This is a genomic window from Planctomycetia bacterium (assembly GCA_016795155.1).
Lineage (GTDB): Bacteria > Planctomycetota > Planctomycetia > Gemmatales > HRBIN36 > JAEUIE01.
This window is the reverse complement of the sequence record JAEUIE010000002.1, coordinates 1-57671: the sequence shown is the minus strand read 5'-3', so window position 1 is coordinate 57671 and position 57671 is coordinate 1. Positions and strand designations below refer to the sequence as shown.

Sequence of the window (57671 nt, the reverse complement as noted above, 5' to 3'; positions counted from 1 at the left end):
TTTTGAACTCGGCTGTTCTGTTCCATCTTCTCACTCACGCTACTCACCTGCAAAAGTATAAACTTTGATGTCGGGCGAACCAGCAAGATATGGAGCAACCGTGCTCAAAAGCGTCTGGGTATGCGCTTCCCTCAAATGGGCATCGAGTGCGGAAACACTTTTCCATCGCTCATAATTCACGTAATTGCCCTCATCTGTAGAACTGCTGTTGAGGTCATAAGCGATGCAATCTCGTTCTTGCCTGGTAGCCCTGATGCACTCTTTGAACGCTGCTTCGAACTGAATTTTGCATTCAGGTTTGATCTTGATCATGACAGCCATCGTAAATGGCTTGCCATGATCTTTCAGCTGCGATTTCACTGCTGCCAGTATGGGATGATCTTCTTGTACAGGCATAGATAGGGTTACTCCAAATCAATGTTGCAAGTCAGTCCGGATAGAAGTTATTTAAGGACTCTTACCACAATCTTCGATCCGTTTTCAGCGAAGTGGTAAACGCGGTGTGTTGCCTTCTGAAAATCCGCTTCGGTGGCTTTGTAGATATCGCAGAATGTTTGCGGGTTGCGATCCACCAGTGGAAACCAACTGCTCTGCACTTGAACCATCAACTTATGCCCAGGACGGAAGGTGTGAAACACGTCTGGCATGGTAAAACTTACTTTAGTGGGTTTCCCCGGCTCGAAGGCTTCAGGCTTTTCGAAACTCTTGCGGAATTTACCCCGCATGACATCGCCACGGAGAAGCTGCTGATAGCCCCCCATCCGCACGTTGGCAGGGTTAGGATCAGGGTCTGCAGCATCATCGGGATAGACATCAATCATCTTCACCACCCAGTCGGCATCGGTACCAGTAGTGGAGACTACGAGTTCCACTTCGATGGGGCCTGCCAAGGTCAAATCGTTTTTCAAAACATCCGTCTGATAGGTGAGCACATCCGTTCGGCGGCTGGCAAAACGCTGATCAGCTATCATATACTCCTTTTCCATTCCAATGCCGATCTTGTCGATGTAAGGGACAGGTTTGCTGGGATCGCTGATGAACTCGTCAAAACTGTTATCTGATTGTGGTCGTCTTGTAGGCTGTTTTGTAAAGTCACTCGCAATTGCTAACTGACCATTTCCAGTCAATTGAAAATCATTAAGACTGACATTTTTAGGCGGCCACGTATCAAACTTTCGCCACTGATTCGTTCCCGTTTCAAATACCCATGCGCCGGGCGCCTTCCACTCTCCTTTGTCATGTAAATGATGCTGGAAGAATGGGAATTGAATCTTGTCACGGAAGTACTCGCCTGTCTTTGCATTGAATTTGACATTGCCCAAGCTGTCGCCATCGCCACGGTTCCAGCCGCCATGCACCCAGGGTCCCATGACGAGGGTGTTGCCTGGCTTAGCAGAGACATTCTTTCCAACGTGGAGTGCACCAAAGAGGTTTTCCGCATCAAACCAACCACCGACGGTTAGCACTGCGGGCTTAACATCCTTGTTGATGTACTGCCGGATGTTTCTACTCTTCCAGAACTCATCATAATTGCCATGCTCCATCATCTGATTCCAGAAAGCCACCTGTCCTTTGAGATGGAGTTTGTCTGCATAGTTAAGCGCCTTCATTTTCAGGAAGAAATCGTACCCATCAGGGGTGCCATGATCGAACGGCATGTATGGATACTTACTCGTTGGTTCCGGACGAGGCTTGCCAAAATTGGCCATGAAGTTGAAACAATGAGGCAGGAATAAGGCTCCATTATGATGAAAGTCATCACCAATGAACCAATCGGTCACAGGCGCCTGGGGTGAAACAGCCTTGAGAGCCGGATGTGCATCAATCATCCCTGCCGCAGTGTAAAACCCTGGGTAACTGATTCCCCACTGCCCTACTTTACCATTGTGATTCGGAACATTCTTGATCAACCACTCGATGGTATCGTAGGTGTCGCTGCTTTCATCTACCTGAGTGTTGTCTTTTTTGTTGGGGATGTGCGGTGTCATGTTGACAAAGTCACCTTCCGACATCCAGCGGCCGCGAACATCCTGATTGACGAAGATATATCCTTCTTTATCAAATGCTGCAGATGGCCCCAGTCGATTGCGGTATTTGTCTATTCCATAGGGCGCAACACTGTAAGGCGTACGCATCAACATGATGGGATAAGGCCGACTGTCTTCCTTCGGTCGATAGATCGATGTGAACAGCTTTTTGCCATCCCGCATCGGAACTAACACCTCGTACTTGGTGTAGTTGGCAAGAATATACTCGGCATGCTGTTTTTCTTCATCCGTTGCAGCTTGCTGCTGGCGGTTTCTCTGTTGCGCTTGTCCCATCAGAGAGGTTGTGAATCCTAACAGAAGCAGTAGAAGTGTTGCTCGTTTCATGGTGCTGATCCATTCGTTAAATGATGGTCACATGATAGATGAAAACTCCGTTGTTGCAAATTAATAGTGGGAAAGAACATGAAGCATTTCATTTTGTACTTTTGACTGAGAAACTCGTGCTAAATTCTTCATTTGTCCTCAAGAATCAGCATGGCTACATGCTCACAAAACCCTAAAATATAGCTTCGAATTAGTCCGCATTGATGTCTGCTGAAATTGAGGAAATATGCCTGATTCACTACCCCCTGATGTTCCCCCCACAGATGGCAATGTGACTGCAACGCCTGCACCGGAAAATAACCCTCGGGAACAACTTCTCAACATCGAATCAGAGCTGAAGGACAGCTATCTCAGCTATGCCATGTCGGTCATTGTCAGCCGTGCCTTGCCCGATGTTCGTGATGGATTGAAACCCTCGCAGCGTCGCATCCTCGTTGCCATGAATGATCTGAACCTGGGGCCTGCGTCCAGCCGTATGAAGTGTGCCAAAATCACCGGCCAAACTACCGGCGACTATCACCCGCATGGCACCATGGCTGTTTACGATACTCTAGTTCGCATGGCCCAGGACTGGGTCATGCGTCATGTGCTAATCGATAAGCAGGGGAATTTCGGTTCTCTAGCCGGACTGCCTCCCGCGGCTGAGCGATACACCGAAGCCCGACTGAGCCATTTTGCTGCTGAGATGCTGGCTGACCTTGACAAAGACACCGTCGACATGGTGCCTAATTATGATGGTCGCGTCAAAGAACCCATGGTTCTTCCAAGTCGGTTTCCCAATCTGCTGGTGAACGGGTCCGGCGGTATCGCAGTTGGTATGGCAACCAGCATTCCTCCCCACAATTTGTCGGAAGTATGCAGCGCCACAATTCACCTGATCGATCATCCCTCAGCAACCATTGATGACTTGATTCAGCACATACCCGGCCCCGATTTTCCAACCGGTGGAGTTATTTGTGGTCGCCAAGGTATTTATGATGGATATCGTACAGGCCGAGGCAAGGTTATTATCCGTGCCAGAGCCAAGGTCGACGAAGAAGGCAGCCGTAGCCAGATTATCATCAGCGATATTCCGTATCAGCAAACTCGCAACCGCATCATGGAGTTGATTGGCGAAGCGATCAAGAATGAAAGAATTACTGGTATCAGTGGCGCACCTCGGGACGAATCATCCGAAAGAAAAGGAGAACCTGTCCGCATAGTCTGTGACATCAAACGCGATGCTGATCCTCACCTGGTATTAAACCAGCTTTACCAGTTCACACCTCTGCAGGAAACATTCAGTATCATCTTGCTGGCTTTGGTAGATGGCAGGCCAAAGACTTTAAATTTGAAGCAGATGTTGGAGGAATACCTACGACATCGAGTGCGCGTCATTCGACGCCGTACAGAATATCTGTTGCGTCAGGCCAAGCATCGTGCACATATTCTAGAAGGACAACTGATTGCCATCGCCAGCATCGACGAGGTGATTGCCATCTGCCGTGCCGCACCAAGCCGAGCCGAAGCCAAGAACCGCCTGGTTGCCCTGGAAGTTTCTGCAGCAGTGATGCAACGAGCTCTTGGCAAAGAACACTTTGATGCACTGATCAAGGAAGTGGGTCCAAAAACCAGCTTCTCCATGACCGAAGAGCAGGCTGAAGCAGTTGTCCGGCTGCAACTTGGTCAGCTGGCTGCACTGGAACGAGACGAAATCTTCAAGGAATATGCAAGTCTGCGTGCAAAAATCAACGAATACGAAACTCTTCTTTCCGATCAGAAAAACATCCTCGCTGTGGTTCGTAAAGACCTGCATGAAATCAGTGAAAAATATGGCAATGAACGTCGCACCCAGATCATTGATGAAGGCCCCAGCCAGATGAGGCATGAAGACCTCATTGAAGAAGAAATGAATGTAGTCACGATCAGTCACAATGGTTACATCAAGCGGCTGCCCAGCAATACTTACCGCAGTCAGAAACGAGGTGGACGCGGTGTCAGTGGCGGACAAACCCGCGATGACGATTTTGTTGAACATTTTTTTACTGCTTCAACACATGCCTACCTTCTATTCTTCACTAACTTTGGACAGGTCTACTGGCTCAAGGTGTATGACATTCCGCAGATGAGCCGTACTTCTGCTGGACGGGCACTTCCCAATGTTATTTCACTCAAGCCAGAGGAAAAAGTCAGTGCTGTGATTCCAGTAAGACGATTTGAGCCAAATCAGTACCTGCTTATTGCCACCCGGCGCGGCCTGGTCAAGAAAACAGCGCTGGAACAGTATTCAAGGCCTCGAGCTGGAGGCATCATCGGCATTAATCTAGAAGAGGGAGATTCTCTGATCAATGCAGTGCTGGTCGGCGAAGGTGACGAAGTCGTCCTGGCAACTAAAAATGGAATGGCCATTCGTTTTTCTGAATCAGATGCCCGCCCGATGGGTCGTGATACCAAAGGCGTAAAAGGCATCAACCTCGGGAAAGATGATGAAGTGGTAGGCCTGGCTGTTGCTGATCCTGAAGGGCAATTATTGACCGTTTGTCAAAACGGATATGGCAAGCGAACGAGCTTTGGCCCCAGCGAAGCATCTGGGTCTACTGCAACAGGTGATGAAGAACCTGTTGAGAATTCAGAGCCTAATGAATCTGAAGGAGATGAAAATTCTCCCAGCAATATGCGCTATCGAACACAGCGGCGTGGTGGAAAAGGGCTCAAGGATATTCGCACCAGTGAGCGCAATGGGCCAGTGGTGTCCACTGTTGCTGTTCGTGAAGGTGATGAGCTTATGGTTATCACTCAACAAGGTATGGTCACTCGAATGAAAGTCAGCGATTTCCGTTCCATTGGCCGCAATACCCAAGGGGTACGCCTGGCCAACCTGCAGGAGGGTGACCGAGTAGTAACCGCTGTAAAACTGGCTGAACTCGATAATATTGAAGAAATAACAGCTGAGTCTACCGAACCAACCAAAGATGCATAATGCCAATTTATCACCAGTTCATCACTGCACGAGCCAATCGTGCAGTTTTTTGTTTTTAATTATCTGCTTCAAGTTATATTGCAGGGGTGTATGAAAACTCACAAGTTATTTTGAGTGTCACATGAAGCACGTATTTCACCAAGTTATCTGTTTCAGTTACTTTATATTTCATTCATTTGCCATGGCACAGTTACCACCGAATAAGGCTCTCAGCTCATTTCAGGTTGCAGCAGGCCTGAAACTGGAACTGTTCGCCAGCGAGCCCATGTTCAGCAACCCCACGTGTATGGATATCGACGAAAAAGGACGGGTGTGGGTCTGTGAATCGGTCAACTATCGTACGACATTACACCGCAAACCGGTCAACCGCAAAGAAGGGGACCGCATCGTTATCCTTCACGATACCGATGGCGATGGCAAGGCAGACAACGCTACTACCTTCTACCAGGCCCCCGATTTCCTTGCACCTCTTGGCATTGCAGTTTCTAAAGACCCAGCCGGCCCCGGCTACAAAGTTTATGTCTGCCATTCTCCTCACTTGTATCTGTTTGAAGATACGAATGGCGATGGCAAAGCTGATGGGCCACCCAAGATACTGCTTACCGGCTTTGGCGGCCATGATCATGATCACGGCATCCACGGCATCCACTTCGGCCCAGACGGCAAGCTCTACTTCTCCGTCGGCGACCAGGGTGTAAAAAACCTCAAGGATAGAAACGGCAAAGTCTGGAATACCAACCAGACCGATTGCAAAGCAGGTACCATCTGGCGTTGTAACACTGATGGCACCGGACTGGAACTGCTTGCTCACAACTTCCGTAACCAGTACGAACCTGCTGTCAACAGCTTTGGCACTATGTTCGTTTCCGACAACGACGATGATGGACTGCAGCAAACACGCATCTGTCATGTGATGTACGGCGGCGATTACGGCTACTGGCCCAGAAACCGAGGCGATCATCACTGGCATGAAGACCAGCCTGGAGTTGTTCACAAAACCCTCCGCACCGGCTTTGGCTCGCCTACTGGGATGTGCTGGTATGAAGGGAAACTGCTTCATAAAGCTTTCAGCTCTCAGCTGTCAGCTATCAGCAAAAACAATCAGTATGAAGGTTTCCTGCTACACACCGATGCTGGCCCGCGGGAAGTACGACTTTTCGGCGTGCGTCCCAAGGGTGCAGGCTATGAACTCGACAAGGTGAACCTGGTTACCAGTACCGACAACTGGTTCCGTCCAAGCGATGTCTGCGTTGCTCCCGATGGATCTATCTTCATTGCCGACTGGTACGACCCAGGCGTGGGTGGTCATGGCATGGGGGATACGACCAGGGGGAGGATTTATCGGTTAACACATAGCGTGAAGAATAGTGTGGCGAGTTCTGAGCCACAAAAGAATGACATGTTAATGCAGATCAGTTCTCCCTGTATTGCCACCAGAGCTTATGCGGCCAGCAAGTTACTCACTAGCCCTGGTGAGCAGACGAAGATACTTCTGCAGGGCTTGGCAACATCAGACCCAGTCATCGCATGTCGATGTTACTGGTTGCTTGCGAAGACCAACGGTGGAGGTAGAGCATTTACACTATCAGAGAAAGAAGCGTTTGAACGCTTTCTGGAACGATCCGAACCACATGTAAAGAACTGCATTTGTCGGCAATACTGTGATACTTCACCAAACCTTCTCCTGATCGACGATAAACTGCCTGCGAGTGTTACAGCTCAGAATTGGCGTGAGTTCTTGATTGGTTGGCGAAACTCTGATGCTGATGTCGTCAAAGATGGATTCTACAAACTCACCAACCTCTTCGACGGCCATGACCGCGCCTATCTCTCCGCCCTTAACATTGCTTGTGGCACCGATCAGCAGAGGCGGAATACCATTCTCAAAGACTTCGAGAAACACTTCCCCGAATGGAACGACAAGACAGCCTGGCTCGTGTGGGAACTCCGGCCACCATCAGTTATCAGCAAGTTGGGGCGCAAGGTTGCTTCCGAAAATATGTCCCCCTTACAAACAGAATTAGCACTTGGTGCTCTAGCCGCTTCTAGTGGAATAGAGGGTGGTGAATCGTTGCTTAAGCTGCTGCAAGACACCAAGCCAAACCGTCATGTGCGGGCAGCAGCTCTTAAGACACTGCTACAACACCTTGGCGGGAAATGGAGCAGCCTGAAAAGCTCCTTCCTGGTTCTCAAAGCCATCGAAACCCAAATGACTGATGGCGAAATGCTGCCTGCTGTTGTTGAACTCGTCTCAGTCTGTGAACGAAAGGACTTTCAGGGCTTTCTGGACAGGCTTGCCTTCAATTCGGAAGGGCATCCTAACCAGGTTCGCGTTGCTGCTATTGCTGGCTTGGGAAATCTGAAATCCAAAGAATCGATAGCAACTCTCACCAAACTTCTCATTCGCCCGGAAACTCCGGATATTCGTAAAGCCGTCATGACGGCCTTGGGGAAAATAGGCACGACTGAAGCGATGAAGCCGCTCCAAACTTACTTCCTCAATGAAAAAATCGACATGGAAGATCGCCGACTGGCTCTGGAAAGCCTTACTGGAAGCAGACAAGGGAATAGTTGGCTACTGGAACTGCACTCGAAAAAAGAGCTGCCTGAATCACTGATTCCAGAAACAGGAAGGTTACTGCGAAATAGCCCTTACATTGATCTACGAAACAAAGCGCTTATCGCATTTCCAGTTTCCAAAAAATTAAACATGACAAGCCTACCTGCTCCTGTCATGTTGGCAAAGAAAACGGGTAATCCTGAACAAGGCAAAAAACTGGTACTAACTCATCAAGACCTGGCATGTATCAAATGTCATGGCTTTCAGGGAGTGGGTGGCAGTATCGGGCCTGATCTTTCCATGATTGGTGTTAAAGGAAGCGTGGAGAATCTCTTCGAATCCATTTTAACTCCTGATAAGGCAATTGCCGATCAGTACGTACAACATGTCATCGAAACCAAAGATGGCGTTGTCATGAGCGGATTGATGGTCGAGGAAACTGGAGAACACATCATCCTGCGTGATGCCAGCGGCAAAGACACCAAGCTGGCTATTCGTGATATCGAAAAACGAAGCAAAAGCGCCAAATCGTTGATGCCTGATAACCTTGCAGGATTTCTGACAGAAGATGAACTGGTCGATGTTGTTGCGTATCTGTCCACAATGAAGTCCCCTGCTCTGCTTGTTGATCGGTGGCAACTGATGGGTCCCTTCCCGAACGATGAAAAGGACAGCGGGTTGGATAAGGTTATGGGACCGGATACAGGTTACTACAGCAAAGCGAGCTATCAAGGTAAATCGAATAGAGTGGAATGGAAACAAGTACTCGCAAACTCGTCGGGCTATCTCGACCTTGCACAAATACATGGCGATGATGCACCGATGAGTGTTTCCTATCTTTATGCTGAAGTGGATGCACCACAAGCTGGATGGGGAGATATCAAACTCGGCTCTGATGATGGTGTCAATGTGATATTCAACGATAAGCTGGTGTTCCGTCATCGACGACATGAAGCAGCACAGCCCGGCAGGGATAGTGTTGCCGTTGAATTCAAGAAAGGGAAAAATACGTTACTGCTCAAAGTCAGCAACGGAAACAACCCTCATGGAGTCTTTTGTACACTGCTGCCACCTGGAACTGAGCCGGCAAAACTGCTAAAACCGTAGATTCTGAACGATGCTGTCTGTTGATATCTCTGAAAAATCTTACACCAGCATCCTTGATAACAATACAGGATGATTTAATGACGCAGCTAGTAGATCTGGCTTATGACTTTCCAACTCATCATGTGGATGCATTCCAGTTGAGACCGCCAGGACTTTAGCGCCAATATGTCGAGCACAGCTGATATCGAGCGGTGTGTCGCCAATTACCCAGGTACGATTTGGAGAGAGTTCCACTCCAGCGAACTGCCGTGCCTCATTCCAGGCGGCTTGTGCAACCTCATTGCGGGTATGCACTCCGTCTCCAAATCCCCCGAAAGAGAAGAAGTGATTCATGTCATAATGGCCTAACTTAACCTGCGCTCCGCGACGGATGTTTCCTGTCAAAAGCCCTATCATTATCGAATGAGAACTGGAACGAAGTGCTTCCAATAGTGGGATGACGCCAGGAAGAACGCTTCCTTTTTTGCAATTCAGAGCTTGTGGCAACTGATTAAGATACGATTCCTGCAACTTTGAAATGTTCTCTAAACTGGGATCGATGTCGTGAGCCTGAAGCAATTCATGGGCAATCGCTACATCGGTACGACCACTATAAGGCACCTGTTTTCTAATCTCCATAAGTCCAAACAGATTCAGGAATGCTGTTTCCAGTGCCATCTTTCCTGCACCGCCACTGGAAAGCAATGTGCCATCGATGTCGAACAGGAATACATAAGGAGTAGACAAAACCTGGAATCTCTGCAAAAAGAAGACGGAAAAATCAGCCTCTCACCTTACAATACTGTTACATCACGAGATGACTATCTTGCAACCCACCGATACTGGCATGCCTTACCGATTGGTACTCTGGGATTTTGATGGCACCATCGCTGATTCGATGGCGATTTCGCTGACTATTGTCAATCGGTTAGCTGCGCAGTTCCGTTTCAAGCCGATTACCGATCCGTACAGCGTACGAAAGATGACCGTGCGGAAATTCATGAAAGAACATAACATCGGCTTCCTCAAGTTGCCTCGGATTACCCGTGCATTTCAACAGGCCATGCGGCATGAGATCGAGAATGTTAAGCTCTATCCGGGAATCCTGCGTGTCCTGAAGCAAACGCATTCAGCTGGAATGCGACATGCCATACTTTCCTCTAACTCGCCGGAAAATATCCAAGCATGTTTGAAAGCCAATGGCATATCCGAATACTTTGAATTTACTGCAGGCTGTTTCAAGCTGTTAGGAAAAGCCCGAGGCATTAAACGTGTAATCAAACAGCACAAACTTCAGAAAAAAGATGTGTTGTACATCGGTGATGAGGTACGCGATGTTGCTGCCGCACACAAAGCAGGTATTGATGTTGCAGCAGTGAGTTGGGGTATCAACGATTGGAACACACTGGCTGACGCAGAACCGACGCACCAGGTTTCTACTGCAGAAGAACTGCTCGCAGTAGCTATCTGTTCCAAGCTCTGATTCATCGTTGTTTGAGATAGGGCTTCTCAAAACAGAGATAAAATACCCAGGAGGTGAATATCACGATTGGAATGCAATCATAAATCAGCACATGTTGCCAACCTGGTCTCCCCAGCCATTCAGCGAGAAGAGTATTACCTGCATACATTATGCGCATGAGTGGTATATGCAACAGATATAAGCTGTAGGAAAACAGGCCTAACCATACCAATAGTTTGAAAAGGTGATTATTCGTTTTCTCTTTTTGATATGGAAGCATCCCCAGAAGGAAAAAGAAGGTTGCCAGTGCAACCCACACGTCACGATAAGGCCACAGAACACTGTAAAAGACTGAAACCATACTGATGGCAAGGCACACCACAGCGACAAACAGCAATGTCATTCTGTTTGGCAGCCGTCGTTGTCGCACCAGACATTCTGCTGCAATGACACCTAAATACCACTCAAAGTACTTCGCCAGAAAAAAGTAATCCCATGGACTATGATCCAAATAATTGCTGCTGTTTTTGGGCATGGGGACCATAATAATTTCGCAGATCAGGAGAATCAAACCGACTGGCAGTAAGCCAACTCTCCGCATCATGATGAGCAACACAGGGTACAACAGATAAAACTGCACTTCGAATACTAGTGTCCACAGAACACTGTTCAGGTCTTTGGCTGATTCGAAGAATGGCAGCAAGAAGAACGCGTTGTAAAGAATTTCCTTTACGCCAAAAGCTTGCTCATAGAACCCATCAGGCAAAGGCAGTGGCCAGCCTCGCGACTGATATTCCATCAGCCTCATTACGCCTAAACTGAGTGAAGCTACAAACAGACTTGCAAAGTAAGCAGGATAGAGTCGCCAAAACCGGCGCTCAAAGAATGCTGCCAGTTTCAAACCATCCTGACCACCGACAACGCGACGACGGGCCTGCGGCAAATGGATGCAGAATCCACTGACAACAAAAAAAATGGTGACTCCGTAGTAACCGAACTGAATGGCAAAGAACGAGAGAGAGTCAAACCAGGATTGGTTTACATCCCATGATACTGGTGCGACCTGACTGGTTTTCCAGGGATTGAGTACATTCCAGATATGGTAAAGGAACACCCATAGCGCTGCAAAGCCGCGCAATGCATCGATGAGATCAAGTCGTTGAGGGTTAGTGGGCGAGGGCATGTTTCAACTTTAGCACACAACTCGCCCCCTGTCGCATCTACAATTGGCAACACAGACCCAACATTAGCTTCCTTTTGTAAAGAGTTTTGTTATCTCGGCTTCAGTGATCTCTTCTTCTCCAGTATTTGGATCGACAACAATAGCAGTGCCATTGGGAGCAATCCAGATCAAGGAAGAGCCCAGTTGGAGAACTTCCTTCATCTCCGGCTTTACTTCCAACAACTTGAAGTAGGCTTTACTCATCGTTTTAATTGCAAAAGTAGGTGTGGCTTTCTTATACTGATCGTCGACCCAGACTCCGTTGACTTCAAGGCAATTCCGTTGATTGACCTGGCGTTGAATTTGCCTGCTTTGCTGAGACTGATTCTTCATCTCGTTCATCTGAACAGATAGATCGACACCCAACCGTCCCTGCTGTGTCTGTTGCAGGTCTCCTGCTCTCAATGCCCTGTTGGCCTGATCCAGAGTCCCTTTGCCTCCCATGACAGCACTGGTCGCTCCTCTGGAGTCAGCAACACTCTTACTGCTTTCAAGCATTTTGAGGACTTCACGAGTTGATCGACTTCTTTCTAAGCTTGCACCACCGCCTGCCATTCCCCCAAGACCTGATGACTGACCAGGTGGAACAGGACTCCAGCGCCTTTCTCCAGGTCGTGGTACATCATCTGGAATCACCAGATAGCTGGTGTATGGAGTTGCAATGCCATATTTTTTGGCAAGCAGGACAACTTCATCTACCAGTTCTTTTGATTCACCCCGCAGCCGGATTTGATCCAGCAAGTAGCCTACTTTTCTCCTGGCCCACAACTCTTCGACATAAGGTTTGGCATCAGGCTTTTCTTGCAAATCTAATTCATAATGAAATTCTTTGTTGAGAGAGCCCACTGAACCAGACAGTTTTATGGATGACTTGCCCGTGCCTTGGGTGCGTGCCAGTACTACTATTTGTCCGCCGTGAAATAAGTCGGGAATCTGTGGTGGATACATATCGAGCAAACGAACACCTTCTGACGTCGTGAGTTTTAAATCGGTCAGAACCGGCTGATTGATCTGGCTGAAGAAATGTGAAACCTTGATTTCCATATCTTCCTGAGGCTTGACAAAACTACTGGATCCGCGATTCTTCTCCGCCAGCTGATCAAGTAGGCTTGCATCCAGATCATACCCAACACCAAAGGTGAATAACCTCGTGCCGGAACGTATCTGGGATTGAACCGTTTGAAGGATGCGAGCTGACTCGGTTTCTCCAATGGTTGGCTTACCATCTGTCAGAAAAATGATGCAATACTGTCTCTCCTTGTCACCGACTTGCAACTTTAAGGCTTCAGTCAATGCATCGCTGATAGCTGTTCCCCCAGTTGGTTCAAGGGTATCGATCCATTTTTTGGCACTTGCAATCTGGTCTGCACCGCTTACCAGGCTGGTACTGAATGCATTAACCGTAGTAGCAAACTGGATAACAGTAAACCGATCGCCAGTTTTAAGAGAATCAAGACCATATTTCAGTGCCTTTTTAGCCTGTTCTATTTTGCCATCTTCACGCATGCTACCTGAGGTATCGAGGACAAATACCATGTCTCGTGGAATTCGTTGCTCCGGAGTAATATCTGCCCGGGGCGCCAGAAGAAGCAAGGCGTAGCCATCGCGATGGTCTGGTTTGTGGTGAATAACAGTCAGGCCTATATCATCTTTGCCTGTCGAGTAAAACAGTTGCAAATCTCTATCGAGAGCAACCATACTCTTGTCAAAATACACTGTCGCATGGCGATCACTTTTGCGATTGAATGAAATAGGATGTGTCGGGCTATAGATATTGTGAATTGGTCGCGAGGATTTCAGTTCCATCTCCAGGGAAAACTCACCGCTGACACGAAGTAACTGCGTTTGTCCTTTTAAAGGATAGTGGTATTCAACGATTGAATCCCGTTTGCTCGCCAACGAGGTAAAACTGACTTCTACTTCCTGGTCTCCCCTGGCTGGTACCGGGAAGACTGACATCTGTAACAGATCTGATCCTACATATTCGAGTAGACCTGGATCCATTGTTCGACGAACTATCTCTGTATAGATCGACTTGGCTTTGGCTGCCTCGACCAATTCTCCTTTTACTTTTTTCCCGTTGACCATCATCGAGAAATCTTTGACCGACGCACCTCTTGGTACATGAAACGAATAAATAGCTTCCAACGGGCGGTTCGACTGATTTCGAAAAGTCTGTTTCACTCTCGTAACTGCAACCTGATCTTCCAGTAGCACTTTGATGTGGTGATTCACTAATTGCATAGGAGGCAATGAGCGATCACGTGGCAACAAATGGCCTTGAGCCTGCGTTGGCGACAGCATCATTGATTTTAGAAGTACCATAGCGAGCAGAAACCGAATGACGTGGCACATAGCCGTCTCCCGATATTTCTTACTTATTGCACACTAGACTCTAATTTATTAGACGATTGCAGCTTGCATTAGTTTGAACAATCATGATTACCGAACACTATTCAAACAGAAAGCCTCCGGATTCCGGAGGCTTTCTTGGTTTCAATTGGATTGTCTTGTTATTATTTGTTGGGATTGACAAACCCAGTTTGTTGCAATGGATTTACAGGGGCCGGTGGCTGTACAGGATTTGGCAACTGTTGCTGCATAGCTGGCGGGTAAGAATATTGGTTTGGCATCATGTTGGTCTGTGTACGCGGCAACGGTGATTGACCAAGATTCTGCACGTCAGCAGGTGGCGGAACAGTGCCGGTTCGAATACTGGCCATATCGTGACGGCGTATAAGAATACGCTCTGATCTGTTCCCTTGACCGAATTCATCGGAAAACATGCTGTATACCGCTACTTTTCCAGTCGTTGTTTCCATGAGATAAAGCACCGACTGGCCACGGATAACCAATCCAGTGGTCATGACAAAATGAACATTCGCTCGTGGAGCAATCTCAAACTCCTTGACGAGGTCTACTTCTCCAAACGCAATCATCTTGCCCGTTTGACGGTTCATCGTTGTTGCCAGAAGTTTCCCAGACTTGTAGTCAAGTATCCAGACTCCATCGAGCTCTACATTCTGTGACTGGTTTGAATTAACAGTCAAAGTCTGGTTGATTGGGCCTGTTGCCATGATGAAGTCTTCATGACGATCGGTACTGCCGCCGGCAAAAACTGGTTGTCGGTTATTTAGCATCCAGCCAAGAGCTAACCCTGTTATCATAGCCAGGCTGACAGGCATCCATGCACGTCGTAACAACATGACTCTCTCCCTGCATATGAACGGGAGAGCTATAGCAGATTGCGGAAACGATGCTAGCCGAGTTTCCAGCTTGACAGCATTCTGCCTGTAAGCTATCTGCCCAGCATGGAAATACTCTCAGCCGAAATACTGACAGATATTCTTGAACTCCCCATGCCTGCACTTCTGGCCATGATGAGTACGGGATTATTATTGGCTATCACCGGCTGGAAATGGCACCGATTCTGGCTGACCCTCTGTGTCAGCCTTATCGCTGGGCTGATTGGAATGCGGCAAGCTTCCGCTTGGGGTATCTCACAACCCGTTGTTTCAGGAGTGCTTCTTGCTGCAGCGGCTGGTTGTCTCGCGTTGTCACTTTCCCGCGTCGGACTCTTTCTAGCCTACGGCCTGGCATGCTGGTATACCATGAAAAGGCTGGCACCGCCTTATGCCATTCCTGCAATATGCATCTGTGCTGGGGGGTTGTTTAGCGCACTGTTCTATCGTTTTTGTGTTGTATTACTGACATCAGCTATCGGCTCAGTGGTTTTGTGTTACGGAGCCATTGCCTATGTCGAACAACAGAAATGGTATGCTGCTTTGAATTGGTTGAAAGATCAATCACTCGTAGCACACGCAGCCTTGGCTGGAGTTATTTTGCTGTCGCTCTTCATTCAGCTTGCTCTGTGTCGAAAATCGAAGAAGAAGAAATTAGCCGATTACACTGCTCATGAAATAGAAGCTGAACGACGTCTAGGATTTCCCATCCGAAATCGAGCAGCTTAGTGCCCCCTATGCACATCAATACCGGTAGTAGCGCTCGGCGGACTGAATAAGTCGAGAACCAATGTATCTTCGATAGCTTCCGCAGCATGAGGCACCTGCGAAGGCAGTTCCATCACCTGACCAGCTCTCACATCATATTGTGTAATTGTGTTATCAGAATGCTGTATGGAAAAACGCAACCAACCTTTCAGAATACAACTGAACTGCTCATTTTCATGTTGATGCATTGGAACCAGGCACCCTTTTTCCAATGAAATTTCTGAGATCATCATCTTCTCGCCAATGATTCTACGTCGGCTTAATTTCGCCATCGGTGAATCCTGGGACAGATTTTGCCAGCTGTGAACAAGTGCCTGCTTCATGATTACCTCCACGTCATGACCATAATACCGGCAAATCTTATATTGAAGCAAATGATTACCATGCCGTAACTTATGATTTACAACTGAAACATAATGTAAAATAATGATGGATTATGATAAATAATGATTGATTTTTACCATTTTCAACCGTAATATAGGCAACATACGGTTGATAACTGCATAGATTATCGTGGTAATTTAACGTGCTTGTCGAAGAAAGACGAAAGAAAGTGCTTGAATTGGTAAAAGACAGGGGGTTTGTAGCCCTGACTGACTTGGCCACCGAATTGCGCACTTCTGAATCTACTCTTCGACGTGACTTGGAATTCTGGGATCAGCAAGGGCAACTCAAGCGCACTCATGGCGGAGCCCGGCCCGCAGATACAACATCGCAAGACGGTTTGCCTGCACTTGAAGATCGCGTTGCAACTGCAGTGATTGAAAAAAGATTGATAGCCCAGGCAATGAACGAACGCATTGCCACAGGTTCATCCATCCTGCTGGATGGCGGTACTACTACTCTGGAATTAGCTAAACTGCTTGTTGGCCGTACTTTGCAGGTTGTTACCAACAGCTTGCCGATTGCTACATTGCTTTCACAATCACGAGAACCAGATGTAATTCTTCTGGGTGGGTTTGTCTATCCGCGTACCGGCGTAGCGCTTGGGCCTTCTACTGTTGAGCAGTTAAAGAACATCCATGTTACCCAGGCTATTCTCAGTTGCCATGGTGTGACTTCGCAAGGGTTGTTTAATCACAATTTTCTACTTGTTGAAACACAACGAGCCATGCTTCAAAGCGCTGAACAGACTTTTGTGCTGGCTGACCACACTAAACTGGGACGGACTGCATTAACACAACTATGCCCACTTTCGTCTATCTCGGCACTGGTTGTTGATGCCGGTATCACGGAAGATTCTCGAAGCTGGTTACAGCATTCAGGTGTGTCATTGGTTATTGCTGGTACCAACAGGGAGCAACGAGTATGAGTGCCACAATACCTGTGAAAGTACCAAACATTGCAGTGGATCGCCAACTTATTGAACGACTGGTGCGTTCTGCGTTGCAAAAACACGTCGGTTCGTCATCCGCTCCGGTGCCGGTGGAACCAGGCAAGCCACGCATTGTGGCCAACATCTCGGCCCGTCATGTCCATTTGACGCCAGCTCACGTCGAAGAACTCTTCGGTCCTGGTGCCAATCTGACTCCGATGAAAGATCTCTATCAGCCGGGTGCTTTCGCTGCGGAAGAAGTGGTGACCGTGATCGGTCCCCGCCAGCGAATGATTCCGAATGTACGTATCCTCGGCCCGTGCCGCGATTTCTCACAGGTTGAACTCGCTTTCACCGATTCCATTTCGCTCGGCATCGATGCCCCGGTACGCCCCTCCGGCAACCATCATGAAACGCCCGGCTGCTGGGTCATGGGTCCCAAGGGGATGATCGAACTTAAAGCTGGTGTGATTCGTGCAGAACGGCACGTCCACATGCACCCCAGCGATGCAGAATACTACGGCGTCAAGCAGGGCGATCGAATGAACATGAGGGTGGTGAGCAACTGCCCGATCGTTCTCGAGAACCTGCTCTGCCGCGTTGACAAGAACTCAAAGCTCGAAATCCACATTGACACCGACGAAGGCAATGCCTGCAACTTGCCCGAAGCGACGAAGGTGGAATTGTTCAAATAACCGTTGAGAGTTGAGTGTTGAGAGAGAATTAATCTACTCTCGGCGCCCTGCTCTTAACTCAAACCAGGACTTCATCTTTTTAACCACGGAGTTACTCCCCATGGCAGCAAACCTCGAGGCACTGGGCCTCATCGAGACCAAAGGATTGGTCTGCCTGATCGAAGCAAGCGATGCAATGCTGAAGGCAGCTAATGTCAAGCTGATCGGCTGGACCAAGATTGGTTCTGGCATGGTCACCGCTCTCGTCAGTGGTGATGTAGCTGCGGTTCGTGCTGCAGTGGATGCAGGCGTTTCCGCTGCTCAGCGCATTGGCGAAGTGGTCAGCTCGTCCGTGATTCCCCGTCCTCACGAGGAAATCGGCGTAGCACTGCCAGCCCAGAAGAAATAGTCGGCCTGGCGCGCTGTGCGTGCCTCGCCACATGATGTGCTCATCTCTTTGCAGCGATGAGCGAAACCAGACAAGTGACGAACTCCAGCGATAGTGAGGCACGCACAGCGTGCCCTACAATACAGGACTTAACTCAATGGCCGCGAATCCTACTCCGTCAGGTAACCTTGCTCTTGGGCTGATCGAAACCAAGGGCTACATCTCCACTGTCGCAGCATCCGATGCGATGCTGAAGGCAGCCAACGTTAATCTCGTCGCCCAGTTCCAGATCGGTAATGCCTTCATTACCACCCTGGTTCGTGGCGATGTCGGCAGCGTTCGTGCTGCTGTGGATGCCGGTGCACAGGCAGCCACCGCCAATGGCGAACTCGTCGCCGCCCACATCATCCCTCGCCCCAGCGAGTCGGTGATTGATTTCTTTGTGAACAACAAATAGCTTCAGCCGTCAGCTATCAGCCTTCAGCAAGATTGGTCTTGTTTGATGCTGACAGCTGAGAGCTGAAAGCTGAGAGCTACTATGCACATTCTCATCGCCAACCTGGGCAGCACCTCTTTCAAGTATCGCCTGTTTGACATGGCGAACGGGGAAGCGTTGTTGGCCAAGGGCGGGGTCGAACGGATCGGCTCAGACAAGGCTCGCAGCTACGCTACCACCGATAAAGGTAGTAGTGAGAAAGTCGACACGGTAGCTGATCATGCAGCTGCTGTCGAAGCGTGCCTGGCCTTGCTGTGTGATACCAAGATGGGCGTGCTGAAGGATGCGAAGGAACTCGCAGCCATCGGTTTCAAGGCGGTGCATGCAGAAGGACTGAGCGGAGTGCAACGGGTCACTCCCGAAGTGCTTGCAGCCATGGAAGCCTACAACGTCGTCTGTCCGGCACACAACCCGCCTTATGTGAAAGCGATGCGACTCCTCGCGGAGAAGTTGCCTCACATTCCGCTGGTGGCAGCGTTCGAGACAGGGTTCCATCAGACGATCCCGATGTCTCGTCAGCTTTATGCTATTCCCCAGGAATGGGTGAAGCTGGGCATCCGCCGCTATGGCTTTCACGGTGCCAGCCATCGCTTCATTGCAGAACGAACTGCAGAAGTGATCAGGAAACCCAAGGTGATCTCCTGTCATCTCGGTGGCAGCAGTTCGCTCTGTGCGATTGACAGTGGCAAGTCACTGGCAACGAGCATGGGCTTCAGCCCGCAGACGGGGTTGCCACAGAACAACCGCGTCGGCGATATCGACATCTTTACGTTGCCGATACTGCTGAAGAAGACGGGCAAGACGCTGGATGCATTGCTGGCAGACTTGGCGAACAAGTCAGGGCTGGAAGGATTGTCCGGTGCGGGCAACGATCTGCGAGACATCGAGATCGCGGCCCAGCAAGGGAATACCGATGCTCAGCTGGCGATGAATGTTTATGTCGAAGCGATTCGGCATTACCTCGGAGCGTACCTGGTCGTTCTCGGCGGAGCGGATGCCATCGTCTTCACCGGTGGCATTGGCGAGAACTCAGCAACGATGCGATCAGCCATCTGTGCCAACCTGCAATGGTTCGGCATCGAGCTGGATGCATCCAGAAATCAAAGTGCCAAAGGCGAGGCAGCTATTCACACTGTGAACAGCCGCGTTGAGCTTTGGACGATGCCCACGAATGAAGAGATCATCGTGGCGAGACAAACAGCCGCAGTGCTGTAGGGCACGTTGTGCGTGCCTCACATCGAGAGGTGCCCGTCACCTGTCGTGTGCTGCGAATCGAGACGAACATGAGATCAGGGGAGGCACGCACAGCGTGCCCTACGGGGCGAACCATGTTTCTTGCACGTGTTACCGGCAGTGTGATAGCGACGCAGAAGCTAGCGTCGATGACGGGGCAGAAGCTCTTCATCGTCGAGCCACTGCGGGTCGATCCCAAGAACCGGACCGAACTCTCCTCGTCGCAACGCAGCTTTGTGGCTGTCGATACCGTTGGGGCAGGGACTGGGCAACTGGTCCTCATCGTGCAAGGCTCCAGCGCCCGTATGTCACCTGAACTGGAAAAACTCCCCATCGATACGGCCATCGTTGGCATCGTCGATGAAGTGACCGTGGAAGGCAAACAGGTATTCAAAACCAATTAGCTGTCAGCTATCAGCTGTCAGCGGTCAGCTTCAAAATGGCATTGCCGAGTTGAAGCATGGATGACGAATCGAACCTTGAACCAAAGAGTGCTGTTGGCTGATAGCTGACAGCTGATAGCTGAGAGCTTTTACATGCAACTCAACGATGCACTCATCAAATCAGTCGTTCAGGAAGTGCTGGCAGCCATGGGCCAGAAGGTGGCTGCTGCTGCATCTTCTCCATCGAACCAGCATGGCGTCTTCCGTACTGTCGATGAGGCAGTAGAAGCTGCGGCGAAAGCACAGGTCATCTTCGAAACGCGACCTATCGAAGATCGTACCAAGGCACTCGACTGCATCCGCAAGATCTGTCGCGAACAAGCGGAAGAACTGGGCCGGATGGAGTTTGAAGAGACCAAAATAGGTCGACTCGAACACAAGTTTGAAAAGCTTCGTGTGGTAGCTGACCGCATCCCGGGAACAGAGTTCCTCAAGACGGATACTTACTCCGGTAGTATGGGGGTGGCTCTCATTGAATACGCACCGTTCGGTGTGATCGGTGCTGTCACTCCGGTGACTCACTCGCTGCCGACGCTCGCCTGCAATGCCATCAACATGCTGGCATCAGGGAACAGCGTCGTCATCAATCCACACCCCAGTGGTGCCAAGATTGCAGTACACGGCACTCGACTGTTCAACCAGGCCATCCAGAAAGCCATCGGCATCGATAACCTCATCAGCATCATCAGCGAACCGACGCTCGAATCAGCCCAGGCATTGTTCGATCACAAAGCTGTCCGCATGATCTGTGTGACCGGTGGACCTGCGGTAGGTAAAGCAGCACTGAAAAGCCCCAAGCGAGCGATCGTCGCTGGCCCCGGTAATCCACCAGTGGTAGTGGATGAAACGGCTGATCTCGAACATGCCGCCAAGTCGATCATTGCTGGTGCAGCCTATGACAACAATCTGCTCTGCATTGGCGAGAAGGAAGTCTTCGCTGTCGATGCCATCTTCGACAAGCTGATGAGTGCGATGGAGACTGCTGGTGCTTATCGACTCAATCGGGAAGAGATCGAAAAGCTCACGAAGGTAGCGTTCACCGGTTACGGCGGCGATGCCTTGCGAGTTGGGCTGAACAAAGACCTCATCGGCAAAGACGCCAGCGTCCTCGCCCAAGCCGCTGGTATCTCGATGAGGTCTTCTTCGGTGCTGCTCTTCGGCGAGACCGACGAGAGCAACCCGTTTGTCGATCACGAACAGATGATGCCTTTCGTGCCGTTCGTCCGGGTTCGCAATGTCGACCAGGCGATTGCCTTGGCCAAGAAGTACGAGCATGGCTACAAGCACACTGCCCTCATTCACTCAAAGAACCTCGACACCATCACCAAGATGGCCAAGGAACTCGATACCACGATATTCGTCGTCAACGGCCCCTGCGGTGCAGGCCTCGGCAACGGTGGCGAAGGCTACCTGAGCTACAGCATCGCCACCCCCACCGGGGAAGGTGTCACGACGCCGTTGACATTCACCAGGCAACGCCGCTTCACGATTGCGAACGGCGGAATGCGAATCATGTAGGCACGCTCTGCGTGCCTCACCAGGAGAGGTGCTTGTCACCTGTCGAAGTGTAAGCCAACGAGAAGAACACAATGCCATGGGAGGCACGCACAGCGTGCCCTACGATGCAACAAGCCAGAGTGGTCGGAACAGCAGTGAGCAGCACCAAGCACCCCAGTATGAAGGGGTGGAGGTTGCTCATCGTTCAACCACTGGGAATTAAAGGCCAGCACGATGGCGACCCGGCACTCGTGGTGGATCACCTCGGTGCAGGCATCGGCGATACCGTGCTCATCAGCAGCGATGGCAAAGGAGCCAGGCAGTTGATGAATGATCAAACCTCCCCGGTACGATGGTTCGTCATGGGGATTTGCGATTAGGTAGGGCACGCTGTGCGTGCCTCACCACGAGAGGTGTGCGTCACCTTTCGCTGTCTGTGAATGAGAAGAACACAAGATAAGGGAAGCACGCACAGCGTGCCCTACGGGAAAGGAGGGTAACCATGCGTCTGGCGAAAGTGATCGGAACCGTTTCGTTGTCACGCTGTCACCCTGCTTTCCAGGGGGCGACATGGAAGATCGTTCATCCCTTCAGCCTCGAAGGACTGCGAAAGAATCAACCCGATGGCGAAGAACTCGTCAGTTGGGATCAACTTGGTACCGGAATGGGAACCATTGTCGCCATCAGCGAAGGTGCTGAGGCTGCGATGCCATTCAAGCCCAGAAAGGTACCTCTCGATTGTTACTGTGCCTGCATTATCGATAGCTTGCAGCTATCCACTGACTCAAACTCAAGAAAGTAAGCCATGACTACGAGCGAACGTGAACTCCGTGAACTGATCTGTGAAGTCGGTCGCCGACTGTACAACAAGGGCTTTGCCGCGGCGAACGATGGGAACATCTCCATCCGTCTGAATGAGCGTGAGATCCTCTGTACCCCAACAGGTGTCAGCAAAGGCTTCATGAAGCCTGACGATCTCTGCGTGGTGGACTATCACGGCAAGCAACTGCGGGGCATCAAGAAGCGCACCAGCGAAATCCTGCTGCACCTGACCGCCTACCGCGAGAACAGCAAAGTGATGGGAGTTGTTCACTGTCATCCGCCGCATGCCACTGCGTTTGCCATCGCCCATGAGCCCATCCCCAAGTGCATTCTGCCTGAGGTGGAAGTGTTCCTCGGCGAAGTGCCCATTGCGGAGTACGAAACGCCTGGCACTCAGAAGTTTGCTGATACGATCAAGCCTTACGTCAATGATTCGAGCATCGCGATTCTCGCCAACCATGGCACCATCGCTTTCGCCAAGGATCTGATGACGGCTTACTTCAACACCGAAATCCTGGATGCCTACTGCAAGATGCTCATTCTCGCCAGGCAACTGGGCCGCATCAACTACTTCACCAATCAGCAAACACAAGAATTGCTCGAGTTCAAGAAGCGTCTGGGCATCGACGACCCCCGCCTCAAGGGCAAAGGCGAGAACTGCGACATGTGCAGCAACAACATGCTGCGAACCGGCTACAGCGATTTCCTTCCGTCGGCGTACGCCTTCCCCGAATGGGATAGCACCAAGTTGACGCAGGAAATGGTGAGCAAGGCTGAATGCGCCGTCCCCGCAACCGCTGCTGCTCCGAAAGCTCCACCGGAACTGGAACGCCTGGTGCAAGCCATCACTGATCAAGTCATGGCCGCGATGAAAGCAGCGTAGCGAGTTTTAGCCCCCGGCGAGTCGCCGGGGGGAGTTGGCGAAGTACTCAACATCATTTGCAACGGATGATTGCAACAACAGTAAAGCACTAGCGAGAACCACCCCCGGTCATTGACCGGGGGCTAACTATGCAAAAGACACTTGAGCAAAAGCTGGCCAACATACACGCCAACCCTTCGTCGGCGAAGGACTTCATCCTGGCTGATGCCAAGGATGCCGACATGGCGTTTGGTATTGGGGCGCCGGGGCTGTCGCCTGAACGGCATGATGGTGAGTTGAAGTACAAGACTCTCGCTGAGTATCGGGCCCAGATACGCGAGATATTGCAGCAGGGGTTGGTCGACATCATGTTGATGTCTGCCAGCACCAGCGAAGTGCTGGCATTGCAGGAGAAGTTGTTCGAGAATAGTCCGGTTACGCCTGCGGCTCGGGCTAATGATACGACTGATGTGCATGTACTGCGTGGTGGCAAGTATATTACCCAGGATGCGCTGCCTTTCAGTTCTGCAACGCTCGATCACATCCAGTGTGGCCACCTGAACTGTGCTCCAGCCGAGCGATTGCGGGGTGTGAATCTCGGGCTCTACAGTCTGACGTTCAATAACGATGCAACAGACGATCGAGCAAGGTTGGAAGAATACAAACGCTTCCGACTCGAAGCAGAAGCCAAGGGCTTCCGTCACTTCCTCGAAGTGTTCGATCCACACCCGGCTGATCGGGTACCTGCGGACAAGGTCGCAGGCTTTGTCAATGATGCCATCGCCCGTACGCTGGCTGGCGTGACGGGCAAAGGTCGGCCAGTCTTCCTCAAGATCGTTTACCACGGTCCGAAGGCGATGGAAGAACTGGTCGCCTACGATCCGCACCTCGTCGTCGGCATTCTCGGCGGCAGTGCAGGCACCACTTACGATGCCTTCAAGATGCTGGCTGAAGCGAAAAAGTACGGTGCACGGGCAGCCCTCTATGGCCGCAAGATCAACAGTGCCGAATGTCAGTTGGCCTTCGTCCGTCTGCTTCGCCACATCGCTGACGGCGACCTGACCGCTGAGGATGCAGTGAAGGCCTACCATGGCGTGCTGCAGAAGCTCAAGATCCAACCCAAACGAACGCTCGAAGAAGATATGCAATTGCAGACCAACGTGATGAGCTACGCAGGGAACGGAACGGTGATCAGTCTCCCCACTAGCCCCCGGTCAATGACCGGGGGAAGCCGTGCAACAGCTGTCAGTTCTCAGCCATCAGCTGTCAGCAAGACAGAGACCAAGAAGAACTGCAAGTGTGGTGGTGGATGCTGTGCCAGTAAGAAGGGTTACCCCACGCTTGCCAGTGGTGAGCCTGACTTTGCCAGGATGACGACTGCCCAGAAGGTGGCGTATCATGCGGAGCAGCGGAAGAAGATTTGGGGGTAAAAGCAGTTTTATCTTTATTTCTATTAGACAGCCCCCTTTTTACTTTGCTACCATGAAATGGTCCAGAAAAAGGTTTTCACATGCTCTATGTTGTGTTGATCATCCTTGGAGTACTTGCGGTTATCGCGTTGATTGCTTTGGTTGTGTTACGCAACACAAAATTTCCTAAGCAAGACCTCACTGTCAGGCATGCCATCTCTGAAGCGAAAGCCGCATTGCTTGACGGCAAAAATAAACCTCAAATCTTGCGAAGAATGAAAGACAAATCTGAGGTTCCGTTTAATCCTGTTGAAGAGAACAAATCCAGGATGGAAATTCCTGGCACTTTTCATTTGCACTGGCCCATGCTCGAAATTGGATACACTCTCAAAGATGGCAACGAGAAAATCATTTTGAGAATTGGTGATTACAAAGAACTCATTACACTCTTTTATGCAGATAGTGTGTTAGCTGCGGTCAAGAAAGATAAGGAAACGCTGGATACAGAAAATTTCGAAATGCGACATGCAGGAACTATTGCCGACCATCTTCGATCTTTCATTCGTTATCATTTGCGTTTCCCTGGTGGTTCACTGAAGGTTGAAAAATCAGCAGAGCCGACTTTTACTCCCGTTCTCGATCTCAATAAAGCTGGTGAAATCAAATTAAAAGGCAATGCACCACCAGAACGTATGCCAAACTACGAAGAGTAGTTAAGCTTCTCCGCTATTTCGATATTATTTCTATTTAGCATGAATTATAGTGGAGTTCGTTCGACTATACATTCTCTGCGGTCTGATAAAGACTTAAATGCTAAGAAATTCAGCTTTGCAAATCGCGAATCACATTGTAGCATCGGGAATTGCTCACTCCCGTTGCTGATCCCCCCTAAGCCAGAAGAGTGGTCATATAATGCTGAATCTGATTTTGTGGTCCTTGATTGTAGTGTGCCTCGTTGGAGTCATTGCGTTTCTTGTCATACGAACACGCAATAGAGCGAAGCCAGAGATTACCATTCGAAACGCCATCTGCCTTGCAAAAACAACCTTGCAAGACAAGAAAAACAAACCAAAAATTTATCGATGCTGCAAGATTAAAAAAACAGAAGATCTGATTGTAAGCACTGAACAGAAGAAACTGGCTACTGATCGCCCCGGCACCTTTCGATTTCGCTGGCCCCAGTTGGATTTGAAGTACATTCTCAAAGACAACACTGAGGAGATGAGGATTCATGTTACCGGCAACGAAAAAACGGCTACACTTTTCTTTATTGATGGCGCATTAGGTGGTATGTCCCTGGGTGATGAACGAATACACGACGAACACTTTGAAATGCGCCAGGCAGGAAATATTGCTGATCAACTGCGATGTCTGGTGCGTCATCAACTCAAACTGGAGGGTGGCAAAAGTGAAATCGAGAAACTGGATGAGCCTACGTTCGATCCCGTTCTAGATGTCAACGCCATGGGAGAAATAAAGCTAAAAGAAGTACCCGTAACCTGGAAGAAACCTAAATCAAAATCATCTGAAGAATTCTCGAATTAGGGAAAGAGCATCGTCTCCAACAGCAATAATTGTTATTGAGCACTTGCTTGAATTACTGTTCTTATCGAGTTTATTCCACGAGAACAGTTCACGACAAAACTGATCTAATCGATATTCTTTAGTGATTTCGAAGTCTCACCACCACCATCAGTAAAAGACCTTGACGATCTTGAAGGTTATGCCATGAAATACAATCGCAATCAAATTCAACTTCCCGGAACTGCATGAATCGTATCAATCACGATTCCGAAGATGAATACTGCTAACACATCAAGTTCTTCCAGCACGAAAGGAGACTTCAACCCATGGAATTACTGCTCAAGGCTACTGATCAAATTGCCCGCTTGGACGGGGTCGAATGTCGCATTTGGGAAGGAGTCACCGAACGAGGTCTGTTATGTAAAGTATTTGTACATCATCTGGCAGCATCAAACAGTACGGAATGCAATCTCATCGAACAGGAGATCCATGAATGCATGCCACCAGGCAGACATGTCCGATCGCGATAACCAGGAAAAAATGCTGCAGAAATGCTGACAGGAACTGTCAGTGTTTTATTTTTGAGCGGGAATTATTACGCCTCAGGAAGCTAACAACCTGTCAGGCCAAGGTAGTCCCGAGCGACGCCACAGTTTCTTAAGGAGTGAGTGGTTGCAGTTTGTTCTGTTTTCTCTTCGTAGTTTGACCATGTGAGAGTGGTCGTAAACCATTCAAGGAGTTCCATCAGTTTGAGAGTAATGGGGAGCTTGATCTCATTAGCACCAATTTTGCCCGCTGTAAACAGCCAATGACGAAGATCATGGCAATCGGCTGGAATTTGAGTCAGTCCTGTTTCGAATATGCTGATGAATAACTGTATAACTTCACTGCATTGTCTTGTCAAAATTTTTAGATTGAGCATTGATCATCACTGGTAATGGCAATCCATTGGAATAATCTTTGCCCCTATATGACCATCGTATTTCCCAACTGCCTTTGTTATCACGATAACTAGCCATGATGTTTTCTCCGCTATTCGCAACGAATAGCTATTGGGAAGAAAAATTCTGGCTGTCAGGTAAGTACCGTACTTTCCCTGAACAATACCTCATTAACGCAAACATCCCCCATAAGTCCCGATGTAGGGGGATTCATGGAGGATGATTGTGTCGTTAGGCGGGTCACTGAATGAACAGAGCTTTGTTCAGGCTCTAGATGTTTCAGTGGGCGTTACAGGACTCGAACCTGTGACCCCCAGCGTGTCGATTTGCCCTGAAGGACCGCGAAAACACGGTTAAAACCCATGATTTCCAGGCTGTTTTTGATTTTATGATTCGAAATCAGTGAGTTGCAAAAATTTGCAAAAACAAGCGGGAAAATGCAATCACGATTATCGATATCGGGAACTTTGCGAGAACTTTTTATGGACATATGATCAGTAATCAAAGTTCATTCGCTGTCGAGAAATCGGGAGTCATCATGCGATCATGGGCAATCAGAAACTGTGACAAGTACAGCTTGAGTAAAACTCCGAAAGCGCTTCGGTCGGACAACCGTGGGTCAAACCGCACTGGGCACATGGATTAGTCTTTATTGAGGTATTCATCAACCTTGTTTAAAGAGGTGCAAAACCTTGCAAAGGCAAAGAAACTGCCTGAACCGCTTAATGCTTTGTACGACGGGCGAGCTCGGAAAATGATTGAGGTATTCGATTTGACCAATGATCCGAGCGAGTTTGTCAACTTGGCAGGCAAGCCTGAAGCGGCTGAAGCCGAGAACACTTTGCGAGCCGCCTTGATGGAGTGGATGATTTTAGAACGTGACTTCCTCCCGCTACCCTTGTCGAGTTCCACCCCTAAAGCAAAGAAGTGATTTTGTGGCGGGTCCGAGAGGCCTGTGCCTATGGCTTCCATCGGGTATCCATGATCTTAGCCAACGCCGTCACCCGTTCCTGTTCCGACCTGGCAAGGTTCGTCTTCTCGGCCGGGTCAATTGTGATGTGGTACAGTTCAACCTCTGCTTTTGGTTCAACCGCTCGGTTCGGCACGATCAGCTTCCACTCACCTTCGATTATCCAGCGGAATCGCAGAGAACTGGCCGGCTTGTCGATATCCACGGCATCGTGGCTGTAGTCCTCACCAAAGATGGCGGTGCGGGCCTTCCGGGCATCGGCGTCCAGGAGGTTCAGTCCTTCAACTGCGGCGTCAGCCTTAATGCCGACTGCCGCCAGCAGCGTCGGGCGATGTCCAGCGAACTCGCCAGTTCCTCGACTTTGGCCGGCTTCACCTTGCCAGGCCATCGGACCATGATTGGGGTGCGATGACCGGCGTCGTAAGGCGACAGCTTTGAACGCACGAACTTGTTCGCGTTGGGGTCCTGTATCCAGCCGTTATCTGTCACGTAGACCACAATCGTGTTGTCCGCCAACTTCGTCTTGTCGAGGTGGGCGAGCAGTTGCCCGCAGGTGTCGTCGAACCATTCGACGTTGCCGGCGTACTTCCGTTCGAAATCTCTCTTACCCTTGTCCTTGAAATGGTTGAGGTATTTGGGAGGCGGGTTGTGCGGCTGGTGCGGTAGCATCGGGGCGTACCAGACGATAAACGGCTTGTTGTCCTTAGCGGCCTTATCCATGAAGTCGAACATCGGCTGCATCGTCTTCCGGCCGATGTCCAGCCCGGCATCACCGTGGCGGGCTCCCTTGGCAGGGTCGCCGTGGCTCATGCCTGCCGTAAATCCGCCGGTGGCGAAGTTTCCCTGCCACCACTTGCCCGTCTGGAAGCTCACGTACCCCTGCTGCGCCAACAACCGGGGCACTGTCGGCAGTTTTTCCATCTTGACCACCAGCCGTCGACGTGCCTCGGCGTACTCGGCGTCGTTGGCTAGCTCCTTCGCCGTCTTGCCCCGCTTGGGAGGATCGTTGTTGCAGATCTGTGTGTTGTGTGGCGACAGGCCAGTGAGGATTGATGCCAGGCTGGGGCAGCACACGCTCGTGACGGAATAGCCGCGGTGAAAGACAAGACTTTCCTCTGCCAGCTTGTCGAGATGAGGCGTGCGCATGTAAGGATGGCCCATGAACCCGTAGTCGGTCCAGCCCTGATCGTCTGAGACGATCAGCACGATGTTCGGTTTCTGTTGGGCCGAAAGTGTTCCGATGGCAAGAATAACCGATAGCACAACCAGGGCGTAACGCATTTGAACCCTCAGGAACTTGGAAATTCAATCACTCGATCACCCGCTCCGCGCGGAACAGTCAGCCGCCGTGGTCGGGGAGGTAATTTCGCTGTTACTGCTCCCTCTATCATTCATTGATGATATGCAAAATTGGTAATGAGATCACCGGGAGCCAGGGGGCAGATGATCGATTAGATATCGTGTCAATAACATTCGCAGGTGTACCGGTGTGCCCTTGCCCTCGCGCAAGCCGTGGTCGCGGTTCGGGTAAGCCATGTAGTCGAATTTCTTGCCCAGCTCGATCAGTCGATCCACCAGGCTTTCCGTGATTTGCAGGTGCGTGTTCGTTTCACCAGTGCCGTGGACCGTGCAGGATCAAAAATACGATGGCCAAAGCAGCCAAGAATGTAAGATGCATTGTAATCTTCATGCCAGTGGTCTTTTCTATGTTCGCATCAAGTCGATGTTGCTTGTCCTTTTGTTTTACTGATCCACATTGCGGGGACTCTGCCAAGGCTGGCTCATTGTTTCGATGAGGGAGAGATGTTTTGGATAGAGACTGTTCTTGAAATGCGGTTTGATATTAGCCGGAATGTTCTAGAGAAAGTGCAACACGATCGCTATTGTACATGTCCAGCAAGATCGCTCTTAGTTGCGTTAGGGCAACAAATTCAGTAGGCTGGCGGGGTGCGCTGAGAAGCGGACTTATTTTTCCTTGAACTCGACCAGTTTTATGGAACCAGTCTAAGAGAGAACGACCCATAGGTTTTGCCACAGATCGTCCTGGTAGGCGACGACCTACACGACGTGGTCGTACTCGGCTTGAATGTTCTGGTTTGCGGAGTGGGATCGGAGCAAAGGCAATACTTCACAACCGGAGATTTCTGTGAGTTTCAAACCTGTTTTCGTAGTAGTCATACTGCTCCTGTCCGTGTGTACTCAAGTTGAAGCTGAAGCACCAATACCGAACGTGGTCGTCTTCCTTGTGGACGACATGGGCTGGCAGGAAACCTCCGTCCCGTTTCACACGGAAGTGACTGAGCTGAACAAACGGTATCGCACGCCGAACATGGAACGGCTCGCCGCCGACGGGATGAGGTTCACCCAGGCATATGCCTCCGCCGTGTGCTCGCCGTCGAGGGTCAGCATCCTGTCGGGAATGAACGTTGCCCGCCACCGTGTGACCAACTGGACGCTGCGAAAGGATCGTTCCCCGGATCAGCCCAGCAAGTTCGTCGAGCCTCCCCAGTGGCACCTGAACGGCGTGGCTACCAAGGCGAACCTCGAGCGTACGACTCGCATCACGCCACTGCCTGCCCTCCTGAACGCCGCGGGGTATCGAACCATCCACGCAGGCAAGGCTCATTTCGGAGCCAAAGGTACACCAGGCGAAGATCCCATGCATTTCGGATTCGACGTGAACATCGCAGGGCACGCGGCTGGAGGACCGGGTAGCTACTGGGGAGAGAAGAACTTCAGCGCTGCTTGGCGGAAGGAAGATCGCATCTGGGATGTGCCAGGTTTGGAAGCCTATCACGGCAAAGAGGTCTATTTGACCGAAGCCATCACTCTGGAAGCGATTAAGGCCGTTGAAAAGGCCGTCATGGAGAAGAAGCCGTTCTACCTCTACTTATCACATTACGCCGTTCACGCCCCGTGGGAGAAAGATGCCCGCTTCTACCAGAAGTATATCGATGCCGGGTTGAAGCCGTTCGAGGCGACACTCGCGTCCATGGTCGAGGGAATGGATAAGTCGCTTGGCGACGTAATGGAAGCAGTCAAACGGCTCCATGTGGACCAGAATACTGTCATTCTGTTCCTTTCTGACAACGGGTCGCCGTCTCAGTGTCCACATAACCTGCCATTGCGAGGGCACAAGATCACGCCTTTCGAGGGCGGCATTCGCGTACCATTGATCGCCAAGTGGCCCAGAGTGACGGAGGCTAACTCGGTGAACACCAATCCGGTTGTCGTGGAAGACTTCTTCCCGACGATCTTGGAAATGGCGGGCGTGACAAAGCTAGAGACGGTGCAACAGGTGGACGGCAAGAGCTTCGTACCACTCTTGAAAGGCAATGGGAACACCCCGCCAGACCGGGCGTTCGTGTGGCACTATCCACATCAGTATGGCTGCACGCCGTTTAGCGCCGTTCGGCAAGGGCCGTGGAAGCTGATCTACCACCACATCACGCGCAAGCAGGAACTGTTCAACCTGAACGATGACATTGGCGAGACGACTGACCTCGCGGCGTCCAAACCAGACAAGGTGGTCGAATTGGCAAAGGTACTGGGTGAACGTCTGCGGGTGATGGATGCCCAGATGCCGACCGACAAGGAAACCAGACAGCCAATCGAATGGCCCGACCGTGTGACGCGGAAAGCAAAGGTCGCCAAGCCGGCGGAGGTGTACCTGCTCGCCGGCCAGTCGAACATGCAGGGAATCGGCAGAATCGCGGATCATCCTGCCGACGTGCCGAAGACCATTCCGCACACATTCTTCTGGACTGGCCAGAATTTCGAGCCGCTTGTGTTGGGCACGACGAAAATCTCGACGCGGATCACTGACTTCGGCCCGGAAGTTGGCTTCGCCCTCGGCACCGCGAAGTGATGACTGCGTGTGATTCAGCCTCCGGTAAACCGGCGGCGATGATGAACACTACGATGATATCCACCGACGGCTTTTCCCTCATGCCCGACACCGTCCACTACAACGCCGCTGGTCAACTCAAACTCGGAAAGGCGTTCGCGGCGGCGATGGCCAAATATCAGCTTGTAATCCCTTAGATAACTACTTGCGTAGGCTGTGAAAGAGCTACCAACGCGAAGCTGCGAGAACAGTGTTTGAATCAGAACTGGTTCTAGTCGCTGGCTGATGCCCAGAATCGTGTCGAGACCTGGCGACTGGACTACAACAATCATCGACCGCACAGCGCTCTCGGGCAGCGGTCGCCGATCGAGTTCGCGCGGTTTTCACTGGGGGGGGCCCCCAGTGAAAACCCTGTTTCCCTAACTTCCTGCTTGGACCTAAGACGGGGTTCAGCTCAAACACCAGAGGTACTAATCTAGTCTCAGGCACAAATACAAGGGGAAGATCAATGATTTCGGGAATCACCATCTGCGAATCCACTGCGAGACGTTTTTCCGCGAAATGCCATCGCTACTGGTGAATCCTAGAGCAGCATCTCCCTGATCACATGTCCCTCGACATTGGTCAATCGGCGTCGCACCCCATTGTGTTCGAACGTCAGTCTTTCATGATCCAGGCCGAGCAGATGCAGGATCGTGGCGTTGAAATCATACAGGGGGTGAATGTCCTGTACAGCTCGCTGGCCGATCTCATCAGTCACACCGTGGCTGATACCCGGCTTGATGCCTGCCCCGGTCATCCAGCAGGTGAAACCATCCGGGTTGTGGTCGCGGCCCTTGGCCCCTTTCTGGAAGAACGGCATCCGGCCAAACTCGGTACACCACACGACGAGGGTATCAGCCAGCAGCCCGCGCTGTTTCAAATCCTGAATCAGCGCTGCAGCAGGCTGATCGAGAATGGCGGCATGCTTGTCGTACTGTTCCTTGAGTTTGTTGTGCCCATCCCAGTTCAGGTCGCCTCCACTGGCATAAGCACCGTTGAAGAGCTGAACAAAGCGAACGCCCTTTTCAATAAGTCGGCGGGCCAGGATGCAGTTGCGGGCAAACGCAGCCTTGGTCGGATTGGTCGAATCGTCAGCTCCGTACAGCTTCATTACATGGGCCGGCTCCTGGGAAAGATCATAAAGCTCGGGAACACTGAGCTGCATGCGCGCCGCCAGCTCATAGCTGGCAATCCGGGCCGCCAGCCGGCTATCGCCCGGGTTCTTCTCGAGATGCCGCTCATTCATGCGATCCAGCAGCTTCCGGGTGGCACGGTCCACTTCGGTCGAAACTCCGTTCGGCGGCGACAGGTGGCGAATCTTCTCAGTAGCGCTGAATGGCGTGCCCTGGAAATCCGCAGGAAGAAAGCCCGGCCCCCAGTTGTTTGATCCCGCCTGCGGAACGCCTCGTGGATCGGGGATCGCCACGAAGGCGGGCAGATTCTGGTTCTCACTTCCAAGCGCGTAGGTCACCCACGAACCAACGCTGGGGAATCCATCCAGCACGAAACCGGTGGAGAGGAAATTCTCCGCGGGGCCGTGCGTATTGCTCTTGCTGGTCAGCGAATGGACAAACGCGATATCATCGGTCAGCTCAGCAAGATGCGGAATCAGCTCCGAAACCCACTTCCCCGTCTTGCCCCGTTGTCGAAACTCATATTGTGGGCGCGCCAGGTTGCCCGCCGGCCCCTGAAACGTGACTGCAGGGCCACCAGCCAGCGGAGTGCCGTCCCGTTTGATCAGCTCAGGTTTGTAGTCCCACGTCTCCAGTTGACTGACCGCCCCGGCACAGAAAATCATCACCACCCGTTTTGCTTTCGCCGGGAAGTGCGTAGCACGCGGCGCATAGGGTTTACCCGGATCGATCACCGGGTCCTGCGCTGCCAGCATTCCCTCGTGACCCAGCAGACTGGTCAACGCAATCGCCCCCAGCGCCGTGGAACTCTGGCCCAGGAAGCGCCGGCGATCAAAAAAGTTCGAATAGGGATTCATGCGTTACCTAGGGGAGGTAAAGAAATTCGTTGCAATTGAATAAGGCCCGACATAGCACAGGCAGCCCATAGTCGCTGACCACCTTGCTGGCGTCAGCAATCTCATCGGCGGAAGCATCCCGGCCCAGTGCCAGCAGATAAGCATGGCGGATGGAAGCAGTACGATTCGTTCCTGCCTCCCGTTCAATACGCTCAGCAAACGTTTTTGCTGCATCGAAGGTAAATGAACTATTGAAGAGGTTGAGCACTTGCAGTGGCGTTGTCGATTCCCGTCGGCGGGCAGTGCTTTGACCATAGTCAGGGCAATCGAACGCCCCAAACACGCCATCCCGCTCCCGTCGGACCCGGTGAGCATAGATCATGCGCCGCCGGCTTTGCTTGGTCAGCGTTTCAATGGGCTTGAACCCGGTCAGCCCGCCTCGCTTGTCGAACAAGTCAAAGCCCCGTCCACCCATTTGCAGGTTCAATTGTCCGCTGACAAACAGCATCGAATCACGTACCGCTTCTGCTTCAAGCCGGCGTGAAGGAAACCGCCAGAGTAGTCGATCATCCGCATCTTTTGCCTGTGCACTGGCGTTGATCCGGCTGCCTTGTCGGTAAGTGGCCGACAGAACAATCAGGCGATGAATGTGCTTCATGGACCAACCATTTCGGATGAACTCATTCGCCAGCCAGTCCAGTAATTCCGGATGCGTTGGCTTGGCACCATTCCACCCGAAATCACTGGGCGTATCGACCAGCCCGGTTCCGAAATGGCCCTGCCACAGGCGATTAACGATCACCCGGGCTGTCAACGGATTCTCCGGGCTGGCTATCCACTCAGCCAGTGCCAGGCGGCGCTGCTGTTCGCTCGCATCCTTCGCCAGGTTCGTTTTGCCGAAAACTTCAGGAATGGCGGTTGAGACCTCATCCTTAGGTTGTTCCGGGTCGCCACGTGAAAGCAGCCGGATGACATCCGGCTTGCGAAACAGGCCGGCAAACGCCACCAGGGCGACGTTCGATTGCTTCACTTTCCGTTCGAGAACTTTCCGTTGTGCCAGAAGCTTCGTGGATTCCTGCTTTTCATCCTTGCTCAGCCCATCTGTGGAAAACGTCTGGGCACTCCCATTGCTGGCATCGAAGATCACGCGATCACTCGAGTCAGCTACCACCATCCACTTATCGTCTCTAATGGATACTTCGATGACATAGTTTGTCGCCAGCCGGTCGGTGAACTTGCCTTCACGGTCACGGGACCAGACCACTCGGTCGATCATCTGCTCCTCAGTGAATTCGAGTGTGATCCAGCCCGTGGTGCGATCTGCCATCCAGCTGCGGGAGTTGCCATATACCCCGTCGTTGACAAAACGCAATTCATGGCGGTCCGCCACCGTCGTACTTCCCGAGGCGGTGGGCTTCGTGCCGGCGCTGACCAGAGCGACATTCTTTCCTTTGCTGTCAAACACTTCCAGTTCATCAATGCATGGCTCAAGGTTGTTGGTCGCGTGGATGGTCAGACGAAGACGCTTTGCCTTGACCGGAGTGAACCGTTCAACATTCATGCGGGCATTCAGCATGGGCCGCTTGACACCGGAACGAGCCAGCGGTACCAGGCGTGCCAGTTGCTGATCGATCTCAGCGATCGCAGCATTCGCCTCGGCAATGGCTTTCCTCGCCGCTACTGCTTCCAGGGTCTGCAGCGGACGGTCCTCATACTCCACCCCGGCGACAAACCCCTGCATCGCATAATAATCACGCTGGCTGATCGGATCGAACTTGTGATCATGGCAGCGGGCACAACCGATACTCAGACCTAGGAAGGTTTGTCCCACGTTGATTACGATTTCATCGATCGCATCCTGCCGGGCTAGTCGTTTCGATGGCTCATCCGCCCCGATCTGGCCGGGTAGCAGCACCGAGGAGGTCACCAGGAACCCCGTCGCGGCATCCTTCCCCATCGCATCGCCGACAAGCTGCTCCTTAACAAAGCGATCGTACGGCGTGTCCTTATTGATCGCGTCGATGACGTAATCACGGTACGGCCAGGCATTGGGTCGCTCGGTATTCACTTCGTAGCCATGCGTATCAGCATAACGCACCACATCGAGCCAGTGCTGGGCCCAGCGTTCGCCATAGCGGGGTGATCGCAGCAGTTCATCCACAACTCGTTCGTAAGCATCCGGACGTTGATCATTGACAAATGCTTGCACCTGATCAGGTGTCGGAGGTAACCCGGTGAGATCGAACGTCACCCGCCGCAGCCAGGTCGCACGATCAGCGGTTGCACTGGGGGCAAGGCCTTCTTTCTCTAACCGTGCCAGGATAAATCGATCGATGCCGTTACGCGGCCAGGCTTCTTGGGCCGGCCTGGGTACCTCGGGCGTGCTCAATCGTTGAAACGACCAGTGATTCCGTTTGTTCTCCAGCTTTAGTCGATCAACTCCTGCCGGCCACTTAGCCCCTGAATTAATCCATGCCGAGAGCGCCTTGATTTCCTTCTCCGTCAATCGCTCGCCTTTGGGCGGCATCACCAGGTCTTTGTTCTTTCCGGTGACCAGGTGGATCATCGGACTCTCATCAGCCTTGCCCGGAATGATCGCGGGTTGAAAGGTGTTGCCCCCTTTGATCGCCTCGGACTTCACATCCAGTCGAAATCCCGATCGTTGCTTCGCCGCACCATGACAGTGGATGCAGTGCTTGTCAAAGATGGGTCGAACGTCACGGACAAAATCAATGGGATCATCTGTATACGCGCTACAACAGAGGTTCAGCAGAGCCGCGATGACAAGGCTTGAGGTCAACTTCATGGATCGTTCCAATGGCAGCATCTTTCGAGGCAGGCATTGAGTCACTAGACGGGCACTGAATCAGTCATTGATAATATACCAGGATATTCATCGTATCCACTCTCAAGTTGCTACGCGTTCCACACTTGGCGGAAAGTTCAACATTGGCTCCCCAAAGTATTACATCCATGCTTATGATAAAACTTGGCAAAAGTATGTGAACAAATGATGGTGCGCTACTGACCTTATCTCAGTGGCGATGGCATGCACGGTACCAATGATACCATCTATGCACCGACAGCCATGGAAACGAATCCTGATTTTCCAGCTGTTATTGCACGTCTTAACCGCAACACTTATCTCTTTACGGGTATGATCATTACAGATTGCGAGTGATTCCAGTTAATTATGGCGGATGCGAGGCACCAATCCCCCTCCTCTTGATGAGAAGAGCTTCATTTCACTGAAAGGAATACAAACATGTCACATAGAGCACCAGTGGGAAAGCTCAGCATAGTACTGACACTGATGATTACCTTGAGTGGTATTTCGCAGCTTTCTGCGCAGAATCTCCCTCCTCCAACGAATTTGATTGCCATGGCCAGTGTGCCTGGCGATATGGCTATATCTTTGTTTTGGGATGACAACTCCGTAGGCGAAACAGGCTTTGAAGTGCAGCGCATGAAATCGGGTGACCCCGCTGGCTTTGCCACGATCAAAATCGTCCCCTTCAATATCAACTCGATGAATGATGTCGGTTTGGATGAGAACACCACTTACATTTACCGGGTTCGTGCTCTGTCGAATACGACCATATCAGCCTTCAGTAATGAAGCCTCTGCGACAACTACCTTTCTGATGCCAGCGCAGATTACCAATCTGGCTGGAGTCTACGATGGCGTGGGTGCACTGATTACTTGGACTGAAAATGCCACGAATGAAACACATATTGACGTTGAGCGAGTGGAAGAAGGATTCACCGCTTTCGAAGTGATTGCCACCTTACCCCCAAATTCCAATTTCTATTACGATACCCAAGTGAAAACCGGTACGAATTACATTTACCGAGTTCGGCCTTGGCGATTTACCACAGCCACAGGTGCTCCCGATACAGTCACTGTTAACACCGGTCCTGGACTCGCTTCACCAGCGGGGGTCCAAGCTCGACCCAAAACACCAACCTCCATTGAGATTTCCTGGCGTGGGCGTTACGACGCGGGTACCACCTTGCAGATACAACAATTTGATCTGAACACTGCCTTATGGAACACTGTTGCCGAGGTGAACGCTAATATGAACCGCTACGTAGATTCCGGACTACAGCGTCAAACTCTCTATCTTTATCGAGTACGATTAAATACGACCTCCTCGGTTTCTCCTTGGGTGAACGTCCAAGCAAGGACTCGTCCCTAAATATCAATTTTCTAATCCAAAAGCCCTGCTTATGCAGGGTTATTTTTTTTGCTCACTTCTTCTCTAGTTAAGAAAGGGTTGCTGTTTATCGGGCCTCCTCATGGTGAATGCGCAATGAGTGGACTGGGTAGCATTGTCACGGGTTGTTACTTTGATATACGTGAATGCCTGGGATGCATCGTAGTGGGACAGACTGTAGAGGGATCACCAGTTATCGCTGAACAGATTGGCACCGCCGGGGCGATGGCAGCCCTTCTGGCTGATACCTTTCGGCCTAACCTGGTGCAGACTGCAGAGGGAACGCCTGCCCTGGTGCATGCCGGGCCTTTTGCCAAGATTGCTCACGGCAACTCTTCCGTTATCGCTGATCTCATGGCGGTACGTCTGGCTGACTACGTGGTAACTGAAAGTCTGCATTGCCAAGACGCAATACTCGCTTACACATTATCCCAAGCGGCTGGGTTGGCCTAAAATATATACCACGTAAACTACGTCAGGAATAGCATCATATTTGATTGTTCCGTCTGTCAACGTGCATGCCACAGCAGAACACAATCTTGTGATATATACCTCGAACCGACTGGCGAAATTTATAATGATGCTCAGGCACAAGCCAGAGCTTTGATGGCTGCATCGTTTGGAGTCCAAGTTCTCGTTCATCAATTTGCTTTCACAGACCTTCCAGATTGGCTAATGCTGTGGTCTGATCGAAGTATGAGTTGTGACACACGCTCAGACATCGTTCCAGCAAAACACCATTTCACTAACAAACCAGGAATTGCTCAATCTCACTATGGCTAATGCTGGGCATTTACCAGATGATCGTGTACGATACTGAGTACTTTCTTGAACCACTGCTTAACAAGGCAGTCCCACCAGAAATTTGACCGTTACCGCCAACACAACATCGAATAGGCATTGAGCGATGACAGAAGCAAGGCTTATGACCTGGCTGGTTCGAAACAGTATGCTACTGGTTCTGAGCCTTTCGATTGTTTCAGTTGATTCGGCCCGCGCCGATGATCATGATGCGATTTTTGAAGCCAAAATACGGCCTATTCTTCTGGGCACTTGCTTTCGTTGTCATGGTGACGGAAAAACATCGGGATCATTGAGAGTCGATTCACGTGAAGCTTTGCTCCAAGGCGGCGACTCAGGCCCCTCTATTGTGCCCGGCAAACCAGAGAATAGTCTGCTCATCCGTGCCATCCAAAGGCAGGACGGTGTTGCCGCCATGCCACCGGAGAAGAAACATGCCTTACGGGCTGATCAGGTGGCTGACCTGGTAAGTTGGGTGAAGTCTGGTGCATATTGGCCGGCAAGTTCAAAGAAGTTTGAGACCACCAGACACTGGGCGTTCCAGCCGATTCGTGATGTACCACTGCCAGAAGTCAAAGACAAGACGTGGCTTAAAACGTCCATTGATTCCTTCATCCGTGCCAGACAGGAAACGGCTGGCGTTCGCCCTGCTACTCCCGCAGACAAGCTGACCCTGATCCGCCGTGCCACCTTCGATCTGACCGGGTTACCTCCGACACCCAACGAGATCGATACCTTCCTGGCTGACAACTCTTCCAAGGCGTTCGAGACTGTCGTGAATCGACTGCTTCAATCGCCAGCCTATGGCGAGCGCTGGGGACGTCATTGGCTTGATGTTGTTCGCTACGCTGATACAGCCGGCGAGACGGCTGATTACCCGGTGCCCTCAGCCTGGCGCTATCGCAATTACGTCATCGACTCCTTCAATTCGGACAAACCCTACGATGAGTTCTTGCGTGAACAGGTGGCCGGCGATGTGCTTGCCGACCATGGACCACGTGGTCGCTTTGCCGAACGTGTCACTGCCACTGGCTTTCTCGCTCTCTCTCGCCGCTTCGGCTTCGATTCGGAGAACTATCACCATCTCACCATTCAGGATACCATCGATACGCTGGGCCAATCTGTGATGGGCCTTAGCGTTGGCTGTGCACGCTGCCATGATCACAAGTTCGATCCCATCACCATGCACGACTACTACGCTCTGTATGGCATTTTTGATAGCACTCGCTACGCTTTCCCCGGTTCAGAGCAAAAGCAGAAGATACGTTCCCTGGCACCATTGCTGCCATCCAGAGAATCACAAACAAGATGGCATGAGTATCAAACCGAGTTGGCCGTCCTGTCCCACACATTAGCAAAACAGAAGCAGCCGATTCCCGCAGCATTATTATGTTCTCTTCACGACATGGATGGCGATTTCGAGCTCCAAGCCCCGGCTGCAGGTGGCAGCAATGGCGTGCTCGTTCCGCCCTGGCTTTACAAGGGCAAAATAGCCATTACCAACACTGCTCAGAGTCCGTACCAGAATCTCTATCGGCTGGGGAAAGTTGGCGCAAGTGTTCCTGCCGATGCGGGAATGTACCAATTTACCCAGGCGATCTCTCCAGCGCGGACCCCAACGAACTGCAAAACGCTCTACATCAATCTCGATTTCCGAGTAACCTCAATAGATCAAGGCTCCAAAGCATCGCATCGCTTCGCTCTGGGCACACTCGGAGATAAGTCTGCAGTTGAAATCCTGATCACTGGCGATTCAGTGTTACTTCACACCAGCGGGGTGCCTACGCCGATCTACACTGTGAAGCTGAATCAGTGGTACAATCTGCAAGCGACTCTCGATCTACACAAGAAGACAATTGCGGGTTGTATCGGCATACCAGGCTCAACTCCTGATTTTGCCGCCAAATCTATTAACTCCGAGTGGTCCGCTGTTATCAACCATGTGATATTTGAACGTTATGGCCAAGCAGATGGAAAACTACCCGCGATTGAGTTTGATAACCTGGGCATTCAGGATACACCTATTGCGCCAGTCTCGAAGGGACCACCTGTTCACACATCGTCAAATGAACCAGACCCGATAATACTCAACGATCGCTTAAAGGCATTAACTGGGATAGATGGCGACCTTGAACATCAGACAGATGCTACACCACCCGCCAGTCCCTGGAACGCTGGCCCCAATAGTGTCGTGAAGCTTTCAGCCAGCTCGCAAAGTCCCTTCCATAATCGCTATCCGTCCGGCAAGCTCGGCATGCACCTGCCTAATCGTGGTGAATACGACGGCTTTGGACTAGTTCTTGCCAACCTCAAACCGGACGACAAGCAGCGCCTTTATGCCAGCTTCGATTTCCGCTGTGGTTCCAACGCCAAAGGTGGCCTAGGCTCCTGGCGTTACTACCTTGGGCATGGTCCTGGGAACTCCGCAGCCATCGAACTCTTCTTTAACGATCATGAGTTCTTCCAGCGCAGCGGTGATCTCACAAAGTCAGTCGGGCCGCTTCTGCTCGGTCAGTGGTACCAGGTGCAACTGACTCTGGATCTGAAAGCAAAAACCTACACAGGGGTGCTGGTTTCACAGAAGGGCAAGATCAACTTCAGTGGCCAACTGGCAACTCCGTGGGATGGCGTGATCGATTACTCATTCATCGATAGTTATGGCCACCTTCCTGGCGTTCGCCCGTCGCTGGATGCCGACAACTTTTACTTTGGCAATGCGTCAACACCACCTCTTGAAGCCACCGCAGTACCAATCAGGGACGACTCAAAGCGACGCGCACAAATCGCTGAAATTCGCCAGCAACTCGCAGCTATCCAGGCCAAAACCGCCAAGGCCAGAAAACAGCTGGAAACCCTGCTGGCCAGCGAACCCTTTGCGATGGCATATGGCGTAGCAGAAGGCACCCCGCATAACTGTCGCATTCAACTGCGTGGCGAACCGGATCAACCAGGCCAAGAGGTAGCACGTGGCTTCATCAAGTCGCTGGGCGGAAAGTCTTTACCCGAGGGAACCACCGGTAGCGGACGGATGGAACTTGCCCACTGGCTTACTCGGCCCGAACATCCACTCACAGCGCGTGTTATGGTCAATCGCATCTGGCAACATCACTTCGGACAGGGACTGGTGAAGACCCCCAATGATTTTGGGGTGCGTGGCCAGCCACCCTCAGATCCAGCGTTGCTTGATCACTTAGCCACCGAATTCATTCGCAATGGATGGTCGATCAAGTCAATGCACCGCCTGATCATGCTCAGTGCAACTTATCAGCAAGCATCCCAGTCATCTTCTGATCTCTATGCAGGCTTTACCCGGCGTCGCCTCAGTGCTGAAGAAATCCGTGATGCCATCCTGGTCATTAGTGGGGAGCTCGACATTGCACCGGGCCATGAACATCCCTTTCCTTCGCCAATCCGTTGGGGCTTCACGCAGCACGATCCGTTCATCGCCGTCTATGCACACAACAAACGCAGTATCTACCTGATGACCCAACGTCTCAAACGGCATCCGTTCCTGGCGCTCTTTGATGGAGCTGACCCAAATGCTTCCACCGCTGATCGCCTGGTGACCACGGTACCCACGCAGTCACTCTACTTCTTGAACGATCCCTTCATTCACCGCGCCAGTGAGAAATGGGCCCAGCGATTGCGATCAGCCTCGGCCAGCCAATCGGAGTGTATCGCTCAAGCTTACCGTCAGGCATATGGCCGTCCACCCACCGAAGCTGAAAGTGCCTATGCCGTAGCCTTTCTCACTTCATACCAGACTGAGTTGAAAGCGGATAAGAAAGATAACCTCGAAGCCCGTTCCCTGGCCGCTTTCTTACGTACCCTGTTCGGCAGCAACGAATTCCTGCACGTCGAGTGAGATCATTGATGAGCACTACCCCCCTTTATTCTCCTTCTCGCCGTGGCTTGCTGCGATCCATGATCGGCGGATCGATGTTGTTGCCGGGGATGATCTCACAACTGATGGCCGAAGACAGTAAGTCTTCTGATCCCTATGCCCCCAAGCCCACGCACTTTCCCGCCAAAGCGAAGAATGTTATCTTTCTCTACATGAGTGGCGGTGTTTCGCACATTGAATCTTGGGATCACAAGCCAAAACTGTTCGCCGATGCCGGCAAGACTGTCTCTGTCAACGAGTTCCAGGGCCGCAAGGGCGATCACAAGATGTTCCTCACCAGGCCTCGCTGGGACTTTGCCCCGCATGGCAAATGTGGAACCCGTGTCAGTTCGCTCTTTCCGCACTTAGCTGAATGTGTCGATGATCTCTGTATCATCCGATCCATGACTTCCGATCACACCAATCACTATGAAGCGACGCTTGGTATCCACACCGGTTCGTTCACCTTTGCCCGCCCCAGCATCGGATCCTGGTTGAGCTACGGGCTGGGCACGATGAACCGCAATCTGCCATCGTTCATGGTGATCGCTCCGCAATCGCCGTACGCTGGTGGCCAGGTTTGGGGCAGTGACTTTCTTCCTGCTGCCCATCAGGGAACCCTCGTCGTGCCTGGTTCCGAACCGGTGGCCAACATCCATCGACGTACACCCTCCAGTAGGCTGCAAGAGTTGGAACTCGACTACCTGGCCAAAATGAATCAACGGCACCTGGCATCACGTTCCGATGATCCCCTTTTGGCTGCCCGGATGAAATCATACCAGACTGCTTTCGGCATGCAGGCCGAGATGCCCGAGGTATTTGACTTCACTAAAGAATCCGAGGCAACCCTCAAGATGTATGGCCTCGAACGCGGCAGCACCAAAGGCTTCGCCTGGCAATGCCTGGTAGCACGGCGGCTCGTCGAACGGGGAGTTCGTTTCGTCGAACTGATCGACGTTGGCTCCTCCAACAACTGGGATGCCCACGGCGACATGATGACCCATACACCTTTGGCCAAAAATGTTGATCAACCCATCGCAGGGCTGCTTCGCGATCTCAAGCAGCGTGGCTTGCTTAAGGATACCCTTGTCGTCTGGACCACTGAGTTTGGACGCACTCCCTTCAATGCCGCTGCCTACGCCAAGGGCCGGGAACATCATCATTGGGTCTTCTCGTCATGGCTGGCCGGTGCCGGCGTGAAGCCAGGTATCACGTACGGCGAATCAGACGAGTACGGCATCAGACCCGCGAACAATCCTGTTCACGTCCATGATTTCCATGCGACCATCCTACACCTGATGGGGTTGGACCACGAACGGCTGACTTACCGCCACTCCGGCCGAGACTATCGCCTGACCGATGTTTCGGGTCGAGTAGTGCGGGATGTTCTCGCTTGAAATGGCTTACATCGAGAAATAATGATTCCGTATTTTAAGAGTGTTCATGGCCACAGTATGGACCATGTGTGCGATACGCAGCAGAGGATAGGCCTTCGGGCGATATAGTATCTGAATGGAGAAAATGAATTTGTGAAGCGGTACTTGCACCAACTCAGATGCAAGCAGGACAATGTGAGGTCACACCAGTCAGTACGCCAGCAAATGCCAAGCGGACACCGTCGGTGGATACATCAGACGTAAGTGGTTGCCACGGCACAACAAAAGAACCGCTGACAATTCCTGTCAACGGTTCTGATCGAGTGGGCGTTACAGGACTCGAACCTGTGACCCCCAGCGTGTCGAGCTGGTGCTCTAGCCAACTGAGCTAAACGCCCCGGAATGCAATTCTAAGACTTTATTCCGCCTCGACCAGTGGAGATAAATAGGGTTGTGAAAAACACAACCCTATCTTGTAATCGACAGGCTTGCTCAGCCTACTTGAGTTCTACGGACCAGTAAGCACTGTCGAGGAAGCTCTTCCACGACTGGTACTTTTCCTGGGTCAGCTTCTGGCTCAGGAGTGGCGAACGTTTGGGCTTTTCCGGTTTGCGAATCAGCTTGATATTCGCCTGCTTAGGAGTGCGGCCACCCTTCTTGATATTGCAAGCCAGGCAGGCACAGACAATGTTCTCCCAGGTTGCTCCACCACCTTGACTGCGTGGAACCACGTGATCAAGTGACAGATCAGACGTGGCAAATCGCTTGCCACAATACTGACACTGATTGTGATCGCGTGCGAAGATATTGCGCCGGTTGAACTTGACCGTCTGGCGAGGCATCCGTTCATACGATAGGAGTCGAATGATACGAGGCACCTGGATTTCAGTGGTTACCGTTCGTACCCAGTCATCGTTGGGGCCACGGGCATTGAGTTTGCGATGTTCGCTTACTTCCATCCAACTGGAGAAATCATAATTGACGAACGAACCATCCTGAGAATCGATGACTTCTGCCAGACCTTTGCAGAGCAAACAAAAGGCACGTTTGGCAGAGATCACATGAATCGCCAGGTAAAGGCGATTCAGAGCCAGGACATTTGATTCGAGAGCTGCGTCGTTCATTGGACTCCTCCATGCACCGGACTATCGGGGCATTCAACGAAAAGAACGCCACGACCCCCACAAGGTTCGCGTACTTCCATGAACCGGAGCTATAACAAGGGTAAACAATCCTGAAATCAATCACAAGTGCTTTGAAATAGATTTCCCGATTCTTTCACTTTTCAATTTGTTCCTTCAACAACCTTTTCATGGTGACTCAAATGGAGTCCATATGCAGAAACAAAGGCCAGACTCAAGTCTGGCCTGTATTCTTGACTAATGTCATATCTTCTAACGTTATTACAGATTACACAGAACTCTGATTATTTCTTAAACATCACTCCAAGCCATCGCCCTATCGCGATCAGCAGAAGCAAAGCAACGCTCAGCATTATGAAGAAGGTAAGAGTAATGCTCACCCAGTTGTCAGCATAAATGAATTTCTTGATCATCAAGCCGCCAGCATACATGGTTGTCGTCGTGATAAACAACATCGGGAGAAGTGTGATCCATGCATATTGTCCCTTGCCTCGATTAAAGAGCATGGTGGTTACAACTGCCAGGGCGGCAACAGCCAGCAACTGATTGGCAACTCCAAACATGGACCAGATAGTTTGAATCGTTCCGTTAGCGATCAGCCAACCCCAACCAGCGGTAACCAGTGCGGTTGCGATGACAGAACCAGGAAGCCATGCTGTATCGCTAAATTTAGGATGAAATCGCGAAAGTGCATCTTGCAGAATGAACCGTGCAATCCTGGTACCGGCATCAATGGTCGTTAGAATAAACAACGCTTCAAACATAATAGCGAAGTGATACCAATATTTGATGATTGCTTGTATTGGTAATGCTGTCCATTCAAGCGCTTTGGTGAAGATCAGTGCCATACTTACAGCCAATGTCACCGCCCCACCAGTTCTACCTCGCAGTGTTTCACCGCCAACCATTTCTTCCACTTGAGATAGCTTCAAATGCTGCAGGCTATCCGCCTGAACTTGATGCAAAGGATCATTCACTTGTTTTTGATCAAGGCCCAAATCTGAATAAAGCTTAACCAGTGCAGGTTGATACTTCTTCATATCAGCCTGGCTCACATTGATATCGTAGTACAGGGGAACTGGTAATGCAGCGGCAGCAATTAACGCTACGACACCAACCATTCCTTCCATAAGCATTGCACCATAACCAATGGTTCGAATGTGAGATTCTTTATCAATCATTTTGGGAGTGGTACCCGATGCCACCAGTGCATGAAAACCGGAAATGGCACCACACATGACACAAATAAACACGAACGGGAATACACTGCCATCGAAGGTTGGGCCTGATTCCTGGAATGCAGGATTCATTGGAGGATGATTTAAAACCGGGTTGGCAATGATGGTACCCACGATTAACAGTGCGATAGTGCCGATTTTGAGAAAACTTGAAATGTAATCGCGAGGCAAAAGGAGCATCCAGACGGGGAGAACGGAGGCGACAAAACCATAAATACACAAAGCCCAGATGGTCTGAGTTTTTGTCAATAAGAACCACTTTTCAATAGCTGATCCAGGAATCCAGGCTCCTACGATGGTTGCTGCAATAACCAGCACGCCGCCCAGAATTGAGGCTTCCAGAATTTTTCCTGGCCGCACGCGATACATATAAAAACCTACAAGCAAAGCGATTGGAATGGTGGCAGCTATAGTGAATAATCCCCATGAACTACCCTTAATAATTTCCTTGCTTCCTTCAAGCAGTCGTAATTCCTTCCGAAGAGGAGGAATTTCCTGAGGGAATCTAATGATGAATTCTTCGGGCCGATGCACTTTGATGGTGTCGTTAGCATGGGTTATGATCTTACCGTCTTTATCTTTATCACGTGGAAACGTGATTGTGCTACCTGCTGGGCATAAAACTACGGTGGTATAATACCCAGATGCACCGGTATCGATGTATTCCCATTTGAATTCGCCATTGGGAGGAGCAGTTATAATGGTGCCACGGGCATATTCCACTTCATCGCCACCCAACGCCTTTACCACAACAAAACCAAGTCCAGCCAGGGCAATAATGACAATGACTACCGTAGCAAGAGAAAGAATATGACTGGCCCAGCTTCCAAGTTCCTGTCTTGCAATTTCTGCCAGCGATCTGCCATTAAATCGCACGGAGGCACAGAGTACGGTCATATCCTGTACAGCTCCAGCCAGACAAACTCCAATAACCAGCCAGAAGAGTCCAGGTGCATATCCAAATTGCAACGCCAACACTGGTCCAATCAGTGGCCCAGCACCGGATATGGCTGCAAAGTGATGGCCAAACAATACCCACTTATTGGTGGGAGTGTAGTCTTTGCCATCATTGAGACGGTGAGCAGGCGTTTCGTTCTTGTCATCGAGTGCTAATACTTTTGCCGCAATGAATGCCGAATAATAACGGTAAGCAATTGCAACTACTGCCAGAATAAAGATCAGCAGAGGCATAGCCCGAAGCATGATTCCAGATGCAGATTCTTCGTAGAAGAGGTTGGCGAACAGAGACATGGCATAGTTCCGCTAATTAACGTGAGAGAATAACCTATTCAGATAACACGGCTTTTCCACGAAAATTTCAAGGAACCAATACAGATGAGAGGAATTTAAGCCAACCATTCAGGAAGCAGTACTCTGAGTTGTGCAGCCATCTTGCTGCGGGCTAAAACTGGATCACAACCAGCATGTGCGGCAGCTTGCAACAGATCGGTTTCGATATGCGAACCGTAAGCAATCAACCTGGAAACGCCAACTGACTTCAATTGATCGATAACTATCGATGGGTTATCGCCAATTTCGGCTTGTGCCAGATCTATAATAACACTGTGTATACCATTCACTTTGATTGCATCTATTAACTGTTTCAAAGTTCTGGATGGAACGATCTTCAATCCAAGTTCCCTGGCCTCAGCCATGACTCGGCTCATCCACATGAGATCATCGCATAGAAGATAGCCTTGTTGCATACTTCACCCTGGCTGTTTAAAGATAAAAAACTAGATAGCTTCGGGTCCCTGTTCCCCAGTACGAATTCGAATGCAATCAGAGAGAGGTAAGATGAATATCTTTCCATCACCGATTTGGCCAGTAGGGCCGGTACGGCCTGCCTCCATTATTGCTTTCACTGTGGGTTCTACGAAGTCTTCATTCACCGCAATCTGCAACTGTATTTTACGAGACAGATTCATGCTGAATGCATGACCTCGATATGTTTCGCCTTGCCCTTTCTGTCGACCAAAACCCTGAACTTCGATAGCGGTTAAACGGAACACCGCTACACGAGCGAGTGCTTCTTTCACAGCTTCCAGCCTTGCAGGCTGAATGATTGCTAAGATAAGTTTCATTCTGTGATTTACCAAGGATTTACCTGTTTCTAATTTATGATCGAATCAACCTTACACCAAGCCTGTTGTGTTATCCTCGTTCGAACCAAATTCGACGGCAACCTGGGCTCAGTTGCTCGCGCTATGCTCAATTTTGGAATCAGTGAGCTTCGATTGGTCAATCCTCTTGCAAATCCGTGTTCACACGAAGCCAGATCGATGGCAACACATGGTGCCATGCTTCTTGAGAAATCGCAAACCTTTCAATCTTTGACTGATGCAATATCTGATTGCGTATGGACAGGTTGTACCTCGGCGCGAACAGGGGGCCTTTTTAGAAAACAAAACGTTGTCGAACTACAACATGGTATTCAGAAGGCCAGAGAAACAAGTGATCGTGGCAGAATCGCATTGGTATTTGGCCCCGAAGATCATGGTCTGACAAATGAAGAAATCTCTATCTGTAACTATGTTCTGACGATCCCCGCAAATGCTGACTATCCTGTATTGAACCTTGCACAGGCAGTGGTGATCACACTCTATGAATGGTATCTTTCAAATGGAATAAATCCTACGAAACATGAAGCTGTTCAACTTGCTTCAGCCTATCAGACACAAAGCATGTTTGAGCATCTGGAAGCAGCGTTGCGTGCCATCCATTTTGTCTGGGGAGAGAAAGGTCCATCGGTTTTTCATGCCATACGGCATTTACTGGGGCGAGCACAAATCACGGAAACCGAAAACAAGATACTGCATGGATTAGCAAGACAGATTAGCTGGTATGTGAACCAAAAGGAAAATTCCAAAAAAATGCCTCCAGAATCTCTGGAGGCAGAATAAAAAGACTTGCAGATTCCGATTACTTGCCAGTTTCGGAGTTCTCGACAGTCAGGCGTTCCATTTCCATTTGTTTCGCCCAATCTGATTCGAACTTAGCTACTTTGTTCTTGTCAAGATTTTCACCCTGAGCATCCAGCAAGTTGAATGCTCGGGCAAAAGCCTGTTCGAGAACTGTTGCCGAAAGTTCCATATCACGAGGCATATCCCGAAGCTCTTCGAAGTACTTTCGCAATTCAGGAAGACGATTCTTGGCCAGATAGTACATCAAGGCCCAAGACTCAGCTTGCGCCTTGCTCATCATAAAGCTTTTGTCTTCGCTAGTAGCGGTTTCAGCTTTGCGAAAAACTCGATCTGAGACCACTGCCATTACATCAAGTTTTCCGATCTTGATTTTTCGTGGACTGGCAGTCTTTTCATCAACAGAAACCTCAGCGTTTTCACCACCCTTACGTGCATCAGCCATCTTGCGGAATAGCGGGAGATATAACCAATGAGCCCCACCAATTCCTGACCATAGTGAAGGCAGATTGAGTTCTCCTGAGCTTTTTGGAGTTGCAAAGAATGAAGCCAGACCTTCTTTGACAGACCTTGGAAGCAACACGGAACGGGGCATATAGCCTGTAGCAGCAGCTACCTGCCTGAAAGCCTCGACGGTAGCAGTCGCTACATCGCCTTCTTCATTGGCAGCATTGGCAGCCAAGGCAAAAATATATCCGGTGACAGCATCACTTACTTTCTGCTGATCATCTTTTGAAGGATTTACCGCCGGTTTATCAAGTCGATCATTCAGCAGCTTTTTGTAATCCAGGCTATGGGTCTTGAGAGAAGTCTCTACGCTCTTGTACATGCTGTAAAACTTGTCATAGGCAGGATCAACTCTAGCAGGTGCCAGAATGGTGACATTATCAAGGGAAGAATAAAATCCGTCCGCGTACATGGGAACTTCATCAAACATCTTGTGCAGAGTTTTGAATTTGTCAGGAGTTTCAGCAAGCAGGCAGATCATCTGCTTTTCTGGAACGGGCAATGCCCTTCCCTGAAGTGCGAACCAGTACATGATACCAAGATATGATTGTTCCATGCGGGCGAGTTTAGCTTCAGCTTCTTTTTCCGTTCGCGGCGGATAGTAAATGACAAAGTGACCTTTCTGCAGGGTCTTGTAATCTTTGCCAACATTATTCAGAACCAGTTTGACTAACTCTTGCTCCTCGGAAGCAGGCTTGATGGGTTTCGCCAATTCTGAGCGAACCGCTAACAGCGCATCGATCCTAGCTTTATCTGAGGGTGTCAACTTGGATGACTGAGAATTCAATTCATTGAGGTAAGCTTCAAATTTTGCCTGCATCGAAAACTTACCTTCAGCAGGCATATTCCAGTTTTCCAGCATCCACTCGGCAAGCTTTAAGTATTCTTTGTTGCCTGATTCGATCAATTCACTTCGTTTCTTGGTATAGCGTGCATCGAGACCAGGTACTTTAATTATCTGCATGGTTGCCCGACCAGGCAAAGACCATTCGGGGTTCATAACTGACTGCCCCCATTTATGGGAGATCAGAACTTTATCAGTATTGCGTGGCTTGGTGACAGTCACTTCAGTTGCAACAATGAAGAGATCACCTTTATTGGCAACAAGACCAGTTGCTTGATTGATATTCTGTCCAGCATTATTTCCAGATGCACCCAAACCTATGCCACCGCCAATCGGACCTCCACTGGGGGCGCCACCCATATTTCCCAGCCCCATACCACCTCCGATTGGACCACCACCAAGATCTCCGAGACCAGCTCCACCTGCACCTGCACCTGCACCACCGGCTGCTCCTCCACCACCGCCCGCAAGTCCTCCGCCTTTGCCTCCAAGACCTCTTCCTCGATTACCTCCTGTACCACCGCCAGCTGCACCACCAGCTCCTCCGAGTCCTAATCCACCACCAACGGGACCACCGCCTCCAGCGGCTGCTCCACCACCTCCTCCTAATCCTAACCCACCTCCAATAGGACCTCCGCCTGAATCACCTAGTCCTGCTCCCCCTGCACCACCACCGCCTCCTGCAAGGCCACCACCCTTTCCACCAAGACCTCGTCCTCGATTAGCTTGTCCCATGGCACCACCACCAGCTAACCCACCGGCCCCGATTCCCTGCTGATTACTATTCGTATTGGCTAATGGTGATGAGGTTTCTGATCCTAAATTGATGCGGATAACCAGGTAATCAGCAATAAGTGGAGTCGCCAAGGCTGCACAAACGGCCATGCTTAATAAATAACGCTTCATTTCGATACGCTCCCTGTGGTGAGGCTTTTCTTCTGCAAAGCTGTGGTAGTGCCACATTGCATGATTTGGGGCAGAACAGATTCTATCCGGTTATGGATTGCGAACAACTCCTAATTCAATCATTCAGAGTAGGGGGGCTCGAATAGTCACCCTACATCCGCTAAGATTGTTCGCGTTCGGGAACCGAACTGTCACTTGCCTTCTCTTATGACGAAAACCACCATGCCATAGATTTGTGGATTCACTAAATCGTTATTTCTTCCCACTGCAACTCGAACCCACTGTCCTTTGGCTAATTGGGATTTGGTACCTGCAGACCCACCCAGCTTGTAGTCAGGGTCTTTTTCAGCAAGTTCTTTTTCCTTTGTAGCCTTACTTTTTTTGCTTTTCGTATTTGTATCCTTCTTATTATCGGAGGCAGTGGTATACATGATCCGGACTTTCAGATCAGGGGATAGATTCAACGGTATATCCTTGATCTGTTCCTTGGGAACAAATGTTCCGCCGCCCCCTGTGTTAGACCTAAGGTTAACTAGATTGTTTACCCTGCCAGCGGCACCTGCCTGCGCCGCAGAATTGCTGACCCATTGAGGAACAATTTCTTTGGTTTTTAAAACCAGTCGATCTCCACCCTCTACATGAACAATTTCGCCCTCCAGACTCCCGACAAATGTCAGGGGAGGAATTTTGCTCAGTTTTTCCTTCTTAACGGCATCTTTATCATCGCCACAAACGCTTGAAGTCAACAAGAGTGCAAGTGAAAACAAAAGCAATATTGAAATCCGCATGACTACCTCGATATGAAAGGCATCCCGCATAACCACTGTAACAGATAAAATCTGAATGTGAATGCGTTGATGGTGCGATATTCTGTTTTTTGGAGAATTATGAGAAGATGAGACTGGCAGGCAAATATCTGGATTCGTTTGGTTTGAGCCATTAAGCACACGGTTACATAAGCCTGATCTCATGTAGATGGAAAATTACAAAATCCATCCAGAACAAGAGCGTCGAATAACATTTAGCCGGAATCGAGTATTCTTACAGGCAGTTTGATTTGTAAGAATGCCAGGAGGAGATGAAAAAATCCTTCATTGACAGGCATGCTTTACTAGATTAATGAGTAAAGCATAACTCAGGCTGGGAGAACATATGTCTCGTGTGTCTTTGCCCATGTCACCACCTCGACGAATGGGCGAAACGTTAAGGCAGGATGCCTGGTGGGTTCAACCTCTCATTGTGTTTGTGATCCTCAGTTCATTCATCATTTATGCAACGTGGGCCGCGTTCCAGAATGCTTTTTATACCTGGGGCCCGTATCTATCGCCGTTTTATTCACCTGAACTCTGGGGAGATTCGCCACACGCCTGGTTTGGCCCCAAGCCAACATGGTGGCCTGGTTGGCTTCCTTTCTCACCTGCTTTGATCATACTCCCCTTCCCTGCATTCTTTCGCTTTACCTGTTACTACTATCGTGGAGCCTATTACAAGGCATTCTGGAGTGATCCGCCCTCTTGTGCAGTTGGAGAATGGCGTAGCAGCTATCTCGGTGAGAAAACACTGCCGTTAGTGTTGCAAAACATCCATCGCTATTTCCTTTACTTTGCCATCCTGTTTATCTGTTTCCTCGCCTACGATGCGGTACTTGCATTCATCTGGGATAAGCCAGACGGTAGCGGTAAGACCTTTGGCATAGGCGTTGGAACGCTGATACTTTGCTTGAATGTTTACCTTCTGGCAGGTTACACCTTTGGTTGCCATTCGTTCCGTCACTTGGTGGGTGGAGTTCTCGATGTACTCTCCCTGCACCCGATCAAGAAGAAAATCTACGACTGTTCCACCTGCTTGAACAACAATCATCACAGATGGGCATGGGCGTCGCTGTTCTCCGTTGCCTTTTCTGACATCTATATCCGCATGTGTTCCATGGGCATATGGAAGGACCTTCACTTTACACTTTAATTTCTCTGCGTCCCTTTGTGTCGTAAACAGCAGATAAAAAATGACACAAAGCCATCTCAGAGGGAGCACTGAATGCCTGAGATTGCAAAACTTGAACATGACGTCCTGGTGATTGGAGCAGGCGGTGCCGGGTTGCGTGCCGCCATCGCTGCAGCAGCTGCCGGTGTCAAAGTCGGGCTGATCACCAAATCGCTACTGGGCAAGGCCCACACCGTCATGGCTGAAGGTGGCATGGCAGCTGCCATGGCTAATGTGGATGACCGAGACAGTTGGAAGGTACACTTCGCTGATACCATGCGAGGCGGCCAGTATCTCAACAACTGGCGCATGGCTGAGCTTCATGCCAAGGAATCGCCTGACCGTGTTCGCGAGCTGGAAGCCTGGGGCGCACTTTTCGACCGCACCAAGGATGGTGGCATCCTGCAACGCAACTTCGGCGGACACCGTTACCCACGACTGGCACATGTTGGCGACCGCACTGGTCTCGAAATGATCCGCACCTTGCAGGATCATGGTGTTCATCAGGGCATTGATGTCCACATGGAACACACCGTATGCACCCTTCTGAAAGATGGCGACCGGGTTTGTGGTGCGCTCAGCTATGATCGTCAAAAGGGCGAATTTAAACTCTTCCATGCCAAAGCCATTGTGTTGGCTACGGGTGGTGTGGGCCGAGCCTTCAAGATTACCAGTAACAGCTGGGAATACACCGGTGATGGTCAGGCTCTCGCCTACCACGCCGGAGCAGAACTCATGGACATGGAGTTCGTGCAGTTCCATCCGACAGGCATGGTCTGGCCACCCAGCGTGAAAGGCATTCTGGTTACCGAAGGAGTTCGTGGTGAAGGTGGCGTCCTTCGCAATAAGGATGGCAAACGCTTCATGTTTGATGACATCCCGGATAATTACAAGAACCAGACCGCTGACAGCCCCGAAGAAGGCTGGCGCTATGTGCTGGGTGATAAATCGGCTCGCCGTCCACCGGAACTCCTGACTCGCGATCACGTTGCCCGCTGCATCCAGCGTGAAGTACGTGAAGGTCGTGGCAGCCCACATGGCGGAGTTTTCCTCGATATAGCCTGGATCAAGGAAAAGATACCCAATGCCGCGGAGCATATTAAGAAGAAACTGCCGAGCATGTATCACCAGTTTATGGCACTGGCAGATATCGACATCACTAAGGTTCCCATGGAAGTGGGTCCGACAACGCATTACATCATGGGTGGCGTCCGCGTCGATGGCGACAGCCAGATGACCAGTGTACCCGGACTGTTCGCAGCTGGCGAAGTGGCGGCCGGGCTTCATGGCGCCAATCGACTGGGTGGCAATTCGCTCTCCGATCTGGTTGTTTTCGGCAAACGTGCTGGCGATTTCGCTGCAGAATTTGCCAAAAAGCAGGGAGCTGGCAAAATCAATCAGGCCGAAGTTGACGAACATATCCGTAAGGCAATGGCTCCGCTTGAACGCGGTTCTTCTGCTGAATCTCCCTATGCGGTTCAAGCCAAATTGCAGGATACTATGCAGGATCTGGTTGGAATCGTCCGCCGCGAAGGTGAAATGCAGAAGGCCCTGGAAGTGATTGGTGATCTGAAGAAACGGGCGGTGAATGCCGGTGTGGGTGGTGGCCGAGTGTATAACCCAGGCTGGCACACCTGCATCGATCTCGCCAACCTGCTCACGGTTTCCGAAGCCATTGCCAAGGCTGCTCTCGACCGCAAGGAAAGCCGTGGTGGTCACTTCCGTGATGACTATCCGGACAAATCCACCGATGGCGGCACGTACAACAGCATCATCAAAAAAGGCCCGGACGGCGCCATGCAACTCCAGCGCAGGCCTCTTACTCCGATGCCTGAAGAACTCAAGCAAATCATCGAGGACCAGAAGAAATGAGCAAGGTTACCTTCCGCATCTGGCGAGGCGACAGCGGACAAGGTGAGTTCAAAGACTACACCACCGAAGTCACCGAAGGCATGGTGGTCCTCGATGCCATGCACCAGATCCAGGCTGAAAACGCACAAGACCTCGCCATACGCTGGAACTGCAAGGCTGGCAAGTGTGGCTCCTGCAGCGCTGAAATCAACGGTATGCCCAAGCTCATGTGCATGACCCAGATCAAGCAACTGCCTGCGGAAAATCCCATCACAGTCGAACCCATGCGGGCGTTCCCCCACATGCGCGACCTGGTCTCTGATGTTTCCTGGAACTTCGAAGTTAAAAAGAAGATCAAAGGCTTCTCTCCCAAGAAGGCCGATCGTCCCGATGGCACCTGGACGATGGCGCAGTCCGACATCGACCGCCCTCAGGAGTTCCGCAAGTGCATCGAGTGCTTCCTCTGCCAGGATGTCTGTCACGTTTTGCGTGATCACCATAAGCACGATGAATTCATCGGCCCGCGGTTTTTTGTCTATTCCGCGGCGCTCGAAATGAACCCCATCGATGAAGGCGACCGGCTTGCCGATCTCAAGAATCAGCAGGGCCTGGGATACTGCAATATCACGAAATGCTGCACCAAGGTCTGCCCCGAACATATTCACATCACCGACAATGCCATCATTCCTCTCAAGGAACGCATCGTCGATGAATACTATGATCCGATCAAAATGGTTGCCAATTTCCTGTTTAAACGCGGGAAGAAGTAAACGTCTCATAGAAGCCTCCGACAAGTGCAACTCCACCGCGCGCAGCATCTCCGCTGATTTGAGTGGGAAAAACGTGAATTTTTTCCCACTCGACGGCGGATTGGCGATTAGCCAGTGTCGGTCGGAACCGTGGAAAAAAGCGTAGAAAAAGGCTCATTTAGCCCCGGTCTCTTTAAGCCCGGGGCGGGGCCGCGCGGAGAAAAGTGGCAAAATAAGTCCGGAATCGCGTGAGCGTCCCCTGCTCCTGGCAGTCCGTGGTGGGTCAAGATTCCAATCTTGACAGTGTCGAGCGGTGACAGCGTATTGTCACCGCGAACAGGATTGGAATCCTGTTCCACAACATCGTGGGGCACGATTGTATCGTGCCAGCGGCTTGCGATGCCTGGGCGACTCATCCCCGATGACACGTTGGAAACGTGTCCCACGGCAAACACCATACTCGTACACGTCCACAAACTGCTGAACGCCAGGAAGATGGCCAACGCCTGCACATGGTATGGCGTGTTGAGCGCATGCTTCAACTGTTCCTTCTTCTCTGCTTCACTCTTGATCGTTGACTTATTGGCCTGCATCTCCTTCACTGCTGACTTCAACGCTTTGATCGCCTCCGCATCGCCTTCAGCGGCTCGTTGTACACTTCTCGGCAGACCAACCGATTCGTGGCAGAAGCCGATCTTGATGCCGATGGCTTCCATCAGGCCTTCGACTTTTTCTTCCGCCTTCTGCCAGACTTCGTTGTAATGTTTTAGCCGTTCCAGAAAGATCTTCTTCGCGGTGGTCACGTAGCCTCGATTCCTGGCGTGTTGCATGCCGGGCGATTCGTTGAACACCGGGTCGAACTTCCGCGCATCGGTCGGCACCTCCATGTTGTTGACCTTCTCGTACCAGGCATCGGCCTCCGCTTCCTCGTTCTCCACTTCAAGAAGCGCATCGGCGATGATCGCATCCTCACGCGGACTCTTCGGCATAAACCGCATACGGATGATGTCACGTTCAGCGACCTGCTCCATCGGCAGATCGAGTGCAGGCTGCGCCACGCCGCGTCGTGGATCGTAATAGTAGCCATTCCGGATTTTCATTTCCGATGAAGCGTACAGGACGTGGTTCCATCGCTGCTCTTCCGCGAGCTTGGC

General features: G+C 50.9%; 47 protein-coding genes, 1 tRNA gene and 1 pseudogene (1 of these 49 running past the window's edge). 28 read left to right on the top strand and 21 right to left on the bottom strand.

What is annotated here, in order from left to right:
- The 3 genes in view from JNJ77_00255 to JNJ77_00245 are tightly spaced (at most 47 nt apart) and all read right to left on the bottom strand, a layout consistent with a single transcriptional unit that may run on beyond the window.
- Positions 1–26, bottom strand: partial view of an acyl-CoA thioesterase gene (locus tag JNJ77_00255; protein ID MBL8820990.1) — the beginning only. 409 nt of this gene lie to the left of the window's left edge; only the first 26 of its 435 coding nucleotides appear in the window; the start codon lies at positions 24–26; its stop codon lies beyond the left edge, outside the window.
- 13 nt (positions 27–39) lie between these two features.
- The gene (locus JNJ77_00250) at positions 40–396 is read right to left on the bottom strand and encodes an antibiotic biosynthesis monooxygenase (GenBank protein ID MBL8820989.1); all 357 of its coding nucleotides are present in this window, start codon (positions 394–396) and stop codon (positions 40–42) included.
- 47 nt (positions 397–443) lie between these two features.
- Positions 444–2372, bottom strand: a complete 1929-nt coding sequence (locus tag JNJ77_00245; protein MBL8820988.1) for a CocE/NonD family hydrolase — start codon at positions 2370–2372, stop codon at positions 444–446.
- 226 nt (positions 2373–2598) lie between these two features.
- Here JNJ77_00245 and gyrA point away from each other — a divergent pair, with 226 nt between their 5' ends.
- Together gyrA and JNJ77_00235 are read left to right on the top strand one after the other, a co-directional pair.
- Positions 2599–5331 (top strand): DNA gyrase subunit A, encoded by a 2733-nt coding sequence (gene gyrA / locus JNJ77_00240; protein ID MBL8820987.1) that lies wholly within the window; start codon positions 2599–2601, stop codon positions 5329–5331.
- 121 nt (positions 5332–5452) lie between these two features.
- Positions 5453–8998, top strand: a complete 3546-nt coding sequence (locus tag JNJ77_00235) for a HEAT repeat domain-containing protein (GenBank protein MBL8820986.1) — start codon at positions 5453–5455, stop codon at positions 8996–8998.
- Between the two features lie 39 nt (positions 8999–9037).
- Here JNJ77_00235 and JNJ77_00230 read toward each other — a convergent pair whose 3' ends face one another.
- Complete coding sequence (locus JNJ77_00230) at positions 9038–9724, bottom strand: HAD hydrolase-like protein (protein ID MBL8820985.1); 687 nt, start codon at positions 9722–9724, stop codon at positions 9038–9040.
- Positions 9725–9824: 100 nt separating this feature from the next.
- Here JNJ77_00230 and JNJ77_00225 point away from each other — a divergent pair, with 100 nt between their 5' ends.
- Positions 9825–10460 carry an HAD-IA family hydrolase gene (locus JNJ77_00225; GenBank protein ID MBL8820984.1) on the top strand — a complete coding sequence of 212 codons (636 nt, stop codon included), beginning with the start codon at positions 9825–9827 and terminating at the stop codon, positions 10458–10460.
- A gap of 1 nt (position 10461) precedes the next feature.
- Here JNJ77_00225 and JNJ77_00220 read toward each other — a convergent pair whose 3' ends face one another.
- The 3 genes from JNJ77_00220 to JNJ77_00210 form a co-directional block, all read right to left on the bottom strand.
- A complete protein-coding gene (locus JNJ77_00220; GenBank protein MBL8820983.1) occupies positions 10462–11622 on the bottom strand; it encodes an acyltransferase in 1161 nt (386 codons plus the stop codon).
- A gap of 63 nt (positions 11623–11685) precedes the next feature.
- The gene (locus JNJ77_00215) at positions 11686–14016 is read right to left on the bottom strand and encodes a VWA domain-containing protein (GenBank protein MBL8820982.1); all 2331 of its coding nucleotides are present in this window, start codon (positions 14014–14016) and stop codon (positions 11686–11688) included.
- Positions 14017–14177: 161 nt separating this feature from the next.
- On the bottom strand, positions 14178–14867 hold the full coding sequence (locus tag JNJ77_00210) for a hypothetical protein (protein ID MBL8820981.1): 690 nt from the start codon (positions 14865–14867) through the stop codon (positions 14178–14180).
- Between the two features lie 153 nt (positions 14868–15020).
- Between JNJ77_00210 and JNJ77_00205 the strand changes: the two genes are divergently transcribed.
- The gene (locus JNJ77_00205) at positions 15021–15632 is read left to right on the top strand and encodes a hypothetical protein (protein ID MBL8820980.1); all 612 of its coding nucleotides are present in this window, start codon (positions 15021–15023) and stop codon (positions 15630–15632) included.
- Here the strand turns inward: JNJ77_00205 and JNJ77_00200 are convergent.
- Positions 15629–15994: a cupin domain-containing protein gene (locus JNJ77_00200; protein MBL8820979.1), complete on the bottom strand. Its 366-nt coding sequence runs from the start codon at positions 15992–15994 to the stop codon at positions 15629–15631. The two genes, JNJ77_00205 and JNJ77_00200, sit on opposite strands and share 4 nt — an antisense overlap.
- Positions 15995–16197: 203 nt before the next feature.
- Here JNJ77_00200 and JNJ77_00195 point away from each other — a divergent pair, with 203 nt between their 5' ends.
- The 13 genes from JNJ77_00195 (at position 16198) to JNJ77_00135 (ending at position 26355) form a co-directional block, all read left to right on the top strand.
- On the top strand, positions 16198–16983 hold the full coding sequence (locus JNJ77_00195) for a DeoR/GlpR transcriptional regulator (GenBank protein ID MBL8820978.1): 786 nt from the start codon (positions 16198–16200) through the stop codon (positions 16981–16983).
- Complete coding sequence (locus JNJ77_00190; protein MBL8820977.1) at positions 16980–17681, top strand: phosphate propanoyltransferase; 702 nt, start codon at positions 16980–16982, stop codon at positions 17679–17681. The genes JNJ77_00195 and JNJ77_00190 overlap by 4 nt, the downstream gene beginning before the upstream one ends.
- A 100-nt stretch (positions 17682–17781) precedes the next feature.
- The gene (locus tag JNJ77_00185) at positions 17782–18069 is read left to right on the top strand and encodes a BMC domain-containing protein (GenBank protein MBL8820976.1); all 288 of its coding nucleotides are present in this window, start codon (positions 17782–17784) and stop codon (positions 18067–18069) included.
- Between the two features lie 136 nt (positions 18070–18205).
- On the top strand, positions 18206–18505 hold the full coding sequence (locus JNJ77_00180) for a BMC domain-containing protein (GenBank protein MBL8820975.1): 300 nt from the start codon (positions 18206–18208) through the stop codon (positions 18503–18505).
- An 81-nt stretch (positions 18506–18586) separates the two neighbouring features.
- A complete protein-coding gene (locus JNJ77_00175) occupies positions 18587–19759 on the top strand; it encodes an acetate/propionate family kinase (GenBank protein MBL8820974.1) in 1173 nt (390 codons plus the stop codon).
- Between the two features lie 113 nt (positions 19760–19872).
- Entirely contained in the window at positions 19873–20181 is a 309-nt protein-coding gene (locus tag JNJ77_00170; GenBank protein MBL8820973.1) for a EutN/CcmL family microcompartment protein, read from the top strand.
- A 132-nt stretch (positions 20182–20313) separates the two neighbouring features.
- The gene (locus JNJ77_00165) at positions 20314–21738 is read left to right on the top strand and encodes an aldehyde dehydrogenase EutE (protein MBL8820972.1); all 1425 of its coding nucleotides are present in this window, start codon (positions 20314–20316) and stop codon (positions 21736–21738) included.
- A gap of 104 nt (positions 21739–21842) precedes the next feature.
- Complete coding sequence (locus JNJ77_00160) at positions 21843–22097, top strand: EutN/CcmL family microcompartment protein (protein MBL8820971.1); 255 nt, start codon at positions 21843–21845, stop codon at positions 22095–22097.
- Between the two features lie 122 nt (positions 22098–22219).
- The gene (locus JNJ77_00155) at positions 22220–22519 is read left to right on the top strand and encodes a EutN/CcmL family microcompartment protein (GenBank protein ID MBL8820970.1); all 300 of its coding nucleotides are present in this window, start codon (positions 22220–22222) and stop codon (positions 22517–22519) included.
- A 3-nt stretch (positions 22520–22522) separates the two neighbouring features.
- Entirely contained in the window at positions 22523–23422 is a 900-nt protein-coding gene (locus JNJ77_00150; protein MBL8820969.1) for a class II aldolase/adducin family protein, read from the top strand.
- 128 nt (positions 23423–23550) lie between these two features.
- The gene (locus JNJ77_00145; GenBank protein MBL8820968.1) at positions 23551–24831 is read left to right on the top strand and encodes a hypothetical protein; all 1281 of its coding nucleotides are present in this window, start codon (positions 23551–23553) and stop codon (positions 24829–24831) included.
- Between the two features lie 80 nt (positions 24832–24911).
- Positions 24912–25523, top strand: a complete 612-nt coding sequence (locus tag JNJ77_00140) for a hypothetical protein (GenBank protein MBL8820967.1) — start codon at positions 24912–24914, stop codon at positions 25521–25523.
- Between the two features lie 334 nt (positions 25524–25857).
- Positions 25858–26355 (top strand): hypothetical protein, encoded by a 498-nt coding sequence (locus tag JNJ77_00135; protein MBL8820966.1) that lies wholly within the window; start codon positions 25858–25860, stop codon positions 26353–26355.
- Positions 26356–27917: 1562 nt separating this feature from the next.
- Here the strand turns inward: JNJ77_00135 and JNJ77_00130 are convergent.
- The 3 genes and pseudogenes from JNJ77_00130 to JNJ77_00120 form a co-directional block, all read right to left on the bottom strand.
- The gene (locus JNJ77_00130; protein ID MBL8820965.1) at positions 27918–28247 is read right to left on the bottom strand and encodes a hypothetical protein; all 330 of its coding nucleotides are present in this window, start codon (positions 28245–28247) and stop codon (positions 27918–27920) included.
- Positions 28235–29526: pseudogene (locus JNJ77_00125) on the bottom strand (sulfatase-like hydrolase/transferase). The gene JNJ77_00130 and the pseudogene JNJ77_00125 overlap by 13 nt, the downstream one beginning before the upstream one ends.
- A gap of 141 nt (positions 29527–29667) precedes the next feature.
- Positions 29668–29841, bottom strand: a complete 174-nt coding sequence (locus JNJ77_00120; protein MBL8820964.1) for a hypothetical protein — start codon at positions 29839–29841, stop codon at positions 29668–29670.
- A gap of 490 nt (positions 29842–30331) precedes the next feature.
- Between JNJ77_00120 and JNJ77_00115 the strand changes: the two genes are divergently transcribed.
- The 3 genes from JNJ77_00115 to JNJ77_00105 all read left to right on the top strand — a co-directional run bounded on the left by JNJ77_00115 (position 30332) and on the right by JNJ77_00105 (position 32571).
- Positions 30332–32113, top strand: coding sequence for a sulfatase-like hydrolase/transferase (locus JNJ77_00115; GenBank protein ID MBL8820963.1), 1782 nt, complete (start codon positions 30332–30334; stop codon positions 32111–32113).
- A gap of 38 nt (positions 32114–32151) precedes the next feature.
- A complete protein-coding gene (locus JNJ77_00110) occupies positions 32152–32289 on the top strand; it encodes a hypothetical protein (protein ID MBL8820962.1) in 138 nt (45 codons plus the stop codon).
- A gap of 81 nt (positions 32290–32370) precedes the next feature.
- Positions 32371–32571: a transposase gene (locus JNJ77_00105; protein ID MBL8820961.1), complete on the top strand. Its 201-nt coding sequence runs from the start codon at positions 32371–32373 to the stop codon at positions 32569–32571.
- 104 nt (positions 32572–32675) lie between these two features.
- Here JNJ77_00105 and JNJ77_00100 read toward each other — a convergent pair whose 3' ends face one another.
- The gene (locus JNJ77_00100) at positions 32676–34124 is read right to left on the bottom strand and encodes a DUF1501 domain-containing protein (protein MBL8820960.1); all 1449 of its coding nucleotides are present in this window, start codon (positions 34122–34124) and stop codon (positions 32676–32678) included.
- 7 nt (positions 34125–34131) lie between these two features.
- A complete protein-coding gene (locus JNJ77_00095) occupies positions 34132–36909 on the bottom strand; it encodes a DUF1553 domain-containing protein (GenBank protein ID MBL8820959.1) in 2778 nt (925 codons plus the stop codon).
- 459 nt (positions 36910–37368) lie between these two features.
- On the opposite strand from JNJ77_00095, the gene JNJ77_00090 reads away from it, so the two are divergent.
- The 4 genes from JNJ77_00090 to JNJ77_00075 all read left to right on the top strand — a co-directional run bounded on the left by JNJ77_00090 (position 37369) and on the right by JNJ77_00075 (position 44400).
- Positions 37369–38301, top strand: a complete 933-nt coding sequence (locus JNJ77_00090) for a fibronectin type III domain-containing protein (protein MBL8820958.1) — start codon at positions 37369–37371, stop codon at positions 38299–38301.
- A gap of 114 nt (positions 38302–38415) precedes the next feature.
- On the top strand, positions 38416–38772 hold the full coding sequence (locus JNJ77_00085) for a formate--tetrahydrofolate ligase (protein ID MBL8820957.1): 357 nt from the start codon (positions 38416–38418) through the stop codon (positions 38770–38772).
- Positions 38773–39226: 454 nt separating this feature from the next.
- Positions 39227–42985 (top strand): DUF1549 domain-containing protein, encoded by a 3759-nt coding sequence (locus JNJ77_00080; GenBank protein MBL8820956.1) that lies wholly within the window; start codon positions 39227–39229, stop codon positions 42983–42985.
- A gap of 8 nt (positions 42986–42993) precedes the next feature.
- Positions 42994–44400, top strand: a complete 1407-nt coding sequence (locus JNJ77_00075; protein MBL8820955.1) for a DUF1501 domain-containing protein — start codon at positions 42994–42996, stop codon at positions 44398–44400.
- A gap of 303 nt (positions 44401–44703) precedes the next feature.
- On the opposite strand, the gene JNJ77_00070 is transcribed toward JNJ77_00075, so the two are convergent.
- The 5 genes from JNJ77_00070 to JNJ77_00050 all read right to left on the bottom strand — a co-directional run bounded on the left by JNJ77_00070 (position 44704) and on the right by JNJ77_00050 (position 48843).
- Positions 44704–44777 (bottom strand) — tRNA-Val (locus JNJ77_00070).
- Between the two features lie 99 nt (positions 44778–44876).
- A complete protein-coding gene (locus JNJ77_00065) occupies positions 44877–45503 on the bottom strand; it encodes an HNH endonuclease (protein ID MBL8820954.1) in 627 nt (208 codons plus the stop codon).
- Positions 45504–45805: 302 nt separating this feature from the next.
- Entirely contained in the window at positions 45806–47950 is a 2145-nt protein-coding gene (locus JNJ77_00060) for a carbon starvation protein A (GenBank protein MBL8820953.1), read from the bottom strand.
- Between the two features lie 155 nt (positions 47951–48105).
- The gene (locus JNJ77_00055; GenBank protein MBL8820952.1) at positions 48106–48414 is read right to left on the bottom strand and encodes a hypothetical protein; all 309 of its coding nucleotides are present in this window, start codon (positions 48412–48414) and stop codon (positions 48106–48108) included.
- Between the two features lie 81 nt (positions 48415–48495).
- Positions 48496–48843: a P-II family nitrogen regulator gene (locus JNJ77_00050; protein ID MBL8820951.1), complete on the bottom strand. Its 348-nt coding sequence runs from the start codon at positions 48841–48843 to the stop codon at positions 48496–48498.
- A 36-nt stretch (positions 48844–48879) separates the two neighbouring features.
- Here JNJ77_00050 and JNJ77_00045 point away from each other — a divergent pair, with 36 nt between their 5' ends.
- A complete protein-coding gene (locus tag JNJ77_00045; protein ID MBL8820950.1) occupies positions 48880–49662 on the top strand; it encodes an RNA methyltransferase in 783 nt (260 codons plus the stop codon).
- A 19-nt stretch (positions 49663–49681) separates the two neighbouring features.
- Here the strand turns inward: JNJ77_00045 and JNJ77_00040 are convergent, their stop codons facing one another.
- Together JNJ77_00040 and JNJ77_00035 are read right to left on the bottom strand one after the other, a co-directional pair.
- A complete protein-coding gene (locus tag JNJ77_00040; protein ID MBL8820949.1) occupies positions 49682–51937 on the bottom strand; it encodes a DUF1570 domain-containing protein in 2256 nt (751 codons plus the stop codon).
- Between the two features lie 191 nt (positions 51938–52128).
- Entirely contained in the window at positions 52129–52725 is a 597-nt protein-coding gene (locus tag JNJ77_00035; protein MBL8820948.1) for a hypothetical protein, read from the bottom strand.
- Positions 52726–53089: 364 nt separating this feature from the next.
- Here JNJ77_00035 and JNJ77_00030 point away from each other — a divergent pair, with 364 nt between their 5' ends.
- The 3 genes from JNJ77_00030 (at position 53090) to JNJ77_00020 (ending at position 56538) form a co-directional block, all read left to right on the top strand.
- Positions 53090–53899, top strand: a complete 810-nt coding sequence (locus JNJ77_00030) for a succinate dehydrogenase (protein MBL8820947.1) — start codon at positions 53090–53092, stop codon at positions 53897–53899.
- A 72-nt stretch (positions 53900–53971) separates the two neighbouring features.
- A complete protein-coding gene (locus JNJ77_00025) occupies positions 53972–55789 on the top strand; it encodes a fumarate reductase/succinate dehydrogenase flavoprotein subunit (GenBank protein MBL8820946.1) in 1818 nt (605 codons plus the stop codon).
- Positions 55786–56538 (top strand): succinate dehydrogenase/fumarate reductase iron-sulfur subunit, encoded by a 753-nt coding sequence (locus JNJ77_00020; protein MBL8820945.1) that lies wholly within the window; start codon positions 55786–55788, stop codon positions 56536–56538. Before JNJ77_00025 ends, JNJ77_00020 begins: the two co-directional genes overlap by 4 nt.
- Positions 56539–56645: 107 nt before the next feature.
- Here the strand turns inward: JNJ77_00020 and JNJ77_00015 are convergent.
- Positions 56646–57671: hypothetical protein (locus JNJ77_00015; protein MBL8820944.1), on the bottom strand; the 1026-nt coding region annotated here is incomplete at its 5' end.

What these genes read in the sequence shown, in the direction of transcription:
- JNJ77_00250 (MBL8820989.1), bottom strand. Translation starts at nt 396, where the DNA reads ATGCCTGTACAAGAAGATCATCCCATACTGGCAGCAGTGAAATCGCAG.
- JNJ77_00245 (MBL8820988.1), bottom strand. Translation starts at nt 2,372, where the DNA reads ATGAAACGAGCAACACTTCTACTGCTTCTGTTAGGATTCACAACCTCT.
- gyrA (MBL8820987.1), top strand. Translation starts at nt 2,599, where the DNA reads ATGCCTGATTCACTACCCCCTGATGTTCCCCCCACAGATGGCAATGTG.
- JNJ77_00235 (MBL8820986.1), top strand. Translation starts at nt 5,453, where the DNA reads ATGAAGCACGTATTTCACCAAGTTATCTGTTTCAGTTACTTTATATTT.
- JNJ77_00225 (MBL8820984.1), top strand. Translation starts at nt 9,825, where the DNA reads ATGCCTTACCGATTGGTACTCTGGGATTTTGATGGCACCATCGCTGAT.
- JNJ77_00220 (MBL8820983.1), bottom strand. Translation starts at nt 11,622, where the DNA reads ATGCCCTCGCCCACTAACCCTCAACGACTTGATCTCATCGATGCATTG.
- JNJ77_00215 (MBL8820982.1), bottom strand. Translation starts at nt 14,016, where the DNA reads ATGTGCCACGTCATTCGGTTTCTGCTCGCTATGGTACTTCTAAAATCA.
- JNJ77_00210 (MBL8820981.1), bottom strand. Translation starts at nt 14,867, where the DNA reads ATGTTGTTACGACGTGCATGGATGCCTGTCAGCCTGGCTATGATAACA.
- JNJ77_00205 (MBL8820980.1), top strand. Translation starts at nt 15,021, where the DNA reads ATGCCTGCACTTCTGGCCATGATGAGTACGGGATTATTATTGGCTATC.
- JNJ77_00200 (MBL8820979.1), bottom strand. Translation starts at nt 15,994, where the DNA reads ATGAAGCAGGCACTTGTTCACAGCTGGCAAAATCTGTCCCAGGATTCA.
- JNJ77_00190 (MBL8820977.1), top strand. Translation starts at nt 16,980, where the DNA reads ATGAGTGCCACAATACCTGTGAAAGTACCAAACATTGCAGTGGATCGC.
- JNJ77_00185 (MBL8820976.1), top strand. Translation starts at nt 17,782, where the DNA reads ATGGCAGCAAACCTCGAGGCACTGGGCCTCATCGAGACCAAAGGATTG.
- JNJ77_00180 (MBL8820975.1), top strand. Translation starts at nt 18,206, where the DNA reads ATGGCCGCGAATCCTACTCCGTCAGGTAACCTTGCTCTTGGGCTGATC.
- JNJ77_00175 (MBL8820974.1), top strand. Translation starts at nt 18,587, where the DNA reads ATGCACATTCTCATCGCCAACCTGGGCAGCACCTCTTTCAAGTATCGC.
- JNJ77_00170 (MBL8820973.1), top strand. Translation starts at nt 19,873, where the DNA reads ATGTTTCTTGCACGTGTTACCGGCAGTGTGATAGCGACGCAGAAGCTA.
- JNJ77_00165 (MBL8820972.1), top strand. Translation starts at nt 20,314, where the DNA reads ATGCAACTCAACGATGCACTCATCAAATCAGTCGTTCAGGAAGTGCTG.
- JNJ77_00160 (MBL8820971.1), top strand. Translation starts at nt 21,843, where the DNA reads ATGCAACAAGCCAGAGTGGTCGGAACAGCAGTGAGCAGCACCAAGCAC.
- JNJ77_00155 (MBL8820970.1), top strand. Translation starts at nt 22,220, where the DNA reads ATGCGTCTGGCGAAAGTGATCGGAACCGTTTCGTTGTCACGCTGTCAC.
- JNJ77_00150 (MBL8820969.1), top strand. Translation starts at nt 22,523, where the DNA reads ATGACTACGAGCGAACGTGAACTCCGTGAACTGATCTGTGAAGTCGGT.
- JNJ77_00145 (MBL8820968.1), top strand. Translation starts at nt 23,551, where the DNA reads ATGCAAAAGACACTTGAGCAAAAGCTGGCCAACATACACGCCAACCCT.
- JNJ77_00140 (MBL8820967.1), top strand. Translation starts at nt 24,912, where the DNA reads ATGCTCTATGTTGTGTTGATCATCCTTGGAGTACTTGCGGTTATCGCG.
- JNJ77_00130 (MBL8820965.1), bottom strand. Translation starts at nt 28,247, where the DNA reads ATGGAAGCCATAGGCACAGGCCTCTCGGACCCGCCACAAAATCACTTC.
- JNJ77_00115 (MBL8820963.1), top strand. Translation starts at nt 30,332, where the DNA reads ATGTTCTGGTTTGCGGAGTGGGATCGGAGCAAAGGCAATACTTCACAA.
- JNJ77_00110 (MBL8820962.1), top strand. Translation starts at nt 32,152, where the DNA reads ATGATGAACACTACGATGATATCCACCGACGGCTTTTCCCTCATGCCC.
- JNJ77_00100 (MBL8820960.1), bottom strand. Translation starts at nt 34,124, where the DNA reads ATGAATCCCTATTCGAACTTTTTTGATCGCCGGCGCTTCCTGGGCCAG.
- JNJ77_00095 (MBL8820959.1), bottom strand. Translation starts at nt 36,909, where the DNA reads ATGAAGTTGACCTCAAGCCTTGTCATCGCGGCTCTGCTGAACCTCTGT.
- JNJ77_00090 (MBL8820958.1), top strand. Translation starts at nt 37,369, where the DNA reads ATGTCACATAGAGCACCAGTGGGAAAGCTCAGCATAGTACTGACACTG.
- JNJ77_00085 (MBL8820957.1), top strand. Translation starts at nt 38,416, where the DNA reads ATGAGTGGACTGGGTAGCATTGTCACGGGTTGTTACTTTGATATACGT.
- JNJ77_00080 (MBL8820956.1), top strand. Translation starts at nt 39,227, where the DNA reads ATGACAGAAGCAAGGCTTATGACCTGGCTGGTTCGAAACAGTATGCTA.
- JNJ77_00075 (MBL8820955.1), top strand. Translation starts at nt 42,994, where the DNA reads ATGAGCACTACCCCCCTTTATTCTCCTTCTCGCCGTGGCTTGCTGCGA.
- JNJ77_00065 (MBL8820954.1), bottom strand. Translation starts at nt 45,503, where the DNA reads ATGAACGACGCAGCTCTCGAATCAAATGTCCTGGCTCTGAATCGCCTT.
- JNJ77_00060 (MBL8820953.1), bottom strand. Translation starts at nt 47,950, where the DNA reads ATGCCTCTGCTGATCTTTATTCTGGCAGTAGTTGCAATTGCTTACCGT.
- JNJ77_00055 (MBL8820952.1), bottom strand. Translation starts at nt 48,414, where the DNA reads ATGGCTGAGGCCAGGGAACTTGGATTGAAGATCGTTCCATCCAGAACT.
- JNJ77_00050 (MBL8820951.1), bottom strand. Translation starts at nt 48,843, where the DNA reads ATGAAACTTATCTTAGCAATCATTCAGCCTGCAAGGCTGGAAGCTGTG.
- JNJ77_00045 (MBL8820950.1), top strand. Translation starts at nt 48,880, where the DNA reads ATGATCGAATCAACCTTACACCAAGCCTGTTGTGTTATCCTCGTTCGA.
- JNJ77_00040 (MBL8820949.1), bottom strand. Translation starts at nt 51,937, where the DNA reads ATGAAGCGTTATTTATTAAGCATGGCCGTTTGTGCAGCCTTGGCGACT.
- JNJ77_00035 (MBL8820948.1), bottom strand. Translation starts at nt 52,725, where the DNA reads ATGCGGATTTCAATATTGCTTTTGTTTTCACTTGCACTCTTGTTGACT.
- JNJ77_00030 (MBL8820947.1), top strand. Translation starts at nt 53,090, where the DNA reads ATGTCTCGTGTGTCTTTGCCCATGTCACCACCTCGACGAATGGGCGAA.
- JNJ77_00025 (MBL8820946.1), top strand. Translation starts at nt 53,972, where the DNA reads ATGCCTGAGATTGCAAAACTTGAACATGACGTCCTGGTGATTGGAGCA.
- JNJ77_00020 (MBL8820945.1), top strand. Translation starts at nt 55,786, where the DNA reads ATGAGCAAGGTTACCTTCCGCATCTGGCGAGGCGACAGCGGACAAGGT.